Source organism: Staphylococcus sp. GW821-FHT11H10, assembly GCF_058807855.1.
Genome location: NZ_JBXARC010000011.1, coordinates 1 through 55,761, shown reverse-complemented (window position 1 = coordinate 55,761; position 55,761 = coordinate 1). Strand labels below are relative to the sequence as shown.

The following is a 55,761-nucleotide window of genomic DNA, read 5'->3' as shown; positions in this document are numbered from 1 at the left end:
GTGGTTCAACCCGCTGCGGGTTTCATATCAAACTTCACAGGAGATAATTTAGTCATTATTAATCGAGATAAAACACCATATGATAGAAAAGCAGATTTAGTCATTCATAATGATATGACAGAAGTTGTAGAAGAAGTATTTAAAAAATAAATATAAAGTTCAAAAGCTAGAGGTTTTATGAATCTCTAGCTTTTATTGCATACAAAAAAACACTTCTCAAAGTTGAGAAGTGCTTTGAACGTTCCAAATCTGTAAGCGAATAAATTCGCAACAGCTTTGGCAATTAACGTTTTGAGAATTGTGGAGAACGACGTGCTTTTTTAAGACCTGGTTTTTTACGTTCTTTCATACGTGGGTCACGAGTTAATAGACCTGCGCGTTTTAAAGAACCTCTGTATTCAGGATCTGCTTCTAATAATGCACGTGCGATTCCGTGACGGATAGCTTGTGCTTGTCCAGTGAAACCACCACCGTGTACGTTAACTAATACATCATAGTTACCTTTAGTTTCTGTAACATCAAATGGTTGGTTTAAGTCTAAGATTAATGATTCGAATGGTAAGTACTCACGTACGTCACGTTCGTTAACTGTGATATTACCTTCACCTGGTACTAAACGTACACGTGCTACTGAGTTTTTACGACGGCCTGTGCCTCTATATTCAACTTGTGCCAATGTAATTTCCTCCTTCTAATTAACCACGTAACTCGTAGTTTTCTGGTTGTTGTGCAGCGTGTGGATGTTCAGCGCCACCATATACAAATAATTTTTTACCTTGTTTTTCACCTAAACGTGAACTTGGTAACATACCTTTGATTGAAGTTTCAAGTAAACGTTCTGGATTGTTACGTTTTAACTCACCAGCTGTAACTGATTTGATACCGCCTGGGTGGTTTGAGTGACGATAATAAATTTTATCTGATTCTTTTTTACCAGTTAATTCGATTTTAGCAGCGTTAATGATGATTACATAATCACCAGTGTCAACGTGTGGTGTATAAGTTACTTTATTTTTACCGCGTAAGATAGATGCTACTTCAGATGATAAACGACCTAATGTTTGGCCTTCAGCATCAATAACATACCATTTGCGCTCAATGTTTGATTCATTTGCCATAAATGTTTGACGCATAATAATTGTCCTCCTAAAAATAAATGCTTCGTTTTAGATTACAGGTACGTATCGCAGTCGAACCTACGAACGAGGCCTGCAATCTATTCATTCTGTTACGATTTTCAAAGCGTAAATGTTCATTTATTTTATTCCTGTATAATTTGCTTATATATCTTGTAACACAATAAGTTTCCGGGGCTTATCATGGGGTGGATATAAAACAATACCGTTATCTATGTTATATTTTATAGCTCCGTTTGTCAATGCAATTTAGTCATTTTGTAATGATTTTTTACGATGAATTTTAATATTGTTTCCAAAGTCTGTTATTAAGTCGTTTTCTGCTAAATATATCTTCTCTAAATAGAGACCTTCTGCAGGTGCTGTAAATGGTACATTATCTCTATTCTTTTCATTTAATAGCGTTGGCACTTCACTTGGATGACGTTTACCTTTTCCTACTTCAATTAGAAACGCTACTAACACACGAACCATATTATATAAAAACCCTGACCCTGTTACAACATAGTCAAACCCTTCATTTGTTTGAATGATTTCACTTTGATATACCGTACGTACTCTGCTTTCGACTTCAGTCTTTTGAGAGCAGAATCCTGTAAAATCATGTGTTCCAATGAAATGTTTTGCAGCTTCATTCATCTTAGAATAATCTAAATTTTCCTTAATAAATGTCTTTAAGCCACTTTCAAAAGGATTACGATGCGTTGCTTGATATACTTTATAACGATATCGCTTACCTAGACAGTCATAACGACAATGAAAATGATCATCGACTTGTTGAACTTCTTTGACGTAAATATCATCAGGTAAAGCACTATTCATCGCATACTTCCATTGCTTTGGTTCAATATTTAAGTCTGTATCAAAATGAAAAAATTGTTCATACGCATGTACACCTCTGTCTGTACGACTAGAAGGATGAATGCGAACATGTCTCCGATGCATACGCTTCAATATCTTTTCAAATTGTTGTTGCACAGTTCTTCCTTGCTGTTGAATTTGAAACCCTAGAAATTGACTTCCTTGATAAGAAATATTAACAAGTATACGCACTGTATTACACTCCAATATATTTTAATACTAATAATACTATGGCTATTGGGATGATACTTATTAAGCACATCGTGTCCCCAATATGCCATTGTAGCTTTCTATAACTTGTTCGTTCTACATTAGCATCATAACCACGTACTTCCATAGCAATTGCTAATTCCTCTGCTCTTTGAAAAGCTGAGATAAATAATGGAATCATTAAAGGAAGAAATGCTTTTATACGTGTCATTAAGCCACCCGAACTTAACTCAGAACCTCGTGATTTTTGAGCTAGTATGATTTTATCTAATTCATCCATTAAAGTTGGAATGAATCTTAAAGCGATTGACATAATCATGCTTAATTGATGCACAGGCAATTTAAACCATTTTAATGGCGTTAGCAATTTTTCAAAAGCATCTGTTAAATCGATTGGGCTCGTTGATAGCGTCATTATTGTTGCAACCATAACAATTGTGATGAGACGTAATGAAATAAAGATACCTTCTAAAATACCAGCACTATCAATTTTAATAATTCCAAAATCAACTAATCTTGTACCACCGTGTGTGAAGAAGATATGCATGAAGAATGTGAATATAGTAAAAATAAATATTGGTGTTAATCCTTTAATTAAAAACCATAATTTAATCTTCGCTAAAAACATAAACATTAAAATTAATAAAATAATCCACCCAAACGTTGCAAAAGAATGAGCAAAAAATATTAAAATAATAAACATAAATACAAATAAAACTTTAGCTCGTGGATCTAGCTGATGAATTACAGAGTTATTAGGTAAATATCTACCTATAATTAATTTATTCTTCATGATGTTGCCACTCCTGGTACATACTTACAAATTCCTTCTCAGTAAGTGCGATTGTCTTAAATTTGATACCATGTTTAATTTCAATATCACGTTGTAACTGAACAATATCTGGTAAGTCTATATGCCACTCTTCAAGTTTACTACCTTGTCTAAACAACTCTTTTGGTGTGTCTTGCTCGATAATATTTCCATCATTCATCACGATAATTTCTTCAGCATATTTCGCAACTTCATTCATATCATGAGATACAAGTATGATTGTTTTATTTTGTTTTAGTTGTATTTCTTTAAATAGCTCCATTACTTGTTGACGGCTCTTTGGGTCTAATCCAGCAGTAGGTTCATCTAAAACAATGACATCCGGGTTCATAGCTAAGATTGAAACAATTGCAATTTTACGCATTTGGCCGCCAGACATTTGGAATGGTGACAAAGACATAACATTTCTTGGAAAACCTAACTCTAACAATAAATCAAAAGCTCTTTCTTTCACTTCTTCAACATTCATTCCAAAATTCTTAGGTCCAAACTCAATTTCTCTTTCAATATTATCTTCAAATAATTGTGATTCAGGAAATTGAAATACTAGTCCAACTTTTTGTCTGATTGATCTAATAAATTTATCTTTAGTTTTAGAATGAATCGTAAGTTCATCATGCTCAATATTGCCATTAGTAGGTTTTAATAACCCATTGAAATGCTGAATTAAAGTTGATTTTCCACTTCCAGTTTGTCCAACAATTGCATAGTATTTACCCTGCTCAATAGTTAAATTAATGTGGTCTAACGCTTTATACTCATATGGTGTACCCTGTTGATAGGTGTAGATAACATCATTAAACTTAATTTTCATAGCTTTTCGACCAACCCTTCGTAAGTAATAAAGTGATCATCAAATCCTAAAAGTTGATTGATTTTCATTGAGAAAGGTAAATCTAATCCAATTTCTTGTAACATTTTTATATCTTTAAATATTGTTTGTGGATTTCCTTCTTTATAAACTGTCCCTTGGTTCATTACTATGACATGATCGCCTTCAAGCGCCTCAGTTAAGTCATGAGTAATCGAAATAATTGTTACATCTTTAGTTGCTTTAACTTCTTGTATTAAACTCATCAATGATTTCTTGGCTTGAGGGTCTAACATAGATGTCGCTTCATCTAATATAATGACTGAAGGACTTAATGCTAATACACCTGCAATAGCTACTCGTTGCTTTTGTCCTCCTGATAATGAATGTGGTTCACTATCTGCATAATCGGTCATTCCAACGTCACTAATAGATTGTGCTACTATTTCTTTCATTTTTTCAGTTGGAACAGCGTGGTTCTCTAAACCAAACGCAACATCGTATTTGACAATCGAACCCACAAATTGATTTTCTGGATTTTGGAAGACAATTCCAACGTGTTCTCGTATATCTTTGAAATCATTATTAGAGATAGGTGATTGATTGAAAATAATCGTACCATTGGTCGCAATTTCAATACCAACTATTAATTTAGCTATTGTTGATTTTCCTGACCCATTATGTCCAACAATTGAAGTCCATTGATTTTTAGGAATCTTAAAGGATACATTATTTAATGTGAAGGCTGCATCGCCTTGATATTGAAAGTCAACTTGCTTAAGTTCAATAATATTAGTGTTATTCGCCTCCACTAGAATCCCTCCTAAAACTTTGTACTAGTATAGTTTACATGAATATGAATTGCATGTATATTATTGTTTTATTTCATTTTTTCAAAATAAAAAGGGACCGGACAGAATTCATTTCGAATCCATTGTCCTGCCCCCTATTAAGGATGACTAAAACTGAAAAACTAAATAAAAGCTTTCATTTAGGTCAACTAATGCGATTTTTCAATATAAACTATGACCATTTGAGTTCTTAGTATTATATATGATAATTTATTGGTTGAATAGAAGCTAATTGCTTCTTTGAAAATAAAAAAGCGCGCACCCCATCATATTTTAGTTGAGTTCACGCTTTGAAATATATTTAATTGATGGGGCACTCTGAGCTAGACAATATTTGTATGTGGCAAACATTATCGTTGCACTCATTTGCTTTACATATAAGTAGTTAGTGTATTTATATCTTGAATTAATCTACTAATTCGATGATAACTGATTCAGCACCGTCTCCGCGACGAGGACCTACTTTAAGAATACGAGTGTAACCACCTTGACGTTCTGTGTAACGTTCAGCAATTTCACCGAATAATTTTTGAAGTGCAGTTTGTGTAGTTTCATCTTCATTTAAGATTTCAACATTACGTAATGTTTTTGCAGCATTACGACGAGAAGCTAAATCTCCTTTTTTACCTAAAGTGATTAATTTCTCAACAACACTACGAACTTCTTTTGCACGAGCTTCTGTAGTTTCAATGCGCTCACTAACGATAAGTGAAGTAGCTAAGTCACGTAACATAGCTTTACGTTGATCAGAAGTACGACCTAATTTTCTGTAACCCATGAGTTGACCTCCTTTAACTTATTAATCTTCTTTTCTTAATCCTAATCCTAAATCTTCTAATTTATATTTAACTTCTTCTAGAGATTTACGACCTAAATTACGAACTTTCATCATATCAGCTTCAGATTTATCAGCTAACTCTTGAACTGAATTGATTCCTGCACGTTTTAAACAGTTGTATGAACGTACTGATAAGTCTAATTCTTCAATAGACATTTCAAGTACTTTTTCTTTTTGATCTTCTTCTTTTTCAATCATGATTTCAGCATTTTGAGCTTCATCTGTAAGACCTACAAAAATATTTAAATGTTCAGTCAAAATCTTAGCAGCTAATGATACTGACTCTTGTGGAGTGATTGAACCATTAGTCCAAACATCTAAAGTTAATTTATCAAAATCACTACTTTGACCGACACGTGTGTTTTCAACTGTATAGTTAACACGTTCAACTGGTGAGTATAGTGAATCAACAGGAATTACACCGATTGGTAAATCACTAGTATTATTTTGTTCTGTTAATGCGTAACCTCTACCCTTGTTAGCAACTAGACGAATTTTTAAATGTCCACCTTTAGACACTGTTGCGATTTTAAGTTCTGGATTTAGAACTTCTACATCACTATCGTGAGTAATGTCACTTGCAGTAACTTCGCCTTCATCTCGAACATCGATTTCTAATGTTTTATCTTCTTCAGAATAGATTTTAAGTGCTAATTTTTTGATGTTCATAATAATTGTAGAAACATCTTCAACAACATTATCTATAGCTGAGAATTCGTGTAAAACACCTTCGATTTCAATGTACTTAACGGCTGCACCTGGTAATGAAGATAGTAGGATACGACGTAAGGAGTTTCCTAGTGTAGTACCGTAGCCACGTTCTAGTGGTTCAACAACGAACTTACCGAATTTAGCATCTTCACTAATTTCAATTGTCTCAATTCTAGGTTTTTCAATTTCTATCATTTACAAAAATCCTCCTTAATTACGTCGACTTAATTTTAAACTGTTTCGCTCAGTGACCTGTAACAATAACAATCTATTATAAATTAGACGCGACGACGTTTTGGTGGACGACAACCGTTATGAGGTACTGGAGTAACGTCTCTGATTGCAGTTACTTCTAAACCAGCTGATTGTAATGCACGGATAGCTGATTCACGACCTGGTCCAGGTCCTTTTACTGTTACTTCAACAGTTTTTAAACCATGTTCCATTGCAGATTTTGAAGCAGTTTCAGAAGCCATTTGAGCTGCGAATGGTGTTGATTTTTTAGATCCTTTGAAACCTAATGCACCAGCTGATGACCAAGATAAAGCATTACCAAATTCATCAGTGATAGTTACGATTGTATTGTTGAATGTTGAACGGATGTGAGCCACACCATTTTCAATATTCTTTTTAACTCTACGTTTACGAGATACTTGTTTACGTGCCATTTATATTTGCCTCCTTTACCTATTATTTTTTCTTGTTAGCTACAGTTTTAACTGGGCCTTTACGAGTACGAGCGTTGTTTTTAGTTTTTTGACCGCGAACTGGTAAACCACGACGGTGACGGATACCACGGTATGAAGAAATTTCCATTAAACGTTTAATGTTTAAGTTTTGTTCACGACGTAAGTCACCTTCAACTTTATAACTGTCAACAACTTCACGAATACGACCTAATTCGTCATCTGTTAAATCTTTTACACGTGTGTCTGCTGATACGTTAGCTTCTTCAACGATTTTTTTAGCTGTTGAAGTACCAATACCATATACATATGTTAATGAGATAACAATGCGTTTTTCACGTGGGATATCTACTCCTGCAATACGTGCCATATATATTTACACCTCTCTTTTATTAACCTTGTCTTTGTTTGTGCTTAGGATTGTCACAAATTACCATTACTTTACCTTTACGTTTAATGACTTTACATTTTTCGCAAATTGGTTTAACTGATGGTCTTACTTTCATTTTTATACCTCCCTATATTATGGAGTGACGATTATTTATAACGATAAGTAATTCTACCGCGTGATAAATCATACGGAGACATTTCTACAGTTACTTTGTCGCCAGGTAGAATACGAATATAATTCATTCTAATTTTACCACTTACGTGAGCTAAAATCTCATGACCATTTTCTAATTCTACTTTAAACATAGCATTTGGTAAAGTATCTAATACTGTACCTTCTAATTCAATTACATCTTGTTTCGCCATTGATTAACTTCCTCCCTTTTTACAATAGTAAGGTAATCGTCAATAGACAACTTCAACGATACGAATCTAATATAGTGACTAGTTAAAATAAGTTTAACAAAATGCGGGAATTATTATCGTCATTCGACACTCAGAAAATTAATTCTTGCCAGAGAAACCTAATCAAATTCACATAAATCTAGACCGTATTAAGTTGATCTATTTTAATTGATCTAAGATATCAATGACATCTTTGGTTACATCGTCAATATCTTTCGCACCATCAATGTTTTTTAGCACACCTTTTTCATTATAGTACTCTAAAATAGGTTTTGACTGTTTAACATTAACGTTTAAGCGATTAGATACTGTTTCAGGATTATCATCCTCGCGTTGATAAAGCTTTCCACCATCGATATCACAAATACCATCAACCTTTGGAGGATTAAATACAAGATGATAAGTCGTACCACATTTTTCACAGATACGACGACCTGTAAGACGATTCATCAATTCTTCCTCAGGAACTTCGATGTTAATGACAGCATCGATGTTTCTACCAAGCTCAGACATAATATCATTTAACGCCTCAGCTTGATCGATTGTTCTTGGGAAGCCATCTAATAAGAATCCTTTTTTTGCATCGTCTTCAGATATTCTTTCTTTAACGATACCTACAGTAACTTCATCAGGGACTAATTCTCCACGATCCATGTAAGATTTAGCTTCTTTTCCTAAATCTGTTTCATCTTTAATCGCTTTTCTGAACATGTCACCAGTAGATATATGTGGTATTGGGAATTTCTTAACAATTTCACTCGCTTGAGTTCCTTTACCTGCGCCAGGTAAACCCATTAAAATGATATTCATAAATTGCCCTCCTACAAATTATCTACCACCAAAGCCTTTATATTCTTTTTGACTCACTTGAGCTTCAAGTGATTTCATAGTTTCAATTGCAACACCAATTACGATTAATAAACTTGTACCACCAATTTGTATTGATTGAGGTAAACTCATGAACTTAGTCGCTAATATTGGTAATATCGCAATGACTGCTAAGAAAATAGAGCCGACAAAAGTTAAGCGATAAAGTACTTTAGTAATATATTTTTTAGTTTGTTCACCAGGTCTTATACCTGGAACGTAACTACCTTGTTTCTTCAAGTTATCAGCCATTTTTTCAGGATTAACTTGAACAAAGGCATAGAAATACGTAAATGCAATAATTAATACTACATAAACAATCATGCCGTAAGTGTTTGAAGGGTTAGCATATTCAGATATAGTTTGCGCCCAATCAGCTTTAGGGAAGAACAATGTTAATGTTCTTGGCAATAGGAAAAATGCCATCGCAAAGATTACTGGAATTACCCCTGCAGAGTTAACTTTTAAAGGTAGATAAGTTGCTTGTGATCCTAATCTTTGTGCAGACTGTTTTTTAGCATATTGGATAGGAATTTTACGTTTCGCTTCTAGTACATAAATAGCACCAATTGTAAGTAAAACTAATCCTACAATTAAACCAATAACTTTTAACCATGCCAACGTAGTATCATCATTACCAACGAATGCTTGTTGCACGAATTGAATAATTGATGAAGGCAAAGTTGATAAAATACCTGCAAAGATAATGATAGAAATACCATTACCAACTCCGAATTGAGTGATTTGATCACCAAGCCAAATTAGAAATGCAGTTCCTGCTGTTAAAACAACGGCAATCAATAAATAACTCATAATAGATTGGTGAATAATTAATTTACCACCTAAATAGTTATTAAATTGGAATGCCATACCAATTGACTGTATAAAAGCCAAAATGATAGCGAAATAACGTGTTACATTGCTAAGCTTTCTTTTACCTACTTCACCTTGTTTCGCCCATTCAGAGAATTTCGGAACAATATCCATTTGTAGTAATTGCATTACGATAGATGCGGTGATGTAGGGCATGATGCCCATAGCAAATATTGAAAAGTTCTTTAAGGCTCCGCCACCAAACGTATTAAGAAGAGCGGCGACTCCTTGATCAGAACCTTGTTGTTCAAAAGGCTCAGGGTTAACTCCTGGAGCCGGAATGTAAGTTCCTATTTTGAATATAACTAACATTGCTAAGGTAAAGAAAATCTTGTTTCGAACTTCTTTAGTTTTAAAGAAGCTCACAAGCGTTTGAAACATTAGATCACCTCGTGTGCTCCACCTTTTGCATCAATTGCTTCTACTGCTGAAGCTGAGAATTTATGAGCTTTCACTGTCAATTTTTTATCAAGTGAGCCATTACCTAGTACTTTGATACCAGATTTTTCATTCTTAACTACACCAGTTTCAACTAATAAAGCTGGAGTTACTTCAGTACCATCTTCAAATTTATTAAGTTGGTCTAAGTTAACAATAGCATATTCTTTACGATTAATGTTAGTGAAACCACGTTTTGGTAAACGACGGAATAAAGGTAATTGTCCACCTTCAAATCCAGGTCTTACGCCACCACCTGAACGTGCTTTTTGACCTTTTTGTCCGCGACCACTAGTTTTACCGTTACCAGAACCAGCACCACGGCCAACGCGGTTACGTACACGACGTGAACCTTCAGCTGCTTTTAACTCATGTAATTTCATTATATAGGCACCTCCTTAATTATTTTTCTTCTACTGTCAATAAGTGTCTAACTTTGTTGATTTGCCCACGGATAGCAGGGTTATCTTCAACTACTACTGAACTATTAGTCTTTTTAAGACCTAAAGCTTCAACAGTTTTACGTTGTGTTTCAGGACGACCAATAACACTACGAGTGAGGGTAATTTGTAATTTAGCCATTATCTATTTTCCCTCCTTAATTATATAATTCTTCTACTGATTTGCCGCGTAATTTAGCAACATCTTCAGCATTTTTAAGGTTTTGTAAACCATTGATTGTAGCACGAACCATATTAATTGGTGTGTTAGATCCTAATGATTTACTTAAGATATCAGTGATACCTGCTAATTCTAATACGGCACGAACTGGACCACCAGCGATAACTCCTGTACCAGGTGCAGCTGGTTTCATGAATACGCTGCCTGAACCATAACGGCCAGTGATAGTGTGAGGAGTAGTTCCTTCAACACGTGGAACAACTACTAAATCTTTTTTAGCTGCTTCAACAGCTTTTTTGATAGCTTCAGGTACCTCTTGAGCTTTACCAGTACCGAAACCTACACGACCATTTTTGTCTCCAACTACTACTAATGCAGTGAAACGGAAACGACGACCACCTTTAACAACTTTAGCAACACGGTTGATTGTTACAACGCGTTCTTCAAATTCTTTCGTTTCTTCTTCTCTACGAGCCATGTATTTGTCCCTCCTTTAAATTAAAATTCTAATCCGCTTTCTCTAGCAGCTTCTGCTAAAGCTTTTACACGACCATGGTATAAGTAACCGCCACGATCAAATACGATTTCTTTAATACCTTTGTCTGATGCTTTTTTAGCAATTGCTTCGCCTACTTTAGTAGATAAATCTACTTTAGAAGTTGAATCGCTTGCGATATCTTTATCTTTTGATGAAGCTTGAACTAAAGTTTCGCCTTTAACATCATCGATAATTTGTGCATAAATGTGTTTGTTTGAACGATATACATTTAAACGTGGTTTTTCAGCTGTACCTGATAATTTAGTACGCACACGAGCATGTCTTTTCAAACGCACTTTGTTTTTATCAATTTTACTGATCATTGTATTACTCCTTTCTTAAGAGAGTTATCTATTATTTACCTGTTTTACCTTCTTTACGGCGAACATATTCACCTTGGTAACGGATACCTTTTCCTTTGTAAGGTTCTGGAGGTCTTACTGAACGGATGTTAGAAGCAATTGCTCCAACTTGTTCTTTAGATACACCAGATACTCTAACAGTTGTGTTTTTCTCTACTGCGAAAGTAATGCCGTCTTCAGCTTTAATTTCAACAGGGTGAGAGTAACCAACGTTTAATACTAAGTCACTACCTTGCATTTGAGCACGGTAACCTACACCAACAAGCTCAAGTGTTTTTTCGAAACCTTGAGAAACACCTTGTACCATATTATTTAATAAAGCACGAGTTGTACCATGAACTGTTCTATCTTCTTTAGACTCAGTAGGTCTTACAACTTCGATAGTGTTTTCTTCTTGTTTGAAAGTCATTCTTTCGTTAAATGTTCTAGTTAATTCACCTTTAGGACCTTTTACAGTAGCAGTATGACCATCAAAAGTTACTGTAACGTCGCTAGGGATGTCAATAATTTTCTTACCAACACGACTCATGTTATGGCACCTCCTTATTTATTATTACCAAACGTATGCGATAATTTCTCCGCCAACGTTACGTTTTCTAGCTTCTTTATCAGTGATAACACCTTCAGAAGTTGAAACTAATGCAATACCTAAACCATTTAATACTTTAGGTACTTCGTTTGCTTTAGCATATACACGTAAACCTGGTTTAGAGATACGTTTTAATCCTGTGATAACACGTTCATTGTTTTGACCATATTTTAAGAATAAACGAATAACACCTTGTTTATCATCTTCAACGTATTCTACGTTTTTAATGAAACCTTCACTTTTTAAGATTTCAGCAATTTGTTTTTTAATGTTAGACGCAGGTAATTCTAATTTCTCGTGACGCACCATGTTTGCGTTTCTTACACGAGTAAGCATATCTGCGATTGGATCTGTCATTGTCATTGATTGTTGCCTCCTTTCAGACTCTTATATATTACCAGCTAGCTTTACGTACGCCAGGGATTTGCCCTTTGTAAGCTAATTCACGGAAACAAATACGGCATAATTTAAATTTACGATATACAGAATGTGGACGACCACAACGTTCACAACGAGTATATTCACGTACTGCATATTTTTGTTTTTTCTGTTGCTTAGCAACCATAGAAGTTTTAGCCACTTAATTAGCCTCCTTTTAGAGATTATTTACGAAATGGCATACCGAAGTTTGTTAACAATTCACGAGCTTCCTCGTCAGTGTTAGCAGTTGTTACGATAACAATATCCATTCCTCTTACTTTACTTACTTTATCATAGTCGATTTCTGGGAAAATTAATTGTTCTTTAATTCCTAAAGTGTAGTTACCACGACCATCGAATGCTGTTTTAGAAACACCTTGGAAGTCACGTACACGAGGTAATGAAACTGCGATTAATTTATCTAAGAATTCATACATTCTTTCTCCGCGAAGTGTAACTTTCGCACCGATTGGCATACCTTCACGTAAACGGAATGTTGCAACTGATTTTTTTGCTTTTGTTACTAATGGTTTTTGACCAGTGATTAATTCTAATTCTTCTACAGCGTTATCTAACACTTTAGAGTTTTGAACTGCATCACCTACACCCATATTTACAACGATCTTTTCGATTTTTGGTACTTCCATTACAGAACTATAGTTGAATTTTTTTACTAAGTTTTCAGTAACTTCAGTATTGTATCTTTCTTTTAAACGGTTCAAAGTGGATCCTCCTTTCAACTAGTTATTAATTATTAGTTTTGATTTCTTCGCCAGATTTTTTAGCGATACGAACTTTTTTACCATCAACAAATTTGTAACCAACACGAGTAGGTTCGTTTGTTTTAGGATCTAATAATTGTACGTTAGAAACATGGATTGCTGCCTCTGTTTCTAAGATTCCACCTTCAGGATTTAATTGAGTTGGTTTTTGGTGTTTTTTAATAACATTAACACTTTCCACAACGACACGGTCTTTTTTAGGTTCAGTAGCGATTACTTTACCTTCTTTACCTTTGTCTTTACCTGCGATAACTTTTACGTTGTCACCTTTTTTGATATGCATGTGGGCACCTCCTTAAATGATTTGGTTTTTATAAATTAAAGTACTTCTGGTGCTAATGAAACGATTTTCATGAAGTTACCTTCACGTAATTCACGAGCAACAGGACCAAAGATACGAGTACCACGTGGGCCTTTGTCATCACGAATAATGACACATGCATTTTCATCAAACTTGATATAAGAACCATCATTACGACGAACGCCTGATTTAGTTCTAACGACAACAGCTTTGACTACGTCACCTTTTTTAACAACGCCACCTGGTGTTGCATTTTTAACAGTACATACGATAACATCGCCGATGTTCGCTGTTTTGCGACCAGATCCACCTAATACTTTAATTGTAAGAACTTCACGAGCACCAGAGTTGTCTGCTACTTTTAAACGAGTTTCTTGTTGGATCATTAGTTAAACCTCCCTTATCTCTAATCTTGTATTAAATAATTACTGACTCTTCAACAATTTCTACTAAACGAAAACGTTTTGATGCTGATAAAGGACGAGTTTCTTGAATTTTAACAATGTCTCCTAATTTAGCTGAATTGTTTTCATCATGAGTTTTGTATTTTTTAGAGTATTTTACACGTTTACCGTATAATTTGTGTGTTTTGTAAGTTTCAACTAATACAGTGATAGTTTTGTCCATTTTGTCTGAAACAACTTTACCTACATAAACTTTACGATCGTTTCTTTCACTCACTTTTGTAACCTCCTCTTTCGAATATATTATTGATTAGCTTTGCTTTCTTCGATTTCTCTTTCACGAGCAACAGTTTTTAGACGTGCAATTGTTTTTCTAACTGTACGAATACGTGCAGTTTCCTCTAATTGACCTGTAGCTAACTGAAAGCGTAGGTTAAAAAGCTCTTCTTTTGAAGATTTGATTTGTTCTTCGATTTCTGAAGTGGTTAAGTCTCTAATTTCCTTAGCTTTCATTTGTTTCACCACCCAATTCTTCACGTTTTACAAACTTAGTTTTCACTGGAAGTTTGTGACTTGCTAAACGTAATGCTTCACGAGCAACTTCTTCTGATACGCCTGCAACCTCGAATAAAATTCTACCTGGTTTTACAACAGCGATCCAGCCTTCAACGGCACCTTTACCAGCACCCATACGTACTTCTAAAGGTTTTTTAGTATATGGTGTATGAGGGAAGATTTTAATCCAAACTTTCCCGCCACGTTTCATGTAACGTGTCATAGCAATACGAGCAGATTCGATTTGACGAGATGTGATCCAAGATGTTGTAGTAGCTTGTAATCCATACTCACCAAATGTTACATAATTACCGCCTTTTGAACGACCAGTTGTTTTAGGACGATGTTGACGACGATATTTAACACGTTTTGGTAGTAACATTATTATTTTCCTCCTTCACTAGTATTCTTAGTAGGAAGAACTTCACCACGATAAATCCATACTTTAACACCTAATTTACCGTAAGTAGTGTCTGCTTCAGCATGTGCATAATCGATGTCAGCACGTAAAGTATGAAGTGGAACAGTTCCTTCTGAATATTGTTCAGCACGAGCAATGTCAGCTCCGCCTAAACGACCTGATACTTGAGTTTTGATACCTTTAGCACCAAGTTTCATAGCTCTTGAAATAGCTTGTTTTTGTACACGACGGAATGAAGCACGGTTTTCTAATTGACGTGCAATATTCTCAGCAACTAAACGAGCATCGATATCAATTTTTTTGATTTCGATAACGTTGATGTGTACTTTTTTATCAGTTAAGTTGTTTAATTTATTACGAAGTTTTTCAATTTCTGATCCGCCTTTACCAATTACCATACCTGGTTTACCAGTGTGAATAGCAATGTTAATACGGTTAGCAGCACGTTCGATTTCAACGTGAGAAACTGATGCTTCTTTTAATTCGTTATCAATGAATTTACGGATTCTTAAATCTTCGTGTAAAAGTGAAGCGAAATCTTTTTCAGCATACCATTTAGCTTCCCAGTCACGGATGATTCCGACACGAAGTCCGATAGGATTAATTTTTTGACCCACAGTGTTCCCTCCTTAAATAGTTATTAAGCTTCTTTAGCTTCTTCTTTACCGTCACTTACGACGATTGTAATGTGGCTTGTACGTTTATTGATAGCACTTGCACGACCTTGTGCACGTGGACGGAAACGTTTTAAAGTTGGTCCTTCATTTGCATATGCTTCTTTAACAACTAATTCATCAGTGTTCATGTCATAGTTATGTTCAGCATTTGCTAAAGCGGACATTAATACTTTTTCAATTACTGGTGATGAAGCTTTGTTAGTTAATTTTAAAATAGCAATAGCTTCTCCAGCATTTTTACCTCTAATTAAGTCAAGAACTAATCTTACTTTACGAGGTGCGATTCTGATTGTTCTAGCAACCGCTTTTGCTTCCATTAGGATTTCCTCCTCTACTTCTATTTATTATCTTCTAGTTTTTTTATCGTCTGCAGCATGTCCTTTAAATGTACGAGTTGGAGCAAATTCACCTAATTTGTGACCTACCATATCTTCAGTTACATAAACAGGTACATGTTTACGACCATCGTATACTGCAAAAGTATGACCGATGAAATTTGGGAAAATTGTAGAACGACGAGACCATGTTTTGATTACTTGTTTCTTTTCACTTCCGTCTTGAGCTTCTACTTTTTTCATTAAATGATCATCGACGAAAGGTCCTTTTTTAATACTACGAGCCATTTGGGCGCCTCCCTTCTTATTGTGTGCGTGCAGCAATTAAGCCGCACACCCAAATAAGTTGTTATTATTTTTTCTTACGTCCACGAACGATAAGTTTGTCTGATGATTTTTTACCACGACGAGTTTTCTTACCAAGCGTTGGTTTACCCCATGGTGACATTGGAGATGGTCTACCGATAGGTGCACGACCTTCACCACCACCGTGTGGGTGATCGTTAGGGTTCATTACTGAACCACGAACTGTAGGACGGATGCCTTTCCATCTAGAACGTCCTGCTTTACCAACATTAACTAATTCATGTTGTAAGTTACCAACTTGACCAATTGTAGCACGGCAAGTTGATAAGATCATACGAACTTCACCAGAACGTAATCTGATTAGTACGTATTTACCTTCTTTACCAAGTACTTGTGAACTTGCACCCGCTGAACGAGCTAATTGTCCACCTTTACCAGGTTTTAATTCGATATTATGAATTACAGTACCAACTGGAATGTTTTGTAATGGTAATGCGTTACCAACTTTAATGTCAGCATCTGCACCACTCTCAACTACTTGGCCTACTTGTAATCCTTTTGGAGCAATAATATATCGTTTTTCACCATCAGCATATACTAATAAAGCAATGTTAGCTGAACGGTTTGGATCATATTGGATTGAATCAACTTTTGCAGTGATTCCATCTTTATTACGTTTGAAATCGATAACGCGGTATTGACGTTTATGTCCTCCACCATGATGACGAACTGTCAATTTACCTTGGTTGTTACGACCCGCTTTTTTCGGTAGCGGTTGTAATAATGACTTTTCAGGAGTAGATTTCGTGATTTCTGCGAAATCTAAACTAGTCATATTACGACGACCATTTGTTATTGGCTTATATTTTTTAAGAGCCATTGTCGCTTACCTCCTTAATGGTAACTTTTATTTTATTGTTTAGTTGAATAAGTCAATTGAACCTTCTTTTAAAGTAACAATTGCTTTTCTTCTTTTGTTTGTATAGCCTTGGTAACGGCCCATACGTTTTTTCTTAGGTTTGTAGTTGATGATGTTTACATTTGCAACTTTAACGTCGAAAATTTCTTCAACTGCAATTTTAACTTGTGTTTTATTAGCACGAGTATCTACGTCAAAAGTATATTTATCTTCAGCCATTGCTTCAGAAGATTTTTCAGTGATTACGGGGCGCTTAAGAACATCTCTTGCTTCCATTATCCGAGCACCTCCTCAACTTTTTTCGCAGCTGATTCAGTAATAATAACACTGTCAGCGCTAGTAATATCTAAAACGTTTAATCCTTGAGCTGTACTAACTTGTACGCCAGGAATGTTACGTGCAGATAATTCAACGTTTACGTCTTCGCTATCAGTAACTACTAACACTTTTTTAGGTTGTTCGAGTGTAGTTAATACATTTTTGAATTCTTTTGTTTTTGGAGCTTCAAAACCAAAATTATCAACGATAGTGAAGTTGTTTTCTTTAACTTTGAAAGATAATGCAGAACGTAATGCTAAACGACGCATTTTCTTAGGCATTTTGTATGCATAGCTTCTTGGTGTTGGTCCGAATACGATACCACCACCACGCCATTGTGGAGCACGAATTGTACCTTGACGCGCACGTCCTGTACCTTTTTGTCTCCATGGTTTACGTCCGCCACCACGTACAGCTGAACGATTTTTAACTGCGTGAGTTCCTTGACGTAATGAAGCACGTTGTAAGTTAATTGCTTCGAAAAGAACACTGTTGTTTGGTTCAATAGCGAATACTGAATCGCTTAATTCAACAGAACCTGATTTAGATCCGTCTACTTTTAATACATCATAATTTGCCATTATGCTTTTCCTCCTTTCGCTACTTATTATTTATTACCTTTTTTAATTGAAGTTTGGATTTCTACGAAACCTTTTTTAGGTCCAGGTACGTTACCTTTTACTAAAATTACATTGTTTTCTGTATCAACTTGAACTACTTCTAAGTTTTGAACAGTAACTGTATTTCCACCCATACGTCCAGGCATTTTTTGGCCTTTGAATACTCTTGAAGCATCTGAAGCCATACCTACTGAACCTGGCGCTCTATGGAAATGAGAGCCGTGAGCCATTGGTCCACGAGCTTGGCCATGACGTTTAATAGCACCTTGGAAACCTTTACCTTTTGAAGTTCCTGTTACATCAATAATGTCTCCAGCTTCAAAAGTATCAACTGTGACTTCTTGACCTACTTCGTATTCATCAACATTAACGTTTCTGAATTCACGAATGAAGCGCTTAGGTGCTGCGCCCGCTTTCTTAGCGTGACCTTCAGCTGGTTTATTAGCATATTTATTAGATTTGGCATCTTTTTTGTATGCTTTTTTGTCTTCAAAACCTACTTGGATAGCGTTATAACCATCTACTTCTTCAGTTTTCTTTTGTAATACTACGTTTTGACTTGCTTCTACTACTGTAACTGGGATTAATTCACCGTTTTCTCCGAATACTTGAGTCATCCCAATTTTTCTTCCTAAGATTCCTTTGGTCATCGAAAGTCCACCTCCTAAAATTTTCTATTATAATTTAATTTCGATGTCTACACCAGATGGTAAGTTTAATCCCATTAGGGCATCAACTGTTTTTGGTGTTGGGTTAACAATATCGATTAAACGTTTATGAGTACGTTGTTCGAATTGTTCACGTGAATCTTTGTACTTATGCACCGCACGGATAATTGTATAAACTGATTTTTCAGTTGGTAACGGAATTGGTCCAGAAACTTCTGCACCAGAACGTTTTGCAGTTTCAACAATTTTCTCTGCTGATTGATCAATCACACGGTGATCGTAAGCTTTTAATCTGATTCTGATTTTTTGTTTTGCCATAATTTTCCCTCCTTATTCGTCTACTTTAAAAGTGATAGACTTCTCCACGAAAACTATCTCACACAACGCCATGGCAAAGCGGCCGGGTGTGTCAGTAACCTTTCGTTTCATCGCTTTCATAAAGTCCAACATTAGATATGTTACAGGAAAAACGGTGATAAATCAAGGTTTTTCTGTAACTTTTTGTACTTTGTCTAACACATACCTAAGTATTGTACTTTAAATAGTTTTGTACATCAACCATTTTAAGTAAATTTTTTCCCTTTTTTTATTTTTACTTTATAATGTATATAAGTTAAGTCTTAAATTAAGCTCCTACTATTATAATAGTAGGAATTTAAAATTTGTTTTTAATAAATAGTTGGAGGCGTAGTTATATTGAAAAGAAATACTAAAGTAGCTCTTGCCCTAATAAGTTTCTTCTTATTAATATGTGAATTTTTCTATGGCATTCCTTTTCTAGGCGGAAGCTTTATATTAGGTTTTGGTTGGCAACCATTGTTAATTAATGCTTTTTTATATCTCATACTAGCAATTATTCTTTTAGTTGATAATCAAAATGCAATAAAGCCTATGTCAATTATTCCAGTAATTGGTTTTGTGGGATCTTTCATTGCATTTATTCCAATTGTAGGAATGTTTGTTCATTGGGTGTTATTTTTCTTACTGGTCTTCTTTATTTTTATAGTATTGAGCGCACCTACCTATATTCGTAATAAAGATGCAAAAGTCATTTATACTCAGTACAAAGATGATCATTCAAATAAATGGTAAAAAAAGGACGATGTCTCTTAATAGAGCATCGTCCTTTTCCTTATTAACCGTGTACAAATACGAAATATAAAATAAATAGTACCATTAAGAAATACATAATTGGATGTACTTCTTTGTGTTTTTTTGTGATAAGCATAGTTATTGGATAAAATATAAATCCGCAAGCGATACCAGTCGCAATTGAATATGATAGTGGCATCATAATAATTGTTATAAATGCTGGAACTGCAACTTCAAATTTCTTCCAATTTATTTCTGCAAAGTTAGCTGCCATTAAAATCCCAACTACTACTAATGCAGGTGTAGTTACTGCACTTGTAACAATTTCAATTAACGGACTAAAGAATAATGCTAATAGGAAACAAATTCCTGTCACGATACTAGCAAAACCTGTTCTCGCACCCACAGCTACACCAGAAGTAGATTCAATATAAGATGTAGTTGTTGTTGTACCAAAAATGGCACCAACAATAGTAGCTAAAGAGTCAGCAAATAAAGCTCTACCTGCTCTAGGAAGCTTATTATCTTTCATAATACCTGCTTGAGTAGCTACCGCCACTAATGTTCCAGCAGTATCAAAGAAATCTATAAAGAAGAAAGTTAAAATTACAATTAAAAATTGAATCGTAAATAATTGACTTGGATCCTTAAAGGCTTCAAATGCTGCACCGAATGTTGGTGTTATACTAGGGATTTTACCAACTACGCCAGAAGGTGTATGTATTAATCCAGTTATCATTCCAACTATAGCAGTTATAATCATACCTATAAAAATTGAACCTGGTACTTTTCTAGCATATAAAATAATTGTAATCGCAATACCAAAGATTGCTAATAAAACTGGACCTTTTGTTAAATGACCTAATGTAACTAATGTTGAGTCATTTTTCACAATGATGCCAGCACTTTGTAAACCAACAAAGGTAATAAATAATCCTATACCAGCAGATACAGCCATTTTCATTTGATATGGAATAGCATTGATTATTATCTCTCGAAGACCGGTTGCTGTAAGTATAGCAAAGAATATACCTGAGCAAAGCACGCCAGTTAAACCTATTTGCCAAGGAATTCCCATCGTTAAAACTACTGTAAAAGCAAAGAACGCGTTAAGTCCCATTCCTGGCGCAAGTGCTATTGGATATTTTGCAATAAGTCCCATAAATAAAGAACCAACAAACGCTGCTAAAGCAGTTGCCACGAAAATAGCTCCTTGATCCATCTTCATGTCACCTGATACACCTTTAACACCTGCTAAACTTAATACTTGAGGATTTACAGCTAAAATGTATGCCATTGATAAGAAAGTTGTGATACCACCGATTATCTCTTTCTTATAATTAGTATCATACTCGTCGAATTGAAAGTATTTTTTCACGGTTTTAAACTCCTTTTATTAAAATACTTTAATATTTTAATATTACTTTTCGAAAAACACAATACTAAAAACGAACTTTTTTACCAACAAATATGATTAAGTTCGATTTTTAACTATAATTTCAAGTTTTTTAATGCATCTTTAAACGGATTATTCTCAAGTGAGTCCTCATTATTCATATACTTTTTCATTTCTTTTTTAGATACTTTACCACTGGATTTATTTTTGAATCGTTTATCCATCTGTTCTTGTGTTTCAGTATGACCACAGACACATCGATAAACTGCATCTTTTCCACGTCCAAATAATGTCATTTTCTTCTTACAATTTGGACAACGTGCATTTGTCTTACGTTGGACATTCTTTTTAGTTTTACATGTGGGATCTTGACATACTAACATTTGTCCATTTTTAGTTTTAACTTTAATCATGAATTTTCCGCATGTCGGACATTCAGTAGTAGTTAAATTATCATGCTTATACTTTTGCTCGCTATTTTTAATAGTATTTACAATCGATTGAGTAAATGCCTTCATTTCGTCAATAAAGTGTCGAGAATTATATCTTCCTTTTTCTATTAATAATAGTTTCTCTTCCCACTCGGCAGTTAATAATGGAGATGTTAATTCTTGAGGCGCTAAATCCAGAATTTGCTTTCCTTTAGATGTTACTTTGATTTTGCCATCTCTAGATTCGATTGCATTAAGATTAAATAGTTTCTCAATTATATCCGCTCTTGTAGCAACTGTGCCAATCCCTCCAGTTTGTCTCAGTGTGTTAGCATGTTTCTTTTCTTTAAGTTGTATATAATTTTGAGGGTTCTCCATGGCTTTTAGCAATGAGCCTTCGTTAAAGTAATCAGGTGGTGTCGTTTCATGTTCATTTACTTTTAAACTTTGAAGGTGATACTTTTCTCCTTTTTGAAAAGCAACTTTCTTTACCACATTATCATTGTTCATTTTAAGTGCTTTATAACCTAGTTGACGTGTGACTTTTTCATTAAAAGCGAAAATATGTTGGCCAACAGTAACATTAACTCTAACCGCTTCATATTCATGAGGTGCCATTAATGATTCTAGGAACCTTTCAGCTACCATCATATATATCTTACTTTCTCTGTTACTCAAACTTTGCATATCTGGACGTACTTCTGTTGGAATAATTGCGTGATGATCTGATACTTTATGATTTTTAAAGATCCGCATTTTACTTGAATAAGATTGCCCCAACAATGATTTGACTTGTGATTTATAGTCAGTTGCTAATAAAGCATAAAGTCGTTCTTTAATAGTATCCACCATATCATCTGTTAAATAATTAGAATCTGTACGTGGGTAGGTAAGAACTTTATGGCGTTCATATAAATTTTGAATGGTATTAAGTGTTTCCTTAGGCCCCATTTTGTATCGTTGGTATGCCTCTTGTTGCAAATCAGTTAAGTTATACAGAGGCTTAGGATGACTTTTTTTAACTTTCTTTTCAACACTATCAACATTACCTTCTACATGTTTTATTTCATTAGCAATTTGCGTTGCGTCTTCCTTAGTCATGTGCTGTTTATTTGTACTTAATTGGAAAGTTAATCCACCTATTTCAGTAGATAGTGTATAATATTTCTTCGCTTTAAAATGATTGATTTCTTGTTGCCTAGCATTAACTAATTGGATTGTTGGTGTTTGAACTCGACCCAATGATAATTGAGCGTCATATTTCGTCGTTAATGCACGTGTTGCATTGATACCCACAATCCAATCCGCTTCACTTCTAGCTAATGCTGCTTCATAAAGATGCTGAAATTCACGTCCATCTTTAAGCTTTTTAAATCCCTCTTGAATTGCTTTTTTAGTTACGGAGCTAATCCACAAGCGCTTAATTGGCTTTTTATTATGAACTTTATCCAATATTAGCCGTGCAACTAGTTCCCCTTCTCTTCCAGCATCAGTTGCTATAATAACTTCTTTCACTTTTTTATCTAAAATCAGTGACTTAACAGTTTTAAATTGTTTACTTGTTTTACCAATAACTACTGTTTGCATGCGCTTCGGAATAATAGGTAAATCTTCAAGTTTCCATTCCTTGTACGCTTTATCATAGTGTTCCGGTTGTGCATTAGTGACTAAATGACCCAATGCCCATGTGACAACATACTTTTCGTTTTCAATATATCCATTACGTTTTCCCTTTATGTTCATCGCCTCAGCTATATCTCTAGCTACGGATGGTTTCTCTGCCAAAATTAATGATTTCATAGAACTTTCCTTTCAATAAAAGATCTCTTAGTACATGTATTTGATTTAAATACAATTGTAACATGATAGACAATAGTCTAAACTTTCAATTACTAATAAATAAACTTATAATTAATTTAACAAAATGATATTGAAATGGAGGTACGCTATGGACATAGTCAAAGTAAGCAACCTGAACCAAATCATATCTTTTATTAATACATCATCAGACACCCTTGCGTCTTATATATATAAACTTCATACGTCTAAAGGTGATGTAGAACAGTTACTAAATGAATCTATCCATACTACTGGTGTTTTCTGTTTAATAGAAGATGATTCAATTGTCGCATTAATCACTGGAATTTTATATGAAGAAGATAAATACAAAGTTATTGGACCATTTGTTAGTAAAGATTTTACTCTTACAGATAATCATTTTATCTCATTATTTTCGACATTAATGGAATCACAATCTGATCATGCTACTTTTAACTTCTCTTATAATGATTGTGCACAAGATTCAAAACCTTTAATGAAGCTAATTCATGCTAATTATAACTTCACAGATTACTATTTAAATGTTTATAAATCATTAAATGAACCCGAGTCAGATTTCAATATCATTGAATATCAACCAGGGTTCCAAAGAGCTTTCAGTAAGTTACACGAACAGACATTTAGACACAACGCATTAACTCCTAAAGAAATAGTCAATACTTTAGATGAACATAACCGATTATTTTTATTTGTTAGTGAAGGCTTGTTAAAAGGATACCTTTATTTACAAATAGACACGCTATCATCACTAGCTGAAATACGATATTTTAGTTCACATACTGATTATCGTCTCAAAGGGATAGCATTTGACTTACTTTCATATGCAATTCATTATGCATTTGAGCATTATTCTATTGATAAAGTTTATTTTAAAATACGTAGTAAAAACGCCACTTTAGTTGAACGATTTAATGAACTGGGATTCGAAATTGAAAGTGAATATACTAAATATAAAATTGATCCAAGTCAATTGAATTACTAGCATACCATTAAAGCATATTAAGATAATTACACATTAAATCTTAATATGCTTTTTTTATTTACTTCAACGTATGAGCGTTTACATTTTAAAAGTTATTTTTTTTAGATAAAATGTTCTCGAGTGTTATAGGAAGGAAACACTTGAAGTAAATAAATAAGGAGAGTGTTTACATAATGCAATTTATAGATATACTTATCGCATTATTACCTGCCCTATTTTGGGGGAGTGTCGTTTTAATTAATGTTTTTGTTGGGGGCGGACCTTACAACCAAATAAGAGGTACAACATTAGGTGCACTTATAGTTGGTATTGTATTGCTCTTAATTGGTAAAGCACAATTTGATAATTTAACAGTGATCATTGTTGGTTTAATTTCAGGTGCTTTGTGGGCCTTTGGACAAGGTAACCAATTACGTTCAATTAGTTTAATTGGTGTTTCTAAAACAATGCCTATTTCTACAGGTATGCAATTAGTTGGTACTACATTATTTAGTGCTATTTTTCTTGGAGAATGGAGTACTGGTATTCAAGTAACAATGGGAATTATTGCCATGGTTCTATTAGTTACAGGTATCGCGTTAACCTCTTTACGCGGTAAAAATGAAGGAAAATCGAATGATCCAGAATTTAAGAAAGCAATGTTAATATTAGTAATTTCAACAATTGGTTATGTCGGATATGTAGTAATAGCCGATATCTTTGGTGTCAGTGGTACTGATGCATTATTCTTCCAATCAATTGGTATGGCTATAGGTGGCTTCTTGTTATCAATGAAACATGAAACTAATATTAAATCTACAGCCCTTAACTTAATACCAGGTGTTGTATGGGCGATTGGTAACTTATTTATGTTCTATTCACAACCTAAAGTTGGTGTTGCAACAAGTTTCTCATTATCACAATTACTCGTAATCGTTTCTACATTAGGTGGTATTTTCTTACTAGGTGAGAAAAAAGACAAACGCCAAATGATTGGAATTTGGTCTGGTATAATCTTAATCGTTATCGCCGCATTTATACTCGGAAATCTTAAATAAATTAACATTACAAAGGAGGAACCAAAATGTTTTCAGATTTAGAAGGTAAAGTCGTAATTATAACTGGTGCTGGGAGTGGTATTGGTAAATCCTTTGCAGAAAACTTTGGTAAATCAAAAGCAAAAGTAGTTTTAAATTATCGCTCTGACCGTCATTTAGATGAAATTGAAGAAATTAAGCATATGATTAGTAATGCTGGTGGTGAAGCAATTGCCGTACAAGCTGATGTGGCTGTCGAGGAAGATGTAAAACGATTAGTTCAATCTGCTGTTAAAGAATTTGGCACGCTAGATATTATGATAAATAATGCAGGATTTGAAAAACCTATCCCAACCCATAAAATGTCAGTTGATGAATGGCAAAAAGTGATAGATATTAATTTAACTGGTGCATTCGTAGGTTCTAGAGAAGCAGTTAATCAATTTTTAAAAGAAGATAAAAAAGGAATAATCATCAATACATCAAGTGTACATGATACGATTCCATGGCCTAATTATGTCAATTATGCTGCTAGTAAGGGTGGCTTAAAGTTAATGATGGAAACAATGTCTATGGAATACGCACAATATGGTATACGCATAAACAACATTTCTCCAGGTGCGATAGTCACTGAGCATACTAAGGAGAAATTCTCTGATCCAGAAACTCGTGCTGAGACATTGGAAATGATTCCAGCTAAAGAAATTGGTGAAGCTCAAGATGTAGCTAATGTGGCATTATTCTTAGCTTCAGATTTAGCGAACTATATTCACGGTACTACAATTTACGTTGATGGTGGTATGACTAACTACCCTGCCTTTATGGGTGGTAAAGGTTAAATTTCAAGCACTATGCAGTAAAAAGCAAGCAATCCTTAAAGTAGAATTGCTTGCTTTTTTCATATTTATTCAAATAAATATCGCTTGGTAAACATATAAAATGATTATACTCAATATAATCGAAATGTTAGTAACCATACCTACTAAAGGCAATGTCTTGTATTTAAATTGAATAGAATACGGAATAATCGCTACTCCTACTGGTAATAACCAAGCAATGAGTAATGTCGTTTTAATCATATTATCTGAAACAGGTAAGAAGAAATGAACGAGTAAACCAGCTAATAAACCTAAACCATAATGGGCTAATAAATATTTAACTGCGATTGGTAGGAAATGACGTTCAATTTTAAAATTAAGCATAACACCTAAAAGAATCATTGATAGTGGCATATTCGCTTTAGATATTATAGTGAAAAAATCAATTGATACTTTAGGCAAATGAATATTTAACATATTTAGAGTAAACATGACGATATATGTGACAAGGGGCACAGAAGTAATTAATTTTTTGCCTAAAAATTTAAAATCAAACTGATCTCCACCTTGACTGAAATAGCTTCCTACAAAATAAGTTACTCCAAACATAATAATCGCCCCACCTATATCAGCCATTCCAAAATAAATCATTCCATTTTTTGGCCAAATCGTATCAACGAGTGGATATGCAAATAAACCTATATTAAGTGATGCAGTCATCATTCCAACTGTACCTTTTATATGATTGTTATGCTTATTAAACAGCCACAATACAGTGAATTTAGCAAGGACGCCATACACAATCATCATTATAGGTAATATCGAAAATGAAAAATCTAATTCTGCACTATTGAGATTGACAATGACTAAAGAAGGTAGTGTGACATTGAGTACTAATGTTGATAATACCTGACTATCTGCCGCTTTTAAAAAGTTTATACGTTTCAATAAATAACCTAATGCGATTAAAAGAATAATCATTATAAACTGCTCTGTCACGATAGTTCTTTCCTTCTTTTTAACATTATTATTACAGTTAATTACTTTAACATAATTTACTTCATTTTTAGAAGAGGATTGTTTCATGATATAATTCAATGTGATTGTTAAATTTTGAAATTAAAGGGGTTTAAGATTAATGAATTTAGAATCACAATTAGATGAATTGAAGTATGATTATGTTCGTTTACAAAATGACCTCGAGAAACGGGAATCTTTAAATCAAAATATAGACCCTCTCGTTAAGCAACTTGAAGATATTGAATTACAAATCTCTGAGATACGTTCAAAGTTACGTCAGAAATAAATAATTTTTCTATCTTATGAGATGATTAAAGTTGTGTAAATCTAGTATGATTTCTATTCAGTAATTCAATCAGCAACTTCGAATTTGTTATATAGTGTCAAAATTATATTTTGTCTAAGGTTCATTATAGAAAGGAAGACAACAGGTGAAACTTTACTTATTATTATTGCCTATTTTATATCTCATCGTTAGTTACATAAGCATTTTTAAAATGCATTCGATTATTACTCGCATTTTACGCATTATTATGGGTGTATTATTACTGTTTGTACTAGCAGTTACAACTTTACAATTCCCTGCTGAAAACTGGTGGGTATTTATTGTTTTAGCATTACTTGTTGGTAATGTTGAAGTAACCGCATTCAAAGAATTGAAACATGATACTAAAGCTGTTTCAATTTTAAATATTTTATCAGTTATATTATTTATCATTTATGTTATTTTAACTTTTATCATGTATTAAATTAGTATAATTCAGTCAACTACAGCCAATATAAAGTTATAGCCTGAGTCATTGATTAATGATATGCCCCTTCAAAGTAAACATTGAAAAAATGAAAACTTTGAAGGGAGCATATCATAATGTCCCAGGCTTTTGTTTTTTATTTTCTTGTTAACTTACCTTTAAGTGTAAAAAGAATTTCGTAAATTACGGGAACAACAATTAATGTAAGAAGTGTAGACGAAATCAATCCTCCGATTACAGTTGCTGCCATACCTTTTGAAATCAATATTGAACTATCTTGTCCAAATAATAAAGGCAATAATGCACCAATTGTTGCAATGGCAGTCATAAGAATAGGTCTTATACGAGTGCCACCCGCTTCTAACAACGCTTCCTTCATTGACATACCTTCATGTTCATTTGTTATCACACGATCAATTAACACTATAGCATTGGTTACTACGATACCGATTAACATTAACATTCCAATTAAACTTGGAACAGATATTGTTTCACCTGTAATTAATAATGCTAATACGACACCAATAATAGTAAATGGTAGTGAGAATAGTATTGTGAAAGGTGCTAAGCCACCTTTAAATGTGATGACTAATACTAAATATACGATAACGATAGCTACTAACATGGCGAATGCCAATTGCGTCATTGCTTGATTAATATCATCTGTAGCACCACCCACATTAACTTTAACGTTGTCTGGTTTATCTATATTATTGATTTTATTCATTACCTTACTAGATACACCACCTACATCTGAATCAGTAATTTTACCGGAAACAGTTGTTGCGTAGTCACCATCTTCTTGAACTAATTTACTTGGCGTAGTTGTACGTTCTAGTTCGGCTATATCTTTAAGTTTTACCGTTTCACCTGTTGGTGATTTTAATTCCATATTATTTAATTTATTTCGAGACCAATACGTCTGCTTGTTTTGTTTTACTTTAACATCGACTTTATTGTCATTTTCTTTAACTGTAGTAATCGTCTTTTCAGGCAAATTCTCATTTAAATTTAATGCTAATTGTCCTGCAGAAATACCTTTCTCTGTTGCTTTATTTTGATCTACTTTAATTTCATATTGATCATAGGTTTGCGATAAATCTGATTTTACATTGGTGATTCCGTTTACTGATTTCATCTTTTGCTCTACTTTAGCAACTGTATCTTTAATTGCATTCGTAGATGGCCCTTTGACTGTAACTTCAACTGAATCATTACCAGAACCATTACCCATGTCTTGATTTTTCCATTCACCTGGTTGATTCATTTTTGATAAATGAGAGATAACTTTATCAGGCTCTTCTTCAAAGTTAGGTGTATCTTTGTCATATTCAACCATAATAGCCATACTATTTGTACTACCAGTTGGGTCTGCTGGTGATGGACCTCCCACTGAATATTGAACTGTTTTTACTTTATCCTTGGATTGTAAATATTTCTGTGCTTGCTTTGCATGATCTAAAACAGCTTTTTCAGTTTCACCGGGTTTAGGTGTATAGGTTACGGCTAAGAATTTGTCATCACCTGTTGAAATATAGCTTGTACCTAATTTTGCGCCACCTAACGCAATGCTTCCTACTAGAATAACGACACTAATAATTAAGACTATCCATTTATGATTTAATGACCAATTTAAAATTTTACGATAACTCTTGCTTACAACACCTAGTCCTCTATCATTCTGATGTTGTGAATTGCGTTTTAACTTAATACCTTTTTTAAAAAATGTAGAAGCCAATGCTGGCACCACAGTAATGGATACAAGTAAAGATGCTAATAAACTAAATGCAATTGCTAGTGCGAAAGGTCTAAACATTTCACCAACTGACCCTGACACAAATGCTAGTGGTAAGAACACGATTATAGTAACAATTGTAGAAGATAGAATCGGTTTAACTACTTCTCTTGTTGCACTAATGACTAAATTGTTGCCAGACAATTCTTCTTTAGGATCTGATAATCTTCGATAAATATTCTCTACAACAACAATTGAGTCATCTATCACACGACTGATAGCAATTGTTAATGCACCTAATGTCAAAATGTTTAGCGATACATCACTTAATTTTAATGCGATAAGTGCTATTAAAATCGAAAGCGGAATGGAAACAATTGAGATAGCCGTGGTTCTAATATTTCTCAAGAATAATAAGATAACTATAATTGCGACAATCGTTCCTAAAGCTGCTTTTTCAACCATTGTATATAATGAATCTTCAATTGGTTTAGCAGTATCCATGGTTTTTGTAGCTTTTATGTCATCATTATTTTTTACAAATTCATCAATTTTATTTTGAGCTTCTTTAGCAACTTGAACTGTGTTAGCATCTTGTGCTTTCATAATTTGTACATTAACTGCATCTTTTCCGTTCGTCTTAGAAATTGACTCACGTTCATCTCCTACAGTTATTGTTGCTAATTCACTTAATGGTACGCTTGGCATTTCTCCATTTGAAGCTTGAGATTGATTACTCATTTGAGATTGAGAACTTGAAGATGATGCATTATCTCCAGTACTACTCATCTCACTACCTGATTGATCATCACTACTACCTGATTGACTCTGACCACTTATTGTTAATGGGATTTCTAAGTCTTTGAGTGCTTTAACAGATTTAAATTGACCATCAACTACTAAAGATTTTTCATTTTTTCCAAATTGAAATAATCCAAGAGGTGTTTCTCGAGTTGCTGTTTTTATGTAATTTTCTACGTCATCAGCTGTTAGTCCCGCTTCATCTAATTTGTTTTGTTTAAATTTCAATGTAACTTGTCTCGTTGTTTGACCATTAAGTTGAGCATTCTGAACGCCATCAATTGTTTGTAATTTAGGAATAAGTTGGTCATTAATTTCTTTTGTTGTGGTTTTTAAGTCATCATTTTTATTAGTAAATGAATAGGCTACGATTGGGAATGCATCCATGGAATTTCGTGTTAATTCTGGCTCACTAACCCCATCTTTAAAGTCTAATTTATCTATTTCTTTCTTTAATACTTCTTCAGCTTTATCCATGTCTGTACCATTATTATATTCAACAGTTACAATTGATGCATTTTGTATCGACTGTGTCTCTACACTTTTAACATATGCTAAAGATCGTACTTGGTTATCAATTTTAGAACTAATCTCATCTTGGGTTGTTTGAGGTGTAGCACCTGGCATTGTTGTTTGTACAGATATAACTGGATTTTCAACATCTGGAAGTAATTCTAATTTTAATTTAGCACTAGAATATACGCCTCCTAATATTACTAAAACAACCATTAAGAAAATTGCGAATTTATTTCCCAACGAGAACGTTAACATCCTCTTTATCACTTATTTACTTCCCCCATTCTTTTTCTTTTAAAAAGCTATAATTTTTTTATTTTTTAATCATTCCTATTATCCTAAAAAAATCTGAACGTCACAATGATTATTGTGGAATCGTTCAGATTTAAATTTAATCGTTAATGACTATTTGCCTTTTAATTTACGAGAAATTTTAATTTTAGCTTTTGTTAATCGCGGTTTAACCTGTTCAATTAATTGATAAAGGGGTTGATTTAATACATAGTCAAATTCCCCTATCTTTTCACTTAAATAAGTGCCCCAGACACGTTTAAACGCCCATAAACCGTAGTGTTCAGAGTCTTTATCTGGATTATTATCAGTTCCACCAAAATCGTATGTTTTAGCGCCATGTTCACGCGCAAACTTCATCATCTCATATTGCATATGATGGTTAGGCAAGAAGTCACGGTAATCATTCGATGAAGCACCATATAAGTAATATGATTTAGATCCTGCAAACATTAACAATGCACCAGATAAATAAATTCCATTAGGATGTTTTGCTAATAGGTCAGTCATGTCGTCTTTTCTTTCAATGGTTTTTTGAATTTTAGCTTCGACATCGTTTAATTTATTTTTAGTCTTTTTATCTTGCTTTCTCTCGTATTTATTTTGAAGTTGCGTTTTTTCGCTTTCAAGTTCCTTAAGTTCATTATCAATATCATCTAAGACAGGTTTAGGTTCTAATTTCACAAGGAATAATTCAGCATCGCCATCTTCATGAAGTGAGTCATAAATATTTTGAAAATAGCTTAAATCACGTGTTAAAAAGCCGTCACGTTCTCCTGTTATTTTCATTAATTCAGCGAAATTTTTAAGCCCTTCTCGATTTGAACGTTCAACTTTAGTACCACGTTTCAATGATAGTCTTACTTTAGAACGATTACGGCGCTCAAAACTTTGGAATATTTCCTCATCTGATTTATCTATTGGCGTAATCATTGTCATACGTGGTTGAATATAGTCTTTAGACAGCCCTTCTTTGAAACCTTTATGTTTAAAACCTAGCGCATTTAAATTTTTAAGTGCATCTATACCTTTATCTACTTCTACATCTGGATCAATTTTAATAGCATAGGCTTTTTCTGCTTTAGCTACTTTTTTAGTTTCTTCTAATAACTGTTCCAATGCAGCTTTATCACTATAATCCGTTACGAAACCACGAGAAACGTAACATAGCGTGAATGGTAGTTTAGGTATCTTTTTAAATAATAATTGACCTACACCTTTAATCTCACCATCTTCACCCACTGCCACACGCTTTGAATACCATCCTGTTAGGCGTTTAGTTTCTGCCCATTTTGTTAACTGTAATAAATCACCATTAGGATGAGCTTTCACAAACGCATCATGCTCTTGGTTAGTGATATTCATCTTTTCCATGCTATAAAAACTCCTTTTTCTTTACATTAATTATAATTATACAATGTCATGTTTAGAGTGTCGACAAACTCGCCGTGCGATTAAAATATTATTTCTAGTTTTAAATTTTTGATATACTATATAAACTTAAAATTTTAAATTAGTCTTGAAAAAGAGGTTTAACATGCGATATTTATTATTAATATTATTTATTTTGTTTAACACGATAGCTATTGGTGTCACTATGACTCAACCTTTAACAGTTTCATATTTTAGTTTAAGAGTAATGTTCGTTGGACTGTCGTTCGTCTTAACTATCTTTTTCTTGCTTTTAAGGAAGTCTAAAGTAACTACATATCTCAGCATATTATCTCTAATACTTTCAATCGTTCATATGACACTTATCGCCCATAGTACTTATATTTATCTATACTAACCTTCAGGCTCGAATCGATATTTCGCACCTTTCGTAATAATTGAGTAAGGTGCAGTCGTTTCTGTATCTTTAAATATAATCGTATTATAGCCTGACGTTTTACCATCTTGAATACGGTAAATAATATGGTCTACCGTTAATTGCACATCTGTATAATTATCTCCTTCTTCAAGGATAGTCACATCGAACCATTTTTTCCATTTAGATAGTGTTTTAGAGCGTTTTTCACTATCAATAATTATTTTATGGATTTTAAATTGTTTTTGGAAAAGAGGCTCTAATTTCTGATTGTGCACTTCTTCCCTTTCCTCCCATTCTATGAAAAATGGTGGCTTTACCATGTAATCAGGGTCTGCAATGTAAAGTAATTTCCAATTTAATTTATCACCTTTTTTATTCTCTCTATGCATTTCTACTGGTCCAATCGTATCAATGTTACGTTCTTCTAAAGATTTTTTTATTAATTCAATATTTGATGTTCTTAATGCAATTGTTTTAAACCCTTGTTTGTAATGGTCTTGAACGATTTTAGTCGCAAAAGCAACTCGACCCTCTTCTGTTTTGGACTCTTTATTTAATTTTTCTTTATCTTCTACATCTATCAATTCTATGTAATTTTCATTAATATATGATAAACGATTGTATGTTCCAAATTTGTGATGTTTACCACCAGAATTAATTTTTAGAATTTCTCCCGGATATTTAAAGTTTTTAAGGTTATCTACATAATGAATAATATGGTCAAATCTAAGTTCCATTGATCGTATTCCCCTTTAATTATTCGACTTGCATCTATCTTATCAAACTTCTTTTAAGATTACTTCTTTTAATCGTGTAATTTATCTATTTAGTATTGCATTTTTTTAAAATACGGCATATAATTATTTTTGTTCAAAAAATAGTTAGCAAAGCTAACTTGTTTGGAAGGAGTATATTATGTTAACAAATGAATTTTTTAACAGTTTCATTGGTTTATACCGTCCATATATGAAACGAACGCAATCGATACTCGACCAGTTTGATTTACACCCTGGACAATGGTTGATATTAAGAGATATTGCGAGTACATCTCCAACGACTTTAGTTCACATCTCTAAACGTCGCTTTATTGAGAAACCCACTACACGTAAAATTATTAAAGTTTTATCTGATAGAGAGTTATTAATTGTAGAACCAAGTAAGGAAGATAAGCGTGAGAAGTTATTAAGTCTCTCTGATAAAGGTCAAACATTATATGTAGACGTTTATCGTAAGATACTACCAGTTCAGCGTGAGCTTATTAAAAATGCTAGATTATCTGACGTGGAACTTGAAAATGTTATTTCAGTAATGAACAAACTTCATCATGCATTTTTAGAGGAGGAATCAGAATGACTCAAAACACGGATATAAAACAGCCTATTTTCACGAAAAGCTTTACAGTTAATTTCTCAATCAATTTTTTCGTTTATTTATGTATGTATCTTTTATTAGTAATTATTGCAGATTATAGTAAGTCTACTTATCATGCCTCAGATAGTTTAGCTGGATTAGTAGTGGGGTTATTTATTATCGGTTCTTTAATAGGTAGATTTGGAACTGGTAAATATGTAAATAAATTTGGTCCAAAAAAAATATTAATTACTGGATTATTATTGCTTGTGATTACACAATTACTTTACTTCATTCCTGGATCAATCACATTCTTAATGTTCGTACGTCTAATTAACGGGATTGCGACTGCTATAGCTACTACTGCAACTGGTACTATTGCAGCACATGTCACACCTGTTGAGCGTAAGAGCGAAGGTATTAGTCTATTTTCACTTAGTTTAGTACTTGGTACAGCTATAGGCCCATTCTTCGGTATCTTATTATTAAAATCATTCTCTATCAATTTACTATTTGCTATATGTGTAGTTTTAGGTGTGATCAGTTTAATAATTTCACTATTTATTAAAATTGATTTTGATGCTGTTCATAATAATACAGATGCAAAAATTGCTAAAGCATCAGGCTTCAATATACACAACTTCATTGCAAAAGAAGCAGTACCAGTATCAATAGTTATGATGGTTATTGCACTAAACTATGCTTCAATACTGACTTTCTTGAAATTTTTTGCAGAACAACGACATTTATTAGAAGCTTCTAGTTACTTCTTTATTTGTTACGCCATCGCTTCTCTAGTTACACGTCCAATTGCAGGTCGAATGATTGATGCACGTACAGAAAATGTTGTCGTTTATCCAGCATTTATTGCACTTATCATTACATTTATTATACTAGTGTTCAGTTATAGTGGATGGATGTTGTTACTGGCTGGTATCTTCTTAGGTATTGGTTATGGCAATTTATCATCATCTATGCAGGCTATTGCCATTAAAGTGTCACCTACTAATAAATATGGTATTGCAACATCAACTTACTTTATTGGTTTAGATATAGGTATAGGATTTGGTCCATCTTTATTAGGCTTATTCACAGGTTTCATTAGTTACACTGAAGTTTATATCATTATGGCTATCGTAGCAGCACTTTGTACCGTTCTTTACTTTATTGTTCATGGACGAAAAGTTAAAACACAATTAAATTAATATGTAGAAAGAGGCTGGGACAAAATAAAATGTCTCAACCTATTTTATCATTTTGTCAGTAGCTGACTGATTTGAAAATGCGCTTGAATCAAGCTTTTTTCAAACCTAGTCACCCTTGCCGGGGTATGACAACGAAATAAATTTTGAGAAAATATTATTTCTGTCCCACTCCCTTTTTATAATTTATTAATTAGCAATACTAATTGCTTCAATTTCAGATTTCATTTTATCAAGTAATTTCTGTTGCGTTGCATTAAAGAAATAAAATACTTGTCGTTCATCAGTTTCAGATCGTAATTTAGAAATGAGTTCTTTCTTATAAATTTTACGTATAATTACATCAATTTTACTTGTATCCCACAACATCTCGAAATGTAATGTATCTCGTAACTCCTTACCACTAATTTTCTTACCTTCATAAACTTTAAATAACACTACAAATTCCTCTATTGAGATTTTGTACGATGATTTTAACCAATGTTTCAACTGGCTTAATTCTCTTTCTGCTGCAATAAAACGTTGAACTTTTTCTGTTGTCATAATTAAAGCCCTCCAATGTAGATTCTAAGATGTAGTTATAGCTTTATAAATTGAATTTCCTTAATAAAATTATATAACATATACACAATTTAATCTATTACAAATTTTATTTATTTTCTGATTAATGTTTAATACAAATTCAGTTATTCATATACTCAATGCTATTATGATAATCATATTCTTTAATCATAGGTATTACATTCAATAATGATTTACTTTAAATTTAAACTATTAATTGAATATATTTTCCAAAAATAAAAAACTCTAGCAATAGTCATAAACCATTGCTAGAGATGTTATCTAACCACCGATGTAGTTCATATTAATTTTCTTGCGTTGTCGATTTTTAACCGTTTGCTCTGTACGTTCATCTGAATAACGATCATCTCGAACATTCCACAAGGTTATAAGTTGTTCTCTTAATTCATCATCGGTTACGCCTGATCGTATAAATGATTTAATATTAAAGCCCTCAACAGTGCTGAATAAACACCCATAAAATTTTCCATCAGATGATAATCGTGCTCTCGTGCAAGTAGAACAAAATGATGCTGACACACTTGTAATTAAACCAAATTGAGCGCCATTATCTTTGTGCTTATAGTACTTCGCTACTTCTCCGAAATATTTTGGGGGGACTGGTTCAATATCAAAATGAGACTCAATCATATCTAGCATCTCATTTTTAGTTACAACTTTACTAAAATCCCAACCATTATCATTACCTACATCCATGAACTCGATAAATCTGATTTCAATATTCTTATCTTTAAAGTAATCTACCATTGGAATAATTTGATCATCATTAATACCTTTTTGAATGACAACGTTTACTTTAACATGGAAACCAATAGAAACGGCATAATCAATTTGATCTAGAATGGTAGTTGCTTTGATATTGCGATTATTTATCGCTTGGAACACTTCGTTATCAATGGCATCTAAACTAACATTAATGCGACGCAAACCGGCATCGTATAATTTTTGTCCATGTTTTTTTAATAATAGACCATTAGTGGTCATACCGATATCTTCAATACCATCAATTTGATTTAACTCAGCTATAAGTTGATATAAATTTCGTCTAAGTAGTGGTTCGCCACCAGTTATACGTAACTTTTTCACGCCAAGTTCTGCATAAACTTTCGCGATTCTAACCATTTCTTCAAACGTTAATAACTCATCTTTAGGTAGGAACACATAGTCATCACCGAAGATTTCTTTAGGCATGCAATAGTCACATCTAAAATTGCAACGGTCTGTTACTGAGATACGCAAATCGCGAATGGGTCGACCTAATTTATCTTTGATTTGTGCAACCATAAATGGACCCTCCTTAATGATTTATCTGTTGTTTCAAGTCATCTAAATCTTCTTGATAGTTGATATTCTTATACCAATATTCAGGTGATTGTATGTTAGTAACATCTAAACATTCTGTCGTCACATTATTATAAACATGTCGTAAACTATAGTCATTCGAAGCTAAAGCTTCATCCATAACGTTTATACAATTTGGATGATAAAAGGCTATAGTTGGTATAACTCGATTATGTTCAGAATAAGCAGCTATATCAATTTGATCTTCTATGAGTCTTGATACTAAAAATTGGTATAAAGCACTAATAGCCTTACCTGTTACCATAGGGGTATCAACTGATATTACAAAAAACAGTTCTTCATCGTTGTATTGTTTCATTACAGTATGAATACCGGCAAGTGGCCCTTTATTTTTATTGTTAGCGTCATCTATAATAACATTGTCATGTTTAAATTGATTAGCTAATTGATCATTAGTGCTTATAATAATATCATTAAACATATTAGTCTCTTGTAAGGTTTGAACAATTCGTTGGTAAAATAATTGTCCATCTATTTCGGCAAATGCCTTTGCCTTACCAAAACGTTCTGAATGACCACCTGCTAAAATAATTGCTTTCATTTCCCGTTAACCTCCACTTACTGGAGGAATCAATGCAACAGTGTCTGTTGGTTGTATGATATCCTCATCCTGTACAAATTCTTCATTTACTGCAACCTGAAACTTTTTAGATTTAATTGAAGGATGTCTCTCAAACAGATTTTGTTTAAAAGCATCAACGTTAATTGATTCATTAATATCAATTGTTTCACTATCAGTTTGCAAAATTTCTTTTATTTCAGCGAAGTATAATACCTTCACGTTAGTCCTCTCCTTTAGTAGCTAGATCGTGGCTACCTCTTTGATGTCCTTGCCACTCTGCACCGTCTTCCCAAATTTCCTTTTTCCAAATTGGAACGACTTCTTTGATACGTTCAATAGCATATTCGTTAGCTCTATATGCATCTTTACGATGGGGTGATGAAACTGCAATTAACACCGCTATATCTGAAATTTGAAGTGGCCCAATGCGATGAACAATGGTTGTAATCGTTCCTGGCCAACGCGCTTCAATTTCATCACCTATTTGTGCTAATTTTTTCTCCGCCATAGGTATATATGCTTCGTATTCTAAATATTCTGTTTTAATACCTTTAGTCCATTCTCTTACATGTCCTGTAAATACAACTACAGCACCTTGGTGTTCATTTATAGTAAATTCTCGATACTGTTCTGTTTGGATGGGTTCAGTAACGATTTCAAATTGTTTCATTTAAATGTCAATCCCTTTGCTCTATCCATTGTAATAACCAATTATCATAGTGTGATAACGCATGTTTATCATGAACATCATAACAATATTTAACATCGGTTAATTGCTTTAACCGCTCTAATTCTTCAGTAGTCTGATAGACGACCACTTTATCAAAATGTTCATCTTTAAAACCTTCAACCAAAATGATATTACAATCAATTGTAACAGATTGGTCAATCATTTGAGTAAGATTTTGTTTATATGCACGCGTGACAGTTTGTTGATAATGTTCACCTTGCACAATACTTTGATCTGCTCCAGCATTAAAATGTTTCATATGATCTACATGGTCTTCTTGAAGTGTTATATCCTCACCAATGTGGCCATGGTGCTTGATTGTCGCTATTGTGTAACCATAAGATTTTAAAAATTGTATCGTGTGTTGCATCAAGGTTGTTTTTCCTGAATTTTTAAAACCTACTATTTGCAAAATCATAGTGTCATTTCCGTTTCATAGACATTCGATTCTGTTAAAATAACATTAACTGTATGACCTGCTTTAAATCCTCTAGTACCCCCTGGCAACATAATCATTGAATTGCTATGTGCAATTGCTACTACTGCACCAGATTTATTAAATCCAGATGGCACTACTGTCGCACCACTCTGTGAAAATGTAGCAGATGCTCGAATAAAACGAGTAAAGGGATTCGCCTTAGTAAAATCTTCCATTAAGGTAGCTTTTACAACTTGAGGGTAATAGGCAGTTGCCCCCATCATATGTTGAATCGCAGGTTTGACAAATAATTCAAATCCAGTGAAACAAGCTGATGGATTACCTGATAAACCAAATAAATATTGCCCATTTGCAACAGCTACGGTTGTTACACTACCTGGTCTCATTGCAACTTTATTAAATAATACCTCTGCATTTACAGCTTTGTAAATTTCAGGTAGATAGTCAAAATCTCCAACAGAAACGCCACCCGTAGTAATTACGATGTCATGTTTTGACATGGCATCTTTGACAACTGAAATACTACTTTGCAAATCATCTTGTTGAATTTTATATGCTTCAACGTTTAATCCAGCTTTTTCAGATAGTGCTTTGATCATTGGACCATTTGAATTGCGTATTTTACCTGGTTGTAATTCATCATCCACATCTAATAGCTCACTACCAGTTGCAATGACTGCAATACTTGGGCGTTGTGTCACAGGAACTTTAGAGTAACCATATGTTGCAAGAACGGCTATTGCACCTGGATTAATGACTTGACCTTTTTTCAAGACAATATCACCTGTTGTTGTTTCTTCACCCTTAAGAGATACATTTTCATTTGCTTCAAATGACTTACGTATTGTAAACGTATCTCCATCCTCAACTGTTTGTTCAAACATGACTACTGCATCTGCACCTTCTGGAATTTGGGCTCCTGTCATAATACGTACTGCTTCATTTTGACCTAGTATTTTCTCTGAAACTGAACCTGCGCCTATATGATCAATCACTTTAAATTGTTTACGATTTTCTGAGTATGCACCAGCAGAATCTTTACTTCGAATAGCAAACCCGTCATAAGGTGATTTATTAAAACGAGGAATATCATAAGTTGCAACAATATCCTCCGCAAGTACATATCCTAAGCTATCTTCTAACTTCACTTCTGCAGTATTCAAATATATATCCTGTTGAACAACACGATTTATCGCTTCTTTAACTGGTATTGGGTTTCTTTTTTCAACTGACATACTTATCATCTCCAAATTATAATTTAAAATCATGATATACTAACCCTATCAGGAGGGTTATTATGTCAAAATTCACTCATATCAATGAACAAGGTAATGCTAAAATGGTAGATGTATCAAATAAAAATATTACTAAACGTACTGCTCAAGCTCATTCTAGCATTACTGTTAATGAAACAATTTATCAACAAATTATAGATAATACTAATAAAAAAGGCAATGTACTTAACACTGCACAAATTGCTGGTATTATGGCAGCTAAAAACACATCGACGATTATACCTATGTGTCATCCTCTACCTTTAACAGGTATAGATGTTCAATTTAACTGGCAAATTAATGATAATACTACATACACATTAAATATCACGGCTATTGTCTCCACTACTGGAAAAACAGGCGTTGAGATGGAGGCATTAACAGCCGCTTCTGCAACTGCTTTAACTGTTTACGATATGACCAAGGCAGTCGATAAAGGTATGATTATCGGTGAGACTTACCTTGAATCAAAATCAGGTGGTAAATCTGGTGACTATCGTCGTTAAGTTATTTCGTGCGCTCATATAATGTTTCAATTTAAATAATAAAGTCATGGATGCAAAACTTCAATTAGGGAAACCTATCATTTAAGTTTAAATCCATGACTATTTTTTTATTTATTCAATTCATGCAACATATGGTTTAATTCTGGCTTGATTAACTTTTCAATTGCCAATTTCACAGCTCCAGTAGATCCTGGTAGAGTATAAATTAATTTGTTCTTCACTGAACCAGCGACTGCTCTAGATAACAATGCTTTAGTTCCGACATCCTCTGTGTAACTTAAATATCTAAATAATTCTCCAAAACCTTCGATTTCTTTATCCAAAAGTGGCTTAACCGCTTCTATCGTAACATCTCTTTGTGCAATGCCAGTTCCACCAGTTGTAATTATGACATCAATATCAGATGCCAACCATTGTTCAATTTGAGATTGAATAGCTACTTTATCATCTTTGACAATAGCATAGTTTGAATTTAATACTTCGACATTGATATCTTGTATTAAAGTTTGGACAAGTTGACCACCTTTATCCGTCTCTTTATCCCTAGTATCAGATACAGTCAAAACTGCACATTGAATCATTCTATCTACTTTCGCATGATCATGTTGATGCATTAATTCCACTCCTATCCGAATAATTGATTGATTAAATGAATGGCATCTAACGTCTTCGTTGTACCATGTATAAGCATTCGTCCACCCTCAAAACTAACAATTCGATGTCCTTTATATTCAAACATTATCATATATTTGTTTTCTCGATAATTAAGGTGATGTTGCTTAAGAAATTCACGTACCATTTCCTGGGAAATTTTATCATTATCATATTGTACTGTATCTCTACCACATAACGTTGCATATAATGTATGCTGTTTATTTAAATAAGGAAAGGATGGATTTGAACCACATGTTGGACACTCTTTTCTAAACATACGGCTAAAACCAAATGTAAAATGTTGACCATCCCATATATCTCCATAAGTTAATTTAGTAGGCACTGATTGCTCAGTTAATAATTTAAAGGCATCTCGCAATTGAAAACTTGTAGTCATCGTAACAGCAGGTTGTATAACACCTACAGTGTCACAAGTTAAATTAATTGCTGGTAGTTGAGGCATTAAACAGTTAAAACAAGGTGTCTCTCCTGGAATAAATGCTGCTTCTATATAAGTACTCTGCACGACACCACCATATATCCAAGGTACTTTCTCTTTAAAAGCAAAGTCATTAATTAATTGTCTTGTTTCAAAATTATCTGTCGCATCAATAATAAGATCTACATGTTTAGCATACTTATCTAAAAAATAATAATCGACATGTGTGATAAAAGTATTTAGTTTCAAGTCATGGCGCAATGCTTTTAAATGGCGTTCCGCTGCTACAACTTTAGGCAACATAGTATTAGCATCTTCTTCAGTAAATAATGTTTGTCGTTGTAAATTGCTAAATTCAATATAATCTCTATCTACAATTGAAAGTGTTTTGATTCCCGCACGAACGAGACCCTCAGCAACATGAGTTCCTAACGCTCCCATACCAACAATGAGTACATGTTTTTGACTAATTTTCTGTTGTCCTTCGTATCCTATTCCTTTAAACAAAGTTTGTCTAGAATAACGTTCACTCGTCATATTCATTGCCCTCTCTAGTTAATATCCATTTCTATCATTATATCGAACAAAGCGGGAGTGGTACAGAATGCAATATGAATTCTTCGGCCCACCCCCGCAATGTTGACTAGATTTAAAAAGTCTATTATAAGTGCCTTATTAACTTAGATAATAATCATAAATCTGCTATAACGCTAAATTTTTATTATTTTCATCCCAATCTAGCTTTAATTAACCTATCTTAATAATTTTATCAGCCAATACTTCAGCCTCAAAATTAGAATGTGTGACAAAGATGATTGGTATTTTCCATTCTTTAAAAGTACGTTTAATTAACTTTATTCCTTCACCTCTCGTTGCATCATCTAGACTTGAAAATGGCTCATCTAATAAAATCAAATCAGGTTTCGTACTTAGTGTTCGAGCTAAAGCAACACGTTGAGATTCTCCTCCAGAAAGTGTCGATGGATATTGCTCTTTTAGATGATGAATATTTAGTCGATCCATTAAATCATCTATATGGACAGATGGTTTAGACATAAAAGTTATATTTTTGTAAACTGTCATATTAGGAAACAATTGGTAATCTTGGAATAAATAGCCAATTTTGCGATTTTGTATTTTCAGATTGACTTTATGCTCAGTATCAGTAATCAGTCTGTCATTGATTTTGATATAGGCTTTATCTGGCGTTCTTAAGCCTGCTATCATATTTAGCACTGTGGTTTTACCTATTCCAGAAGGCCCTCGTATTGCGTAAATTTTAGGGACTGTATCGTTAATGTTAATATCAATGAATGTCTTTTTTAATTGATATTGAAGCTTTAACTCTAACATCTACTCTACCTCCCTATATTTATCTTTATTCGCAAAATTCAATACACCAATTACCGTAATTGAAAATGCAACTAACACAAGCACCCATAACCAAGCTTGATTCTCTCTACCTTGTTCAACTAAGAAATAAATTTCAAGTGGTAACGTGTTAGTTTTATTGGGTATATAGCCTGCAACCATTAATGTTGCACCGAATTCACCTATTGCACGTGCAAAACTCATCATTATACCCGCTATAATTGAACGTTTAGATAGCGGTAAAATTAGACGATAGAATATTTTATTCTCACTTGCCCCCATGGTGCGAGCAGTATTTAGCATTTTCGGGTTAATACTTCTAAATCCTTGAATAGTGTGTTGATACATTAACGGAAAACTAACAATGACAGATGCAATTACTGCACCTGTCATTGTGAATACTACTGGAAGATGTAGTATGTTTTCAAAAAATTGTCCTACAACACTTCTAGGAGAAAATATTATAAGTAAAATAAACCCTAGCACCGTGGGAGGTAGAACAATGGGTAATAATATAAAACTTTCAAGGAGTTTAGTAAGATGCCCTTTTCCTTTATAAAGCAACCGGCAAACAAAGATACCTAGTACTGATACAATAATGGTACTTATGACAGCCACTTGAATCGAAATCCAAAAAGGTGTAATGTCAGGCATACTTATTACCTCCTAAATTTCAAAATGATATTCTTTCAAGATATCTTTTGCTTTTTTAGATTTTAAGAAATCCATCCACTCTTTTGCAAGTTTCTTATCTGAAGTAGCACCTGCTTCGTAAGTGATTGGTTTTTTAAGCTTAGCTTCTTTAATTTCGTTTACTTTATCTGTTTTCTTTTTATCAGTATATAAATCAGTTTCATAAACAAAGCCCATTTCAGCGTTGCCTTTTTCAACATAATTTAATACTTGTTTAACGTCTTTAGCGTAAACTAAATTATCTTTAACTTCGCCGTATAAACCTTGATCTTCTAAGTATTGTTTCGCATATTTACCTGCTGGAACTGTTTTAACTTCACCAATCGCTAATTTTTCATTATCTTTTAAATCTTTAACTGATGATTTATCACTATTTTTATCTCCGACTAAGACAAGTTTGTTATGAGCGTATTTATATGTATCATGTGCTTTATCTTTGTCTTTTAACATGTCAACATCTTTAGTATTTGCAGACATGAATACGTCAGCTGGAGCACCTTTTTCAATCTGTTGTCTTAATGCGCCTGAACCACCATAGTTAAAGCTTACATCAACATTTTTGTGATCTTTTTTAAATTCTTTTTCTAATGCTTTACTAACATCACCTAAGCTCGCTGCAGCCGAAATTTGTAATTCTTGCTTTTTGTCATTATCTTTTTTATTTGAATCAGATGATTTATTGCCACTATCATTGCTACCAGAATTTGAACATCCTGCTAAAATAATAACTAATGTGACGATTACTGCCATGAAATGTTTAATATTCATTTCATAACCCCCTCCTTTTACACATTATATTATACGCTAGTCTTAATCTTTTAAAAGGTATAAATTATAAAAATTCACCTAATCTCCATATTATTAAATGTATTTAATATACTATTAATTATTTATATGTAATTTAAATCTTTTCAAATTGTGACTAAAAGTTTTAATATATAATTACATATCCCAAAGGAGAAATAAAAATGAACAAAGATGTGTTACAGGGGCAATCTATTATCCGCTATGAAGAAGGTCAACTCATTCAAACAACAGATAGTTATGTTACAGAATTTCCATTGACAATCAATGTAAACGGTACGGAATTCGCAACGGTTATTTGTAGCCCTACACATATGGAAGAACTTGTAGTTGGATTTTTAGCCTCAGAGGGAGCTATATATAAAAAAGAAGAAATAAAATCCTTACAAATAGATGATAGCAAAGGCTTTGCACATGTAGAGTTAACTAAAGATTTAGGCGATCGCTTTGAATACTCTACTAAACGCATGATTGCATCTTGTTGCGGAAAAAGTAGAGAATTTTACTTTCACAATGATGCGGCAATAGCTAAAACCTCAATGTCAAAAATAACCTTAACTCCTAAACAAGTACTCAATATGATGACCGGATTACAAACTGCAAGTACATTATTTAAACAAACTGGTGGGTTGCACAATGCCGCCATTAGCGATGGTGATGAATTTTTCGAACATAGACAAGATATAGGCCGTCATAATGCACTCGATAAGCTATATGGGTTTTGTCTTGAAAGACGTATTCCTGTAAGAAATAAGGTGCTTATATTTAGTGGACGTATTTCATCCGAAATATTATTAAAGGCGGCTAAAATAGGTGTAGGGGTTATATTATCTAAATCCGCACCTACGACTTTAGCTATTACATTAGCTAACGATTTAAATATTACTGCTATTGGGTTTATTAGAGATGGAAGTTTTAATATTTATAGTCATCCTGAACGTATTAAAGCCACAGAGTAGTTGGAATAATTAGTTCAAACTACTCTGTGGCTTATTTAATTAACTTCTTCTTTAACTATGTGGTAAACAAAACTTTGATACATATAACCTTGTTTCGTGTACATATCTTTTGCTGTGTCTTCTCCATCAGCTACAAGTATAACTGGTCGTTCATTTGCTAAGTTACCTATGTATGCTTGTATTGTTGATCCAATACCTTGTCTTTGAAATTGCTCAATTACACCAAAACTATCAATTTCAATAGTTTCATCAGTAATAATAACATCAACAGTCCCTACTGGTTCATTATCAACATAAGCGACTAATCGTTTTTTACTGTCTTTTTTTTGTAGGATGGTTTGTCTTGCATTATTGACACTTTCAATTGCAAATGGTTTACCGTAGGGCAAGGCAAATGAATAATAGATATTCAAATAATCTTCTATATTGCTTTCATCAACTTCTTTAATGTCTATATCTTTTCTACTAGTTAACTGTGCTAATTCAGTTCCTTCTATAATATAGAATTCAAGTATGCCTAATTGAAAACCTCTATCTTTAATTGCATTTATCCACTCCTGGCTTAATCTTTCATTCTCTGGAAAAGTAAACGCTAAGTGATTTGAATCCTGTTTTTGATGCAGTTCATATTGAGAGGTCATATCCTTGAACCACTGTTCTAATGCGGGCATTTCTTTATAAAACCACTTATTCGTATCATACTTAAGCGGTTCTGAAGGTGTTAAATAAATAATTTTCTGCTTATCTTCATGATATAAATGCCCATCTTGAGCAATATTATGTATTGATATATTTGACATTGCTATATTCACCCACCTTATTAGCTTGATAAATTTATTGTATCAAACTTTTGAAACGTGAATGATTTAAAAGTGTTACGCCAATTAAACTTGCAATGATGGCTTTAATAATATCTCCTGGCATAAAAGTAAATGACAATAAGAAGGCTTTACTTACTGGAATATGTATAATGAAGCCCATAATAATTGTACCGACGATATCTAAAAATAAAACACCAATCACTAATGTAGTAACAAATAATACGGCAAAATTGATTTTATTAAAATATTGATCTCTTACAAAACCAATGCCAAACGCAACAACCGGATATAAGAATAAGAATCCTGCTGATGGTCCTGCAAATACGCCGATTCCTCCACGTCCACCTGAAAGAACTGGTAAACCTGCAGCAGCTAATAGTAAAAAGACTATGACACTGAGTGCCCCATATTTTTTACCTAATATAATACCCGCTAAAAATATACCAATATTTTGTAATACGATAGGTACTGGCATAATTGGAAGCGGGATTCCTGGTACCAATCCTAAAACACAAATAATTGCTGTCATTAAAGCTGTGTAAACTAAATTTCTTGTATTCATGTTGTATCCTCCTTCTACGAGAATGATTATACCACTAATGTAAACTTTATAAAATAAAAAGTTTACATTCAAGAAGGAGAATCTACTTTTTTAGCTAAATTAGTAATATAATTAAAGAAGTCATCATGCTTTACATCGGTGACAACTTTGATAGGACGCCCACTTTCTTTAATAAATGTACGCCCTTGACTAGGCCCTTTAAATTTTACATCTACATTTAATGATTTATATTGAACTAAATCAGGTTTCCCTATATAAGCAGTGGTCAAAACATCCCATAAGAAGTATGTAGAATTTGTAATAAAATGTGTCAAAGGTGGTACTGTAGCATAGCTAACACCTAAAAAATCTACACCTGGATATTGACGTTGATCGGCCCACATTTGTCGTATGTCTAATGTTAATGGAACTTGATTGGTACTTTCTAAAGCTACCATATCTATCGCTACCTCACTATCAAATACTGTCTTGACCGCCTCCGGATCCCAAAACGCATTCCACTCAGCTGTACCATCATGTTCAGGCTCTTCTACGTTACCTTTTTCGAGAAACGTTCCACCCATCCAAACTAATTTTTCAATATTATTTTGAATGCTAGGTTCAATTTTAAGTGCTTTAGCCAAATCTGTTAGTGGTCCAGTAAATAGTAAAGTTACAGGTTCATTTGATTGATTCAACACTCTGATAATGTCCTCATAAGCTTCTACATCACTGATGGTAGACTTTTCATTGGTAGTTGATTCATTTAATATGGGTAACGCATCCATAAAGAATGCATGCATTCTCCATTCTTTTGGAAAAGGATTAGCCCCACGTTCATAGGACGGCGCAACCTGTAAAGATTTATTAGAAAATCGATTTATAATTTTACATGAAGCGCTGACTGAAGGTTCTAAATAACAATCTGCTCCTATAGTACTAACACCTACTAATTCGATATCATCCATTTGTAATAATAAAAACAAAGATATTAAATCATCTACTCCACCATCGTGATTAAAATATACTTTACTCAAGATGTTTCCTCCTTACATACATTTGTAAATTTAAAAAAGCTATGACTACATTATATGTAATCATAGCTTAAATATCATAAATAATTGATTATCGTTTTTACATTTTATTATTTACTAGCTTTAAGTAACTTGTCTTTTAAATCTTTTCTCATAAAGTCAAGCGTATATGGGTCATTATACCAGTATGTTTCAGCTTTAACTTCAATAACGTTATTATTTTTCACTGCAGGTAGATTTTTCCATATATTAGTTGTTTCATAACTTGGTTTAGATTTACCTTCACCAGTTGATACGATATAATCACCAGCTACGTCTTCAATTTTTTCTTGGCTTACTTCAGCCCAACCTTCTTTTTTAACTAAATCTTGTTGTCCTTTAGGCATATTCAAACCAAATGCTTGATATAATACTTCTCCACCACGACCCCAGTTGTCGCCGTAAGTGTAAACTTTCTTGTCAAATTCATCTAAGATAGAAACTGTTGAATCTTTACCAATTGCATCTTTGATTTCTTTGCCATCTTTTTCAGTTTGTTTCTTCCATTTGTCTTCCCATTTTTTAACTTCGTCTTCTTTACCCATAATCTTACCTAGCATTTCTTGTTGTTCAAGATATTTATGTTTGCCATAATCAACTACAATTGTTGGGGCAATTTTTTGATATTTTTTAATGTTTTTATCAGTAGAATAAACAATAATTAAATCAGGTTTTTTCTTAGCAACTTTCTCAACGTCAGCTTCACCAATTTTAGTCGTGTCTTTAAATTTTTCTTTTAAAATTGGACTTTGATCAACTTGATTATTTACAGCAACAATATTTGCGCCTAATTTATGTAAACCACCCGCAAACGTAGGTGCAACTACCGCAATACGTTTAGGATCTTTAGGGATTTTTATAGTTTTACCACTATCTAATTTATATGATTTTGTTTCTTCTTTTGAATCGGATTTACCTGAACCACCATTATTACCACATGCAGCTAAAACGATGATTAGAACAAGTAAAGGTAAAATTAACTTTTTCATAACATCCTCCTGTTGAAAACGATTATCAATTTCACCAAAAATTATATCCTAATACCTCATTATTTACAATAAAAATTTTAATAATTTGTGAAATAAAAAAGCCTTAATCAATAATTATTGATCAAGACTTAAAAACTATAGTTATTAGACTCTTAAAATAAATTACATAAAGATTTCGCTATATTAGTGTATGCTGCATCTTCCATTGGTGGATTGTGTAATCCAGCTCTCATATCTCGGTAATAGCGTTGTAACGGACGATCCATTTCCAGACTTTTTGCACCAACAATTCTCATCGCTAAATCAACAACTTCTAACCCTTGGTTCATCACTAACACTTTACTAGCAGATGTTTCATTCCATAAGTGTGGTTGATTTTCTGAATAATTATATCCTTTTGCGGTACTCCATAAAAAGTGACGCGCTGATAAAAGTAAAGACTCCATTTTTCCAATGTTTTGTTGTACAGTTGGTAAATGACTAATAGTTCCTTCTATACTATTCGGACCATAACTTGTGGCAAAGTCTATAGCATAATTTCTTGCCGCCTGTGCAATTCCTAAATATGTACTTGGAATATGCAATATCCAGCCATTCGGTTGTGGCTTTCTTTTTGACTCTACGAAAAAGTCTTTAGGTACCCATACATCATTCAATACTAAATCGTGACTTTCTGTAGCTCTCATACCTACCATATTCCAATTTTCTGCAATTTCTACACCATCAAATTCTCTTGGTACTAAGAAGAAACCTACTTCCTGTAAATCAGCTACATATGCAGCGACAATATAATGTGTCAATGCTTTACTCATTGATGTGAACGTTTTAACACCATTTAATAAGTAACCGTCATCTTGTTTTACTGCATGTGTCGCAGGTCTGCCTCCGCGAGTTGGACTTCCTGTATCCGCTTCACTTACTGCTCGATTAACAAGAGCTCCACTTTCAATATCTTTTGCAAAGCGATTTAGCATATCTTGATTCCACATCGTTTGTTCATATATTTGTCCTACAACACTTAAATGCCAACCAATAGATAATGCTGTTGCTCCGTCATTAGCACCTAAATATGTTTGCAAAACAACCATATCTTCAATAGTGGCACCTTCTCCACCATATTCTACCGGTAGCGTTAGTAAGCTATAACCTTCTTTAACTAGCCATTCAATATTCTCATAAGGGAACCTAGACTGTTTATCATTCTCTGTTGCTCTTGCTTTAAACGTCTCTTCTATTGATTGAAATTTTTTTATCCATTTCTTTTGAATATCTGTATTAATCAGAACTGAATCGATCAATTATATCACCTGTTCATTGTCATTATTATTTAAACCTAGTTTATCACTCGACATTACAAATTGAAAGTTAACCACTTAAGGGATTATAAACACAAAAAGACTTAAGTCAATGAGATTGAATCTCTCAAAGCTTAAGTCTTTTATGAATAAACGCAGATTACTTAATGTACTTCTCTAATTCAGCAATCAATTTATTAATTTTGTCTCGTTGTTCATCTGTTACATAAACAATAACTATTCTTTCATCTTGTACGCTACGTTTTTTTGAAAGTAACTGTAAATCTTTTAACTTCTGTAATGCTTTAGTTAAGTAATAAGGTTTAAACTCTGAATACGTTGCAATTTCCTTTGAAGTTATTTCATTCGTTTTACTTCTCGCAATATAATTTAAAATATAAACCTCTTCATAATTTAAATTATATTTCTTTTTAGTATCTTTGAAGAACTTTTTAACTTGAAATGTTGCGTTAACTAAATCATTGATGTCTTTAATTTGTCCCATATTCTAAACCACTCCTCTGATGTACGTCTTGTTGCTACAAGGTTCATGTCTACTATTTATTACTTACCAAACATTTCTTATGCTATAAAATTTATTTTATAACATTTATGTATAATATTTCAATATTTTTATGAAATTAAAATGATATTAATTATCAATAACAAGTTACATCAATTAAATTATATATAATCAATTAGTCACTATAGGAATTCATTCAAAGACATAAAAAAGGACTGGGACAGAATTCTTTTTAAATTCGTCGTCCCACCCCTACAAGAATGACCAGAACTGAGGAAAACTTGATTTAAGTGTCTTCTCAGTTCAGTCAGCTACTGCGAATCTGCTAAGTAGCATCATTATATTATTTACGTTCCAGACTCACATGGTTTTTTAGCCTAAGCAAATTGTATTAATAATATAACTATGACAAGCGTCGCTTCCTTTAGAATCATAGTAGCGTGTTTTAGATTTTATTCAACTTTTTGATTATTTAATTTTAGACTCCACATAATCAACGAATGCTTTAACGTCTTTTGTTTTGATTTGTTTCATTGGCACTTTCCCAATATTAAAAGTAAACACAATATCTGTGCCATCAAAATGAATTTCTTCTATTTCATTATATGGGATATTTCTATAATAGAATTGACCATTCATATCTACATTCATAATTAATCTTTCGGAAGTAGCAATAAATGCTCCTTCAAATTCACTTTGGCCTTGAACATTATACTCAATGACACCTAATACTGAAGGGCCTTTTGACTCTGTTGGAAACAAATCGTTGGGATTCACATTATCTAGAATCATGAATTCATTCTCCTTACATATTATGATATTTTACTTACTTCATTTCCTCTTGGAACTTATTGTAACATCTAATAAATAATTGATTTGTTTCATATGCTCGTGATTCAATAAATTTTACATTTACAATACGTTCATCTATTGAATTACGATACTTTTCTAAATACCCTTTTTGATAAAGATCATTAATAACCACGTTCATACATATTAAATATCGATATGACATTGCCTGAATTTCTTTTAATGAAATAACTTGTCGACTAGATAGTAACTTACCTAATAATAACAATTCATCCAAACTCAAATTAGACTCCTTTGCTATGTTTCGAACTTTGTAAAGTGCGTCAAAAATGGTTATAACATGCCCTAATTGATTATAGTGGGCTGTTGTTTCTATTAAATAGTCAAAATTCTTCCCTTTTACCATTTCACTAACTTCCATAAACATAATGTTCAGTTTATCTTGACAGCTATTGGATGGGAGAAATAATAAACGTCTTTGATCATTATCATCACGCAATTTAGTGATCCATCCTAAATGATATAAATGTTCTAAATGATGTCGTAATTGTCTTTTTGAAATGGTTTGATAAGTGATTAACTCATCTATATAAACTCCTTGATGATGTACATGAAAATATTTAATGATTTCATTCAATGTTTTTAATTGCTCGAATTTTAATTGGTAACTATACTTTAGCACCTCACCTACCGCTTTCATAAAAACAAGATAAAATAATAATGTTTCTAGCTTATTTTTATCCATCATATCTATCACCTCATAACACTATTTCAGGATTGGGCGGTTAAGAGTTTCCATGCTAATTTGATAACAAATTGTCTAATCATAGCCCCATATTTTATAACTGCATTTGAAACTATTGAATATAAAACTCTATATTTACCCAATCTATTAAAGATAGACATTGACTTGAATTCTTAAATAAACAACATTATCTTTATAATTTATCAATTGAAAGGTCGTGTTTACTTGTACACAATCATCATGTTTGACTTATATCTACTATTATTCGGTTAAACTGTAATTATCTTTTGCCTCAGCAATTAATAATTGTGTTTCTTCATCTAATGGTATTTCTGATTGATTAAATGATTGATATTGATGTGATTGATTCTTAGTTCTGATTTGACCAGGTGTGATGCCATATTTTTTATTAAATAAAGCAATGAAATGTGGAAAATGGTTGAATCCATGCTTATATGCAATATCTTGTATTAAATGATTACTTTTTAAAATGTCTATCAAACATAATTTTAATCTAACATCATTAATATATTGTGTAATATTATGATAAGGTGTGTGATACTTGATGACTTTACTAAGTTCCTTGGCTGACATATTGAGTGCATTAGCCATATCTTGGCGACTTATCTTATTACTGTGATGGTTAATAATATACTCATGTACTTTGTCAACTAAGGCATTATCTAGTTTGTAATGAATGCGTTGATTTCTTTGCAAGTATCCTAATTCTACACATAAGTGTTTTACTAGCTTATCTTTTATTTGTAATTTATCTGACTTACTACTTTCAAAATCAAGTAAATTTAAAATAAAGGGTTCTAATTGTTTTCTTTCAATAGAAGGAAATTTATATCCATTAGACTTAATATAATCATCAGCATATTTCAAATAATCTTTGAATGCTATTTCAATACTAGCGATAATTGCTCCATCCTCATTCTCAATCGAGTAAATATCATTTAACATTACAAATAATAAATCTCTTTCTTTCATTTGAAATTTCTTTAAATTTAAAATTACTCTCCCTGACCCCTTTAGCCAATAGATTAATTTAATATTTGATTCCTTTTGACTACTTATCTTTATATTTTTTAAAAGCTTTACCGAAAAGTTATCAATCATACGAACGTCCTTTCACTTTATAATATATAAAGATATGACATAAACAGAAATAATAAATTATCCCCCATAACGCTAATAACTATTGCTGCATTAATAACGATTTTCAAATTGAACGCTTTTTTGAATGCCTATCTTCATATATAATTGTATGTTTTATTTCGGTATTAGCAGTAGCAAACTTTTAACCAATTATATCATTTTATTATCTTATATAAATGTTTTTGTATATTTTTTATAATGTTTCTATGAATAATCCCCCAATAATAGCTTCTTATATAGCATTTCAGAGTAATAATACAATTTAATTAATAGATCTTTTGTATATATAATTTTAAAACAATACAAAAATAATGAATTCTATTAATTTTATATCAAATTTATTTTTACTGTTACTTTACAAAAATGTTACAAGAAAATGAGTATCTTTTTCATATAATTTTTTAAACGTTGTTATGACAACGTTTTTTAATATTACAAAAAATTACTTATTGTATTTAACTCAACACTATTTATTAGCAAAAAATTACAAAATGATAACAACGCACACAAAATGATTTTTTTCTGATAAAGTATGTCTTGTCGTTAAGAAACTTATTAAAAACTGGACTCAAGGGTCATCAAATGACTATTAAATATAAAATATTAATTTAATTCTCAGGAGGAAATTTTACAATGAAAAAAATCGCTACAGCTACAATCGCTACTGCAGGAGTTGCAACAATCGCTATCGCTGGACATGGTCATGAGGCACATGCAGCAGAACAAGGATATAATCCAAATGATCCAACTTCATACAGCTACTCTTACACTATCGACCAACAAGGTAACTATCATTACACTTGGAAAGGTAACTGGAGCCCAAATCAAGTAAATCACTCTAGTCAATCTAATTATTCATACAACAACTATTCATATAATTACAATAACTATAATAACTACAACAACTATAGCAATAACACTCAATCATATAGTGCAAATACTCAACAAACTGGTGGTTTAGGTGCTAGTTACTCAACTTCAGATCGTAACATTAAAGTAACTACAACTACTGCTCCATCATCACAATCAACTGGCGTTTCAATTTCAAGAACTTCAAGTTCAGGTAGTAACTTATATACTGCTGGTCAATGTACATATTATGTATTTGATAGAGTTGGCGGTAAAATCGGTTCAACTTGGGGAAATGCTAACAACTGGGCAAGCGCTGCAGCTGCTTCAGGTTACACAGTAAATAATTCACCATCAGCCGGTGCTATTTTACAAACTTCACAAGGTGCATATGGTCACGTAGCATATGTTGAAAGTGTTGGTAGTGACGGTTCAGTTACAGTATCAGAAATGAATTATGGTCACGGTGCTGGTGTTGTTACTTCACGTACTATTTCAGCTAGCCAAGCTGCTTCATATAACTACATTCACTAATTCTATTAGTAAGTTTAAAAGCGATCCAAAAAAAATGGATCGCTTTTTTGCGTTTACTTTCAGACTCAAAGATATATACATTAAACAATATGCACTACACTAGTTTGAAAATCTTATTATGAAATATAAATAGCGTCCTGCCGTATAATTAAAAAAAGATTGGAAAGTAATAAGGCTCTATAATAAATTGGACTGATGACTAAAAATCATCAGTCCAATTTTTATGTTTGAATACAAAAATGGCGCAAT

Annotated in this window: 74 protein-coding genes (1 of these 74 only partly in view); 12 read left to right on the top strand and 62 right to left on the bottom strand. The window is 33.0% G+C overall.

Going from position 1 to position 55,761, the window contains the following annotated elements; all coding sequences use genetic code 11:
- Positions 1–150, top strand: partial view of an NAD-dependent protein deacylase gene (locus AC1RRU_RS07735; RefSeq protein ID WP_049394552.1) — the 3' end only. The gene continues 582 nt to the left of window position 1, outside the view; the window shows 150 of its 732 coding nt (coding positions 583–732); the start codon falls outside the window, past its left edge; the stop codon is at positions 148–150.
- A 133-nt stretch (positions 151–283) separates the two neighbouring features.
- On the opposite strand, the gene rpsI is transcribed toward AC1RRU_RS07735, so the two are convergent.
- From rpsI to rpsJ, 35 genes are all read right to left on the bottom strand, one after another.
- A complete protein-coding gene (gene rpsI, locus AC1RRU_RS07730) occupies positions 284–676 on the bottom strand; it encodes a 30S ribosomal protein S9 (protein WP_011275150.1) in 393 nt (130 codons plus the stop codon).
- A gap of 19 nt (positions 677–695) precedes the next feature.
- Positions 696–1,133, bottom strand: a complete 438-nt coding sequence (gene rplM, locus AC1RRU_RS07725) for a 50S ribosomal protein L13 (protein WP_011275149.1) — start codon at positions 1,131–1,133, stop codon at positions 696–698.
- Positions 1,134–1,385: 252 nt separating this feature from the next.
- On the bottom strand, positions 1,386–2,189 hold the full coding sequence (gene truA / locus AC1RRU_RS07720; protein ID WP_037558577.1) for a tRNA pseudouridine(38-40) synthase TruA: 804 nt from the start codon (positions 2,187–2,189) through the stop codon (positions 1,386–1,388).
- Positions 2,190–2,193: 4 nt separating this feature from the next.
- The gene (locus tag AC1RRU_RS07715; RefSeq protein WP_037558580.1) at positions 2,194–3,000 is read right to left on the bottom strand and encodes an energy-coupling factor transporter transmembrane component T family protein; all 807 of its coding nucleotides are present in this window, start codon (positions 2,998–3,000) and stop codon (positions 2,194–2,196) included.
- Positions 2,990–3,853, bottom strand: coding sequence for an energy-coupling factor transporter ATPase (locus tag AC1RRU_RS07710; RefSeq protein ID WP_070855363.1), 864 nt, complete (start codon positions 3,851–3,853; stop codon positions 2,990–2,992). The genes AC1RRU_RS07715 and AC1RRU_RS07710 overlap by 11 nt, the downstream gene beginning before the upstream one ends.
- Positions 3,850–4,662, bottom strand: coding sequence for an energy-coupling factor transporter ATPase (locus tag AC1RRU_RS07705; RefSeq protein WP_011275145.1), 813 nt, complete (start codon positions 4,660–4,662; stop codon positions 3,850–3,852). The genes AC1RRU_RS07710 and AC1RRU_RS07705 overlap by 4 nt, the downstream gene beginning before the upstream one ends.
- Positions 4,663–5,107: 445 nt before the next feature.
- Entirely contained in the window at positions 5,108–5,479 is a 372-nt protein-coding gene (gene rplQ / locus AC1RRU_RS07700; protein WP_011275144.1) for a 50S ribosomal protein L17, read from the bottom strand.
- Positions 5,480–5,500: 21 nt separating this feature from the next.
- Positions 5,501–6,445: a DNA-directed RNA polymerase subunit alpha gene (locus tag AC1RRU_RS07695; protein WP_493196524.1), complete on the bottom strand. Its 945-nt coding sequence runs from the start codon at positions 6,443–6,445 to the stop codon at positions 5,501–5,503.
- A gap of 83 nt (positions 6,446–6,528) precedes the next feature.
- Positions 6,529–6,918 carry a 30S ribosomal protein S11 gene (gene rpsK / locus AC1RRU_RS07690; RefSeq protein WP_000101625.1) on the bottom strand — a complete coding sequence of 130 codons (390 nt, stop codon included), beginning with the start codon at positions 6,916–6,918 and terminating at the stop codon, positions 6,529–6,531.
- A gap of 22 nt (positions 6,919–6,940) precedes the next feature.
- Complete coding sequence (gene rpsM, locus AC1RRU_RS07685) at positions 6,941–7,306, bottom strand: 30S ribosomal protein S13 (RefSeq protein WP_011275142.1); 366 nt, start codon at positions 7,304–7,306, stop codon at positions 6,941–6,943.
- A 22-nt stretch (positions 7,307–7,328) separates the two neighbouring features.
- Entirely contained in the window at positions 7,329–7,442 is a 114-nt protein-coding gene (rpmJ, locus tag AC1RRU_RS07680; RefSeq protein WP_001829709.1) for a 50S ribosomal protein L36, read from the bottom strand.
- A gap of 31 nt (positions 7,443–7,473) precedes the next feature.
- Entirely contained in the window at positions 7,474–7,692 is a 219-nt protein-coding gene (gene infA / locus AC1RRU_RS07675; protein ID WP_001829792.1) for a translation initiation factor IF-1, read from the bottom strand.
- Between the two features lie 198 nt (positions 7,693–7,890).
- Positions 7,891–8,541 carry an adenylate kinase gene (locus AC1RRU_RS07670; protein ID WP_011275141.1) on the bottom strand — a complete coding sequence of 217 codons (651 nt, stop codon included), beginning with the start codon at positions 8,539–8,541 and terminating at the stop codon, positions 7,891–7,893.
- Between the two features lie 18 nt (positions 8,542–8,559).
- Complete coding sequence (gene secY, locus AC1RRU_RS07665) at positions 8,560–9,852, bottom strand: preprotein translocase subunit SecY (protein WP_011275140.1); 1,293 nt, start codon at positions 9,850–9,852, stop codon at positions 8,560–8,562.
- On the bottom strand, positions 9,852–10,292 hold the full coding sequence (gene rplO, locus AC1RRU_RS07660) for a 50S ribosomal protein L15 (RefSeq protein WP_011275139.1): 441 nt from the start codon (positions 10,290–10,292) through the stop codon (positions 9,852–9,854). The genes secY and rplO overlap by 1 nt, the downstream gene beginning before the upstream one ends.
- A gap of 19 nt (positions 10,293–10,311) precedes the next feature.
- Positions 10,312–10,491, bottom strand: a complete 180-nt coding sequence (rpmD, locus tag AC1RRU_RS07655; protein ID WP_011275138.1) for a 50S ribosomal protein L30 — start codon at positions 10,489–10,491, stop codon at positions 10,312–10,314.
- A 16-nt stretch (positions 10,492–10,507) separates the two neighbouring features.
- Entirely contained in the window at positions 10,508–11,008 is a 501-nt protein-coding gene (rpsE, locus tag AC1RRU_RS07650) for a 30S ribosomal protein S5 (RefSeq protein ID WP_011275137.1), read from the bottom strand.
- 20 nt (positions 11,009–11,028) lie between these two features.
- On the bottom strand, positions 11,029–11,391 hold the full coding sequence (gene rplR / locus AC1RRU_RS07645) for a 50S ribosomal protein L18 (RefSeq protein ID WP_011275136.1): 363 nt from the start codon (positions 11,389–11,391) through the stop codon (positions 11,029–11,031).
- Between the two features lie 31 nt (positions 11,392–11,422).
- Positions 11,423–11,959 carry a 50S ribosomal protein L6 gene (gene rplF / locus AC1RRU_RS07640; RefSeq protein WP_011275135.1) on the bottom strand — a complete coding sequence of 179 codons (537 nt, stop codon included), beginning with the start codon at positions 11,957–11,959 and terminating at the stop codon, positions 11,423–11,425.
- Between the two features lie 24 nt (positions 11,960–11,983).
- Positions 11,984–12,382, bottom strand: a complete 399-nt coding sequence (gene rpsH, locus AC1RRU_RS07635) for a 30S ribosomal protein S8 (protein WP_011275134.1) — start codon at positions 12,380–12,382, stop codon at positions 11,984–11,986.
- A 31-nt stretch (positions 12,383–12,413) separates the two neighbouring features.
- Positions 12,414–12,599, bottom strand: a complete 186-nt coding sequence (locus AC1RRU_RS07630) for a type Z 30S ribosomal protein S14 (RefSeq protein ID WP_001140799.1) — start codon at positions 12,597–12,599, stop codon at positions 12,414–12,416.
- 22 nt (positions 12,600–12,621) lie between these two features.
- Positions 12,622–13,161, bottom strand: coding sequence for a 50S ribosomal protein L5 (gene rplE / locus AC1RRU_RS07625; RefSeq protein WP_011275133.1), 540 nt, complete (start codon positions 13,159–13,161; stop codon positions 12,622–12,624).
- 25 nt (positions 13,162–13,186) lie between these two features.
- Complete coding sequence (gene rplX, locus AC1RRU_RS07620) at positions 13,187–13,504, bottom strand: 50S ribosomal protein L24 (protein ID WP_016931144.1); 318 nt, start codon at positions 13,502–13,504, stop codon at positions 13,187–13,189.
- A 35-nt stretch (positions 13,505–13,539) separates the two neighbouring features.
- Entirely contained in the window at positions 13,540–13,908 is a 369-nt protein-coding gene (gene rplN / locus AC1RRU_RS07615; RefSeq protein ID WP_002466492.1) for a 50S ribosomal protein L14, read from the bottom strand.
- Between the two features lie 31 nt (positions 13,909–13,939).
- Positions 13,940–14,203: a 30S ribosomal protein S17 gene (rpsQ, locus tag AC1RRU_RS07610; RefSeq protein WP_011275131.1), complete on the bottom strand. Its 264-nt coding sequence runs from the start codon at positions 14,201–14,203 to the stop codon at positions 13,940–13,942.
- 26 nt (positions 14,204–14,229) lie between these two features.
- Positions 14,230–14,439, bottom strand: coding sequence for a 50S ribosomal protein L29 (rpmC, locus tag AC1RRU_RS07605; protein WP_011275130.1), 210 nt, complete (start codon positions 14,437–14,439; stop codon positions 14,230–14,232).
- Positions 14,429–14,863: a 50S ribosomal protein L16 gene (rplP, locus tag AC1RRU_RS07600; protein ID WP_002432945.1), complete on the bottom strand. Its 435-nt coding sequence runs from the start codon at positions 14,861–14,863 to the stop codon at positions 14,429–14,431. The genes rpmC and rplP overlap by 11 nt, the downstream gene beginning before the upstream one ends.
- Positions 14,864–14,865: 2 nt before the next feature.
- Positions 14,866–15,519 carry a 30S ribosomal protein S3 gene (gene rpsC, locus AC1RRU_RS07595; RefSeq protein WP_011275129.1) on the bottom strand — a complete coding sequence of 218 codons (654 nt, stop codon included), beginning with the start codon at positions 15,517–15,519 and terminating at the stop codon, positions 14,866–14,868.
- 23 nt (positions 15,520–15,542) lie between these two features.
- Complete coding sequence (rplV, locus tag AC1RRU_RS07590; protein ID WP_001829734.1) at positions 15,543–15,896, bottom strand: 50S ribosomal protein L22; 354 nt, start codon at positions 15,894–15,896, stop codon at positions 15,543–15,545.
- Between the two features lie 27 nt (positions 15,897–15,923).
- Positions 15,924–16,202 carry a 30S ribosomal protein S19 gene (rpsS, locus tag AC1RRU_RS07585; protein ID WP_001829710.1) on the bottom strand — a complete coding sequence of 93 codons (279 nt, stop codon included), beginning with the start codon at positions 16,200–16,202 and terminating at the stop codon, positions 15,924–15,926.
- A gap of 64 nt (positions 16,203–16,266) precedes the next feature.
- Positions 16,267–17,100 carry a 50S ribosomal protein L2 gene (gene rplB / locus AC1RRU_RS07580; protein ID WP_011275128.1) on the bottom strand — a complete coding sequence of 278 codons (834 nt, stop codon included), beginning with the start codon at positions 17,098–17,100 and terminating at the stop codon, positions 16,267–16,269.
- A gap of 39 nt (positions 17,101–17,139) precedes the next feature.
- Complete coding sequence (gene rplW, locus AC1RRU_RS07575) at positions 17,140–17,415, bottom strand: 50S ribosomal protein L23 (protein WP_011275127.1); 276 nt, start codon at positions 17,413–17,415, stop codon at positions 17,140–17,142.
- A complete protein-coding gene (rplD, locus tag AC1RRU_RS07570) occupies positions 17,415–18,038 on the bottom strand; it encodes a 50S ribosomal protein L4 (protein WP_011275126.1) in 624 nt (207 codons plus the stop codon). The genes rplW and rplD overlap by 1 nt, the downstream gene beginning before the upstream one ends.
- Before the next feature lie 26 nt (positions 18,039–18,064).
- On the bottom strand, positions 18,065–18,727 hold the full coding sequence (gene rplC, locus AC1RRU_RS07565) for a 50S ribosomal protein L3 (RefSeq protein WP_011275125.1): 663 nt from the start codon (positions 18,725–18,727) through the stop codon (positions 18,065–18,067).
- Positions 18,728–18,754: 27 nt separating this feature from the next.
- Positions 18,755–19,063 carry a 30S ribosomal protein S10 gene (gene rpsJ / locus AC1RRU_RS07560; protein WP_015900978.1) on the bottom strand — a complete coding sequence of 103 codons (309 nt, stop codon included), beginning with the start codon at positions 19,061–19,063 and terminating at the stop codon, positions 18,755–18,757.
- A gap of 378 nt (positions 19,064–19,441) precedes the next feature.
- Here rpsJ and AC1RRU_RS07555 point away from each other — a divergent pair, with 378 nt between their 5' ends.
- The gene (locus AC1RRU_RS07555; protein ID WP_011275123.1) at positions 19,442–19,837 is read left to right on the top strand and encodes a hypothetical protein; all 396 of its coding nucleotides are present in this window, start codon (positions 19,442–19,444) and stop codon (positions 19,835–19,837) included.
- 43 nt (positions 19,838–19,880) lie between these two features.
- On the opposite strand, the gene AC1RRU_RS07550 is transcribed toward AC1RRU_RS07555, so the two are convergent.
- Entirely contained in the window at positions 19,881–21,215 is a 1,335-nt protein-coding gene (locus AC1RRU_RS07550; protein ID WP_016931146.1) for an NCS2 family permease, read from the bottom strand.
- 113 nt (positions 21,216–21,328) lie between these two features.
- On the bottom strand, positions 21,329–23,464 hold the full coding sequence (locus AC1RRU_RS07545) for a DNA topoisomerase III (RefSeq protein WP_037558586.1): 2,136 nt from the start codon (positions 23,462–23,464) through the stop codon (positions 21,329–21,331).
- A gap of 148 nt (positions 23,465–23,612) precedes the next feature.
- Between AC1RRU_RS07545 and AC1RRU_RS07540 the strand changes: the two genes are divergently transcribed.
- The 3 genes from AC1RRU_RS07540 to AC1RRU_RS07530 all read left to right on the top strand — a co-directional run bounded on the left by AC1RRU_RS07540 (position 23,613) and on the right by AC1RRU_RS07530 (position 26,340).
- Positions 23,613–24,485, top strand: coding sequence for a GNAT family N-acetyltransferase (locus AC1RRU_RS07540; RefSeq protein WP_011275120.1), 873 nt, complete (start codon positions 23,613–23,615; stop codon positions 24,483–24,485).
- Between the two features lie 173 nt (positions 24,486–24,658).
- A complete protein-coding gene (locus tag AC1RRU_RS07535) occupies positions 24,659–25,522 on the top strand; it encodes a GRP family sugar transporter (protein WP_011275119.1) in 864 nt (287 codons plus the stop codon).
- Between the two features lie 26 nt (positions 25,523–25,548).
- Positions 25,549–26,340, top strand: coding sequence for a glucose 1-dehydrogenase (locus AC1RRU_RS07530; protein WP_016931147.1), 792 nt, complete (start codon positions 25,549–25,551; stop codon positions 26,338–26,340).
- 69 nt (positions 26,341–26,409) lie between these two features.
- Here the strand turns inward: AC1RRU_RS07530 and AC1RRU_RS07525 are convergent, their stop codons facing one another.
- Entirely contained in the window at positions 26,410–27,318 is a 909-nt protein-coding gene (locus AC1RRU_RS07525) for an AEC family transporter (protein ID WP_011275117.1), read from the bottom strand.
- Between the two features lie 139 nt (positions 27,319–27,457).
- On the opposite strand from AC1RRU_RS07525, the gene AC1RRU_RS07520 reads away from it, so the two are divergent.
- Complete coding sequence (locus tag AC1RRU_RS07520) at positions 27,458–27,625, top strand: SE1832 family protein (protein WP_011275116.1); 168 nt, start codon at positions 27,458–27,460, stop codon at positions 27,623–27,625.
- A gap of 145 nt (positions 27,626–27,770) precedes the next feature.
- Positions 27,771–28,088 carry a membrane stabilizing protein MspA gene (gene mspA / locus AC1RRU_RS07515; RefSeq protein ID WP_011275115.1) on the top strand — a complete coding sequence of 106 codons (318 nt, stop codon included), beginning with the start codon at positions 27,771–27,773 and terminating at the stop codon, positions 28,086–28,088.
- Positions 28,089–28,227: 139 nt separating this feature from the next.
- Here the strand turns inward: mspA and AC1RRU_RS07510 are convergent, their stop codons facing one another.
- The 3 genes from AC1RRU_RS07510 to AC1RRU_RS07500 all read right to left on the bottom strand — a co-directional run bounded on the left by AC1RRU_RS07510 (position 28,228) and on the right by AC1RRU_RS07500 (position 33,981).
- The gene (locus AC1RRU_RS07510; RefSeq protein ID WP_070663260.1) at positions 28,228–31,410 is read right to left on the bottom strand and encodes an efflux RND transporter permease subunit; all 3,183 of its coding nucleotides are present in this window, start codon (positions 31,408–31,410) and stop codon (positions 28,228–28,230) included.
- 138 nt (positions 31,411–31,548) lie between these two features.
- Positions 31,549–32,808: a lipid II:glycine glycyltransferase FemX gene (locus AC1RRU_RS07505; RefSeq protein WP_016931149.1), complete on the bottom strand. Its 1,260-nt coding sequence runs from the start codon at positions 32,806–32,808 to the stop codon at positions 31,549–31,551.
- A gap of 411 nt (positions 32,809–33,219) precedes the next feature.
- Complete coding sequence (locus tag AC1RRU_RS07500) at positions 33,220–33,981, bottom strand: VOC family protein (RefSeq protein ID WP_016931150.1); 762 nt, start codon at positions 33,979–33,981, stop codon at positions 33,220–33,222.
- Between the two features lie 178 nt (positions 33,982–34,159).
- On the opposite strand from AC1RRU_RS07500, the gene AC1RRU_RS07495 reads away from it, so the two are divergent.
- Together AC1RRU_RS07495 and AC1RRU_RS07490 are read left to right on the top strand one after the other, a co-directional pair.
- A complete protein-coding gene (locus tag AC1RRU_RS07495; RefSeq protein WP_011275110.1) occupies positions 34,160–34,597 on the top strand; it encodes a MarR family winged helix-turn-helix transcriptional regulator in 438 nt (145 codons plus the stop codon).
- The gene (locus AC1RRU_RS07490) at positions 34,594–35,799 is read left to right on the top strand and encodes an MFS transporter (protein WP_011275109.1); all 1,206 of its coding nucleotides are present in this window, start codon (positions 34,594–34,596) and stop codon (positions 35,797–35,799) included. Before AC1RRU_RS07495 ends, AC1RRU_RS07490 begins: the two co-directional genes overlap by 4 nt.
- A gap of 186 nt (positions 35,800–35,985) precedes the next feature.
- Here AC1RRU_RS07490 and AC1RRU_RS07485 read toward each other — a convergent pair whose 3' ends face one another.
- The 7 genes from AC1RRU_RS07485 to AC1RRU_RS07455 form a co-directional block, all read right to left on the bottom strand.
- Positions 35,986–36,339 (bottom strand): SarA family transcriptional regulator, encoded by a 354-nt coding sequence (locus AC1RRU_RS07485; protein ID WP_011275108.1) that lies wholly within the window; start codon positions 36,337–36,339, stop codon positions 35,986–35,988.
- 300 nt (positions 36,340–36,639) lie between these two features.
- Positions 36,640–37,662 carry a GTP 3',8-cyclase MoaA gene (gene moaA / locus AC1RRU_RS07480; RefSeq protein ID WP_011275107.1) on the bottom strand — a complete coding sequence of 341 codons (1,023 nt, stop codon included), beginning with the start codon at positions 37,660–37,662 and terminating at the stop codon, positions 36,640–36,642.
- A gap of 13 nt (positions 37,663–37,675) precedes the next feature.
- Positions 37,676–38,281, bottom strand: a complete 606-nt coding sequence (mobA, locus tag AC1RRU_RS07475; RefSeq protein ID WP_011275106.1) for a molybdenum cofactor guanylyltransferase MobA — start codon at positions 38,279–38,281, stop codon at positions 37,676–37,678.
- Between the two features lie 6 nt (positions 38,282–38,287).
- Entirely contained in the window at positions 38,288–38,521 is a 234-nt protein-coding gene (gene moaD, locus AC1RRU_RS07470; RefSeq protein ID WP_011275105.1) for a molybdopterin converting factor subunit 1, read from the bottom strand.
- 1 nt (position 38,522) lies between these two features.
- A complete protein-coding gene (locus AC1RRU_RS07465; RefSeq protein WP_011275104.1) occupies positions 38,523–38,972 on the bottom strand; it encodes a molybdenum cofactor biosynthesis protein MoaE in 450 nt (149 codons plus the stop codon).
- Positions 38,973–38,979: 7 nt separating this feature from the next.
- On the bottom strand, positions 38,980–39,450 hold the full coding sequence (gene mobB, locus AC1RRU_RS07460; RefSeq protein WP_011275103.1) for a molybdopterin-guanine dinucleotide biosynthesis protein B: 471 nt from the start codon (positions 39,448–39,450) through the stop codon (positions 38,980–38,982).
- The gene (locus tag AC1RRU_RS07455; RefSeq protein WP_011275102.1) at positions 39,447–40,706 is read right to left on the bottom strand and encodes a molybdopterin molybdotransferase MoeA; all 1,260 of its coding nucleotides are present in this window, start codon (positions 40,704–40,706) and stop codon (positions 39,447–39,449) included. Before AC1RRU_RS07455 ends, mobB begins: the two co-directional genes overlap by 4 nt.
- A 62-nt stretch (positions 40,707–40,768) precedes the next feature.
- On the opposite strand from AC1RRU_RS07455, the gene moaC reads away from it, so the two are divergent.
- On the top strand, positions 40,769–41,251 hold the full coding sequence (moaC, locus tag AC1RRU_RS07450; RefSeq protein WP_011275101.1) for a cyclic pyranopterin monophosphate synthase MoaC: 483 nt from the start codon (positions 40,769–40,771) through the stop codon (positions 41,249–41,251).
- 107 nt (positions 41,252–41,358) lie between these two features.
- On the opposite strand, the gene AC1RRU_RS07445 is transcribed toward moaC, so the two are convergent.
- From AC1RRU_RS07445 to modA, 5 genes are all read right to left on the bottom strand, one after another.
- A complete protein-coding gene (locus tag AC1RRU_RS07445) occupies positions 41,359–41,865 on the bottom strand; it encodes a MogA/MoaB family molybdenum cofactor biosynthesis protein (protein ID WP_011275100.1) in 507 nt (168 codons plus the stop codon).
- 11 nt (positions 41,866–41,876) lie between these two features.
- On the bottom strand, positions 41,877–42,881 hold the full coding sequence (locus AC1RRU_RS07440; RefSeq protein WP_011275099.1) for a ThiF family adenylyltransferase: 1,005 nt from the start codon (positions 42,879–42,881) through the stop codon (positions 41,877–41,879).
- Positions 42,882–43,091: 210 nt separating this feature from the next.
- Positions 43,092–43,697, bottom strand: coding sequence for an ATP-binding cassette domain-containing protein (locus AC1RRU_RS07435; RefSeq protein WP_011275098.1), 606 nt, complete (start codon positions 43,695–43,697; stop codon positions 43,092–43,094).
- Positions 43,698–44,369 (bottom strand): molybdate ABC transporter permease subunit, encoded by a 672-nt coding sequence (modB, locus tag AC1RRU_RS07430; protein WP_011275097.1) that lies wholly within the window; start codon positions 44,367–44,369, stop codon positions 43,698–43,700.
- A 12-nt stretch (positions 44,370–44,381) separates the two neighbouring features.
- On the bottom strand, positions 44,382–45,176 hold the full coding sequence (gene modA / locus AC1RRU_RS07425) for a molybdate ABC transporter substrate-binding protein (protein WP_016931152.1): 795 nt from the start codon (positions 45,174–45,176) through the stop codon (positions 44,382–44,384).
- Positions 45,177–45,376: 200 nt separating this feature from the next.
- Here modA and fdhD point away from each other — a divergent pair, with 200 nt between their 5' ends.
- Complete coding sequence (fdhD, locus tag AC1RRU_RS07420) at positions 45,377–46,171, top strand: formate dehydrogenase accessory sulfurtransferase FdhD (RefSeq protein ID WP_011275095.1); 795 nt, start codon at positions 45,377–45,379, stop codon at positions 46,169–46,171.
- A gap of 35 nt (positions 46,172–46,206) precedes the next feature.
- Here the strand turns inward: fdhD and AC1RRU_RS07415 are convergent, their stop codons facing one another.
- The 9 genes from AC1RRU_RS07415 to AC1RRU_RS07375 all read right to left on the bottom strand — a co-directional run bounded on the left by AC1RRU_RS07415 (position 46,207) and on the right by AC1RRU_RS07375 (position 53,961).
- On the bottom strand, positions 46,207–46,971 hold the full coding sequence (locus AC1RRU_RS07415; RefSeq protein ID WP_011275094.1) for a GNAT family N-acetyltransferase: 765 nt from the start codon (positions 46,969–46,971) through the stop codon (positions 46,207–46,209).
- Between the two features lie 34 nt (positions 46,972–47,005).
- Complete coding sequence (locus AC1RRU_RS07410) at positions 47,006–47,554, bottom strand: biotin transporter BioY (protein ID WP_011275093.1); 549 nt, start codon at positions 47,552–47,554, stop codon at positions 47,006–47,008.
- 68 nt (positions 47,555–47,622) lie between these two features.
- Complete coding sequence (locus AC1RRU_RS07405; RefSeq protein ID WP_011275092.1) at positions 47,623–48,570, bottom strand: nucleoside hydrolase; 948 nt, start codon at positions 48,568–48,570, stop codon at positions 47,623–47,625.
- 107 nt (positions 48,571–48,677) lie between these two features.
- On the bottom strand, positions 48,678–49,595 hold the full coding sequence (locus AC1RRU_RS07400; RefSeq protein ID WP_011275091.1) for an ABC transporter substrate-binding protein: 918 nt from the start codon (positions 49,593–49,595) through the stop codon (positions 48,678–48,680).
- Positions 49,596–49,747: 152 nt separating this feature from the next.
- Complete coding sequence (locus AC1RRU_RS07395; protein WP_029376666.1) at positions 49,748–50,890, bottom strand: acyl-CoA dehydrogenase family protein; 1,143 nt, start codon at positions 50,888–50,890, stop codon at positions 49,748–49,750.
- A 160-nt stretch (positions 50,891–51,050) separates the two neighbouring features.
- The gene (locus AC1RRU_RS07390) at positions 51,051–51,395 is read right to left on the bottom strand and encodes a transcriptional regulator, SarA/Rot family (protein WP_011275089.1); all 345 of its coding nucleotides are present in this window, start codon (positions 51,393–51,395) and stop codon (positions 51,051–51,053) included.
- A 486-nt stretch (positions 51,396–51,881) separates the two neighbouring features.
- Positions 51,882–52,205, bottom strand: a complete 324-nt coding sequence (locus AC1RRU_RS07385; RefSeq protein ID WP_011275088.1) for a PH domain-containing protein — start codon at positions 52,203–52,205, stop codon at positions 51,882–51,884.
- A gap of 34 nt (positions 52,206–52,239) precedes the next feature.
- Positions 52,240–52,968, bottom strand: coding sequence for a transcriptional regulator, SarA/Rot family (locus AC1RRU_RS07380; RefSeq protein WP_011275087.1), 729 nt, complete (start codon positions 52,966–52,968; stop codon positions 52,240–52,242).
- A 261-nt stretch (positions 52,969–53,229) separates the two neighbouring features.
- Positions 53,230–53,961, bottom strand: a complete 732-nt coding sequence (locus AC1RRU_RS07375; protein WP_224743155.1) for a helix-turn-helix transcriptional regulator — start codon at positions 53,959–53,961, stop codon at positions 53,230–53,232.
- Between the two features lie 801 nt (positions 53,962–54,762).
- Between AC1RRU_RS07375 and AC1RRU_RS07370 the strand changes: the two genes are divergently transcribed.
- A complete protein-coding gene (locus tag AC1RRU_RS07370; RefSeq protein WP_011275085.1) occupies positions 54,763–55,512 on the top strand; it encodes a CHAP domain-containing protein in 750 nt (249 codons plus the stop codon).
- The last annotated feature ends 249 nt before the right edge of the window (positions 55,513–55,761 follow it).

Excerpts from the sequence above, each read along its gene's own strand:
- rplM (WP_011275149.1), bottom strand. The coding sequence starts at position 1,133 with ATGCGTCAAACATTTATGGCAAATGAATCAAACATTGAGCGCAAATGG.
- AC1RRU_RS07715 (WP_037558580.1), bottom strand. The coding sequence starts at position 3,000 with ATGAAGAATAAATTAATTATAGGTAGATATTTACCTAATAACTCTGTA.
- AC1RRU_RS07710 (WP_070855363.1), bottom strand. The coding sequence starts at position 3,853 with ATGAAAATTAAGTTTAATGATGTTATCTACACCTATCAACAGGGTACA.
- rplQ (WP_011275144.1), bottom strand. The coding sequence starts at position 5,479 with ATGGGTTACAGAAAATTAGGTCGTACTTCTGATCAACGTAAAGCTATG.
- AC1RRU_RS07695 (WP_493196524.1), bottom strand. The coding sequence starts at position 6,445 with ATGATAGAAATTGAAAAACCTAGAATTGAGACAATTGAAATTAGTGAA.
- rpsK (WP_000101625.1), bottom strand. The coding sequence starts at position 6,918 with ATGGCACGTAAACAAGTATCTCGTAAACGTAGAGTTAAAAAGAATATT.
- rpsM (WP_011275142.1), bottom strand. The coding sequence starts at position 7,306 with ATGGCACGTATTGCAGGAGTAGATATCCCACGTGAAAAACGCATTGTT.
- rpmJ (WP_001829709.1), bottom strand. The coding sequence starts at position 7,442 with ATGAAAGTAAGACCATCAGTTAAACCAATTTGCGAAAAATGTAAAGTC.
- infA (WP_001829792.1), bottom strand. The coding sequence starts at position 7,692 with ATGGCGAAACAAGATGTAATTGAATTAGAAGGTACAGTATTAGATACT.
- AC1RRU_RS07670 (WP_011275141.1), bottom strand. The coding sequence starts at position 8,541 with ATGAATATCATTTTAATGGGTTTACCTGGCGCAGGTAAAGGAACTCAA.
- secY (WP_011275140.1), bottom strand. The coding sequence starts at position 9,852 with ATGTTTCAAACGCTTGTGAGCTTCTTTAAAACTAAAGAAGTTCGAAAC.
- rplO (WP_011275139.1), bottom strand. The coding sequence starts at position 10,292 with ATGAAATTACATGAGTTAAAAGCAGCTGAAGGTTCACGTCGTGTACGT.
- rpmD (WP_011275138.1), bottom strand. The coding sequence starts at position 10,491 with ATGGCTAAATTACAAATTACCCTCACTCGTAGTGTTATTGGTCGTCCT.
- rpsE (WP_011275137.1), bottom strand. The coding sequence starts at position 11,008 with ATGGCTCGTAGAGAAGAAGAAACGAAAGAATTTGAAGAACGCGTTGTA.
- rplR (WP_011275136.1), bottom strand. The coding sequence starts at position 11,391 with ATGATCAGTAAAATTGATAAAAACAAAGTGCGTTTGAAAAGACATGCT.
- rplF (WP_011275135.1), bottom strand. The coding sequence starts at position 11,959 with ATGAGTCGTGTTGGTAAGAAAATTATTGACATCCCTAGCGACGTTACA.
- rpsH (WP_011275134.1), bottom strand. The coding sequence starts at position 12,382 with ATGACAATGACAGATCCAATCGCAGATATGCTTACTCGTGTAAGAAAC.
- rplX (WP_016931144.1), bottom strand. The coding sequence starts at position 13,504 with ATGCATATCAAAAAAGGTGACAACGTAAAAGTTATCGCAGGTAAAGAC.
- rplN (WP_002466492.1), bottom strand. The coding sequence starts at position 13,908 with ATGATCCAACAAGAAACTCGTTTAAAAGTAGCAGACAACTCTGGTGCT.
- rpmC (WP_011275130.1), bottom strand. The coding sequence starts at position 14,439 with ATGAAAGCTAAGGAAATTAGAGACTTAACCACTTCAGAAATCGAAGAA.
- rplP (WP_002432945.1), bottom strand. The coding sequence starts at position 14,863 with ATGTTACTACCAAAACGTGTTAAATATCGTCGTCAACATCGTCCTAAA.
- rplV (WP_001829734.1), bottom strand. The coding sequence starts at position 15,896 with ATGGAAGCAAAAGCGGTTGCTAGAACAATCAGAATCGCACCTCGTAAA.
- rpsS (WP_001829710.1), bottom strand. The coding sequence starts at position 16,202 with ATGGCTCGTAGTATTAAAAAAGGACCTTTCGTCGATGATCATTTAATG.
- rplB (WP_011275128.1), bottom strand. The coding sequence starts at position 17,100 with ATGGCTCTTAAAAAATATAAGCCAATAACAAATGGTCGTCGTAATATG.
- rplW (WP_011275127.1), bottom strand. The coding sequence starts at position 17,415 with ATGGAAGCAAGAGATGTTCTTAAGCGCCCCGTAATCACTGAAAAATCT.
- rplD (WP_011275126.1), bottom strand. The coding sequence starts at position 18,038 with ATGGCAAATTATGATGTATTAAAAGTAGACGGATCTAAATCAGGTTCT.
- rplC (WP_011275125.1), bottom strand. The coding sequence starts at position 18,727 with ATGACCAAAGGAATCTTAGGAAGAAAAATTGGGATGACTCAAGTATTC.
- rpsJ (WP_015900978.1), bottom strand. The coding sequence starts at position 19,063 with ATGGCAAAACAAAAAATCAGAATCAGATTAAAAGCTTACGATCACCGT.
- AC1RRU_RS07545 (WP_037558586.1), bottom strand. The coding sequence starts at position 23,464 with ATGAAATCATTAATTTTGGCAGAGAAACCATCCGTAGCTAGAGATATA.
- AC1RRU_RS07540 (WP_011275120.1), top strand. The coding sequence starts at position 23,613 with ATGGACATAGTCAAAGTAAGCAACCTGAACCAAATCATATCTTTTATT.
- AC1RRU_RS07535 (WP_011275119.1), top strand. The coding sequence starts at position 24,659 with ATGCAATTTATAGATATACTTATCGCATTATTACCTGCCCTATTTTGG.
- AC1RRU_RS07530 (WP_016931147.1), top strand. The coding sequence starts at position 25,549 with ATGTTTTCAGATTTAGAAGGTAAAGTCGTAATTATAACTGGTGCTGGG.
- AC1RRU_RS07520 (WP_011275116.1), top strand. The coding sequence starts at position 27,458 with ATGAATTTAGAATCACAATTAGATGAATTGAAGTATGATTATGTTCGT.
- AC1RRU_RS07505 (WP_016931149.1), bottom strand. The coding sequence starts at position 32,808 with ATGGAAAAGATGAATATCACTAACCAAGAGCATGATGCGTTTGTGAAA.
- AC1RRU_RS07500 (WP_016931150.1), bottom strand. The coding sequence starts at position 33,981 with ATGGAACTTAGATTTGACCATATTATTCATTATGTAGATAACCTTAAA.
- AC1RRU_RS07495 (WP_011275110.1), top strand. The coding sequence starts at position 34,160 with ATGTTAACAAATGAATTTTTTAACAGTTTCATTGGTTTATACCGTCCA.
- AC1RRU_RS07490 (WP_011275109.1), top strand. The coding sequence starts at position 34,594 with ATGACTCAAAACACGGATATAAAACAGCCTATTTTCACGAAAAGCTTT.
- AC1RRU_RS07485 (WP_011275108.1), bottom strand. The coding sequence starts at position 36,339 with ATGACAACAGAAAAAGTTCAACGTTTTATTGCAGCAGAAAGAGAATTA.
- moaA (WP_011275107.1), bottom strand. The coding sequence starts at position 37,662 with ATGGTTGCACAAATCAAAGATAAATTAGGTCGACCCATTCGCGATTTG.
- mobA (WP_011275106.1), bottom strand. The coding sequence starts at position 38,281 with ATGAAAGCAATTATTTTAGCAGGTGGTCATTCAGAACGTTTTGGTAAG.
- AC1RRU_RS07465 (WP_011275104.1), bottom strand. The coding sequence starts at position 38,972 with ATGAAACAATTTGAAATCGTTACTGAACCCATCCAAACAGAACAGTAT.
- mobB (WP_011275103.1), bottom strand. The coding sequence starts at position 39,450 with ATGATTTTGCAAATAGTAGGTTTTAAAAATTCAGGAAAAACAACCTTG.
- AC1RRU_RS07455 (WP_011275102.1), bottom strand. The coding sequence starts at position 40,706 with ATGTCAGTTGAAAAAAGAAACCCAATACCAGTTAAAGAAGCGATAAAT.
- moaC (WP_011275101.1), top strand. The coding sequence starts at position 40,769 with ATGTCAAAATTCACTCATATCAATGAACAAGGTAATGCTAAAATGGTA.
- AC1RRU_RS07445 (WP_011275100.1), bottom strand. The coding sequence starts at position 41,865 with ATGCATCAACATGATCATGCGAAAGTAGATAGAATGATTCAATGTGCA.
- AC1RRU_RS07440 (WP_011275099.1), bottom strand. The coding sequence starts at position 42,881 with ATGACGAGTGAACGTTATTCTAGACAAACTTTGTTTAAAGGAATAGGA.
- AC1RRU_RS07435 (WP_011275098.1), bottom strand. The coding sequence starts at position 43,697 with ATGTTAGAGTTAAAGCTTCAATATCAATTAAAAAAGACATTCATTGAT.
- modB (WP_011275097.1), bottom strand. The coding sequence starts at position 44,369 with ATGCCTGACATTACACCTTTTTGGATTTCGATTCAAGTGGCTGTCATA.
- modA (WP_016931152.1), bottom strand. The coding sequence starts at position 45,176 with ATGAATATTAAACATTTCATGGCAGTAATCGTCACATTAGTTATTATT.
- fdhD (WP_011275095.1), top strand. The coding sequence starts at position 45,377 with ATGAACAAAGATGTGTTACAGGGGCAATCTATTATCCGCTATGAAGAA.
- AC1RRU_RS07415 (WP_011275094.1), bottom strand. The coding sequence starts at position 46,971 with ATGTCAAATATATCAATACATAATATTGCTCAAGATGGGCATTTATAT.
- AC1RRU_RS07410 (WP_011275093.1), bottom strand. The coding sequence starts at position 47,554 with ATGAATACAAGAAATTTAGTTTACACAGCTTTAATGACAGCAATTATT.
- AC1RRU_RS07400 (WP_011275091.1), bottom strand. The coding sequence starts at position 49,595 with ATGAAAAAGTTAATTTTACCTTTACTTGTTCTAATCATCGTTTTAGCT.
- AC1RRU_RS07390 (WP_011275089.1), bottom strand. The coding sequence starts at position 51,395 with ATGGGACAAATTAAAGACATCAATGATTTAGTTAACGCAACATTTCAA.
- AC1RRU_RS07385 (WP_011275088.1), bottom strand. The coding sequence starts at position 52,205 with ATGATTCTAGATAATGTGAATCCCAACGATTTGTTTCCAACAGAGTCA.
- AC1RRU_RS07380 (WP_011275087.1), bottom strand. The coding sequence starts at position 52,968 with ATGGATAAAAATAAGCTAGAAACATTATTATTTTATCTTGTTTTTATG.
- AC1RRU_RS07375 (WP_224743155.1), bottom strand. The coding sequence starts at position 53,961 with ATGAAAGAAAGAGATTTATTATTTGTAATGTTAAATGATATTTACTCG.
- AC1RRU_RS07370 (WP_011275085.1), top strand. The coding sequence starts at position 54,763 with ATGAAAAAAATCGCTACAGCTACAATCGCTACTGCAGGAGTTGCAACA.